This window comes from Micromonospora sp. MW-13 (assembly GCF_003434305.1).
Lineage (GTDB): Bacteria > Actinomycetota > Actinomycetes > Mycobacteriales > Micromonosporaceae > Micromonospora.
On record NZ_QKKX01000079.1, the window covers coordinates 1 to 57,671 of the forward strand.

Consider the following 57,671-nt stretch of genomic DNA (forward strand, 5'->3'; position numbering starts at 1 on the left):
TAGCGTCTGTGGGGGGATTCGAAGGCGGTAGGCGGTCCTTGCTTTCTTGCGGCGGGCGTCGTCCACCTTTGGTCTGAAGCGTATGACCCAGCCCAACTCCTCAAGCCGGTTGAGCCAGACTGCGATTGTGGAGCGGGCCATTCCTGTTGCCCGTTCGAGGTCTGTCAAGCTCGGTGAGAACTGTGCCGGGATTACTGCGGTTGAGGTGTCTGTCCAGGTTAAGAGTGTGAGGATAAGGTGGCGTCCGGAGGGGCTGAGGCGGCATTCAGCGTCTCGAACTGCGCGCTCTACGGCCCATCGCTCTACCATGCGATACGTCCTTCCCGTCGCCGCGTGCGGTCGTGGCTCCCTGATTCCGTCTGACACCTGAGCCTCGTGACCGTAGTGGTGCGTTCCTGTTCTGGCCAGGCGCGGAGCTGCTTTCGCGCGGGCTTGAGGGCTCGGCGGGTGCGGTGACCTGTGGATTCGGGATCGGCGGGGATCCGGCCACGATTGGCTGCATCGGAGGGTGAGCGGGGCCGGCTGATGGCTGGGAGGGCGGTGGCAGGCAGGCGTGGACGTGCTTGAGTTCCCCCCGCTTCCGGCATGACGCTGGTGTGGCCTGCCGCCCACATGATCAACTAGTGCGGATCATCGTGAGCTGGGGCAGAATGCCAGGGATGACGGTCCCGGTTGCTCGGCGTGACACGGCGGACGCCAGGCCAAAGCGCATCAGCTCACCTCGGCTTGTCGGCCGGGCGCACGAGCTGGACCTGCTGGTGTCGGCCGTCACCCAGCCACCCGCGGCGGTTGTCCTTGAGGGCGAAGCGGGCTCGGGCAAGACCCGCCTGGTCGCGGAGCTGCGGACCCGCCCGGAGCTTGCCGAAATGCGCTTCGTGCTCGGCGCGGGCCGCCGGATCCGTGAGCCTTTTCCGCTCGGGCCGATCATCGACGCGGTCCGCGCACTCGCGGCCGAGTCCCCGTGGGCCGGCCTTTCGCCGCTGGCCGGGGCTCTGCGGCCGCTGCTTCCCGAACTCGCCGCCGCTTTGCCACCTGCGCCCGAGCCGCTCGACGATCCGGCCGCCGAACGCCACCGGGTGTTTCGTGCCCTCGCCGAACTGCTCGGCGCGGTCGGCCGCGCGGTGCTGGTACTCGAGGATCTGCACTGGGCCGACGAGCAGACCCTCGATTTTCTCACCTACCTGCTCGGCGACCCACCGGCCGGGCTGTCGCTGTTGCTCTCCTATCGCACCGAGGACGCGACGCCGGGAGTTCGCGCGCTGACCGCACGATTGCCCGCGGCGACCGCGCACGCCCACGTGATCCTGCCGAGGATGGATCGGAAGCAGGCCGGCGAGCTGACGGCGGCGATCCTGGGCGTCGAACGCATCTCCGAGGACTTCGCGGGCTATCTGCGCGAACGCGCTTCCGGTCTGCCGTTCGCCATCGAGGAGTTGCTTGCCCTGTTGCAGGCCAACGGTCAGCTGGCGCGGCGCAAGGGCGGCTGGGCGGTGCGCGAACTCGACCAGCTAGACGTGCCGACTGGCATTCGCGATCAGGTGCTGGAACGCGTTGCCCACCTGTCCGGCGACGCGCGCGCGGCGGTCGAGGCGGCGGCGGTGCTGCGTTCATCGGTGCCGCTCGACGTGGTTGTCGCGACCTGCCTGGTGCCAACGGATCGCGCCTTGCGTGGCCTTGACGAGGCATTGGAGTCAGGCTTGCTAGCCGAGTATGGCGAACTCGTCGGCTTCCGGCATGTGCTTGCGGGGCAGGCGGTGGAGGAGGCGCTGCCCGGCACGCGACGGCGGCGGCTGCACAGCCAAGCTGCGTCGACATTGGAGGAATACGACCCCGTACCGCTCGGCCAACTCGCCCACCATTTGCGCCACGCTGGACGGCTCGGCGAGTGGGTGGTGGCCGCCGAGCGCGCCGCCGATCAGGCCGCGGCGCTACGCAACGACGCCGAGGCTGTCCGCCTTCTCGAAGATGTGGTGCGCCACGGCCCGCTCGCGCCGGCCGAACGGGCAAGGCTCGCGGTGAAGCTGGGTTGGGCGGCCCTGGAAACGGTGCGCACCACCGAAGTCGTTGCGCTGCTTCAGGATGTGATGAGCCAGGACGGCACCGAGGCGGCGCACGGCGAAATTCGGTTCCTGCTCGCCTCCACTTTGAATGTTCTCGGCGAGGACGTGCAGTGGCAGCGCGATCTGTTCGCCACCGCGATCGGCGAGCTTGCCGACCGGCCGGATCTGCGCGCCCGCGCCACGGCAGCGCTTGGCGTGCTGACCGCGTCCAGCGGAACAGTGGCACTCGGCCGCGACTGGCTCTACCGGTCGATGGAGGTGCTCGCCGAGGTGAGCGACCCGATGGTACGGGTATTCGTGCTGGGCAAGGTGGGAATGGGCCTGGTGACCGTCGGCGATCCGGCCTGGCGTCAAGTGCTGCAACAGGTCGAGGCCGCCACCGCCGGGTCGGTGCAGTCCCGCGCCGCCGTCAACGCGTACTTCTCGATCGGTGCCCAATGCTGCTACCTCGGCCATCATGACGTGGCCGAGCGACTGCTGACCTCCGCGCTCTCCGGCGCCGTGGCATGCGAGAACCGCAGACTTCAGCTACTGACCAGATCGGCCTTGACGCTGCTGTCCTTTCTCAGGGGCAACTGGGATTCGGTTGCCGACGGCACCGACGCGTTGCTCGACGCGCTCGCCGACTATCCGCTCGGCTGGATCGAGGCCGAGCTTGCGGTGGGCGGCCTTGCCCTTGCCCAGGGTCGGCTCGACGACGCGCAGCACCGGTTGGCGGGCGCCGGACGGCTCGCCGAGGAACTGGGCCTTGTCGAAGCGCTCGCGTTCCCGGCAAGCGGCCTCGCCCGCATCGCGCTTGCCCGTGGCGACACCGCGGCCGCGCTCGGCGCCACGGAACGCTGCCTGGATGCCTTGCGCGCCAAGGACGCCTGGGCTGCGGCCGCGCCGGTGCTGCCGACCGCCGTGGAATCACTGATCGCTTCCGGCCGTGTCTGGGACGCCGGGGAGTTGCTGCGCAAGTACCGGAAGAGGCTTGAGGGTCTCGATGTTTCGATCGCTCCGGCCGCGCTGCGCCACGCTGAAGGCCTACTCGCCGCCGTCGAAGGAAACGCCACCCAACTTGTCGAGGCGGCCGTCCGCTATGACGCCTTGCCGTATCCATATCTGGCGGCGCTTGCCCGCGAGCAGGCGGCGCTGGTGCTGCTCGACGCGGGTGAGCAGCGTGCCGGATCGGCGGAATTGGCCCTGGCGCTGGAAACCTATCAGCGACTCGGCGCGGATTGGGATCACTCGCGGGCCACCGGCGCGGCTCGGCAACGTGGACTGTCCCTGCCGGGCAAGCGTCGCGCTGGGCGGCCCGCCTACGGCAACGACCTGTCCGCCCGCGAGCGCGATGTGGCCGTCCTCGCCGCAACCGGTCGCAGCAACAAGGAGATCGCCGCCGAGCTGTTCCTGTCGGTTTACACGGTGGAACAGCACGTCGGAGCCGTGCTGCGCAAGCTGGGGATTCGTTCCCGGGCAGGGATCGCCAGCAGGCTGTCCGGATAAAGTTACCGGATTTCCGGGATGGTCCCGGCACCCGTGAGAGATCCACGCTGGTGCGGTGTCAACCCCTGAATCTGACGTGACCCCCGAGCCGGCTCCCAACCCCGCACCGCCGGAGCCGCCCGAAAAGACCGACGACTCTGACGAGCACGGATGGCGGCCGGTATGAGACCCATATGCCGCACGCAGTCTCAGGGACCGCTTCGAGCACAACGGAGGAGATCGTTGAACGGACCCGTGAGACGACGGCGAGGCCGCACCGGCCTCGCCGTGAGCACGATCGTGACGATGCTTGCGGCCCTTGGGCTGTCGAGTTCATTGGTCACCACGCCCGCGCAGGCCGCGCCCGTCCAGCCCGCGCTGATGTCGCAACTCGCCGCCGACGGCACCGCCACCTTCTGGGTATACCTGCGGGAGCGTGCCGATCTCGGTGCGGCATCGCGAATCGCCGACCGGGCAGAGCAGGGTCGGCAGGTGCACAAGAAGCTCATCGACACCGCGGCCGCAAGCCAGGCGGGCCTTGTCAGGATGCTCGACGCCGAGGGCGTGGCACACAGGGAGTTCTGGATTGCCAACACAATCAAGGTGACCGGCAACGCCGATCTAGTACGCCGCGTCGCCGCCCGGCCCGAGGTGGAGCAGATCACCGCCGATGAGAAATACGAGCTCCCCGTGGTCGAAGTGGCGGAGCAGCAGGCGCTGCTCGCGGGCATCGAGTGGAACATCAGCCGGGTCAACGCTCCCCGCGTGTGGCAGGATTTCGGCGTCACCGGCGAGGACATCGTCATCGGCAGCATCGATACCGGCGTGCTATATACCCATCCGGCGGTGACTCGGCAGTATCGCGGAAACCTTGGCAACGGCCGGTTCGACCACAACTACAATTGGTGGGACCCGTCCAATGTGTGCGGTGCGCCGTCACTGATTCCTTGCGACAACAACAGCCACGGCACCCACACGGTCGGCACGATGGTCGGCGACGACGGCGCGGGCAACCGGATCGGCGTCGCACCGGGCGCGAAATGGATCGCCGCCAAGGGTTGCGAGGAGCGCTCCTGCTCGCAGGAGGCGTTGCTGGCAAGCGGCCAGTTCATGTTGGCGCCCACCGATTTGCGCGGCCGCAACGCCGATCCGGCCCGGCGCCCGCACATCGTCAACAACTCGTGGGGCGGCAGCGCCACCATCTCACCCTGGTACCGGCCAACGGTTCGGGCGTGGGTGGCAGCCGGGATCTTCCCGCAGTTCTCCAGCGGAAACCCCGGCGCGGCATGCGGTGCGGCGGGCAACCCCGGCAACCTGCCTGAGTCATACGCGGCGGGCGCGTTCGACGCCGCCGGGCGGCTCTACAGCAACTCCGGCCGTGGCCCTTCGGCTTGGGGAGCCGACATGGTCAAGCCGAACATCACCGCGCCAGGCGTGGCCGTGCGCTCCTCGCTCAACAACGGCTCATACGGCCCGCTGACCGGAACGTCGATGGCGTCACCGCACGTGGCGGCGGCCGTGGCGTTACTGTGGTCGGCGACGCCGTCGCTGGAGCGCGACATCGACGCCACCCGGGCCATCCTGGATGGATCCGCGCTCGACACCGAGGATCTGACATGCGGCGGTACCAAGGAGAACAACAACGTGTGGGGCCAGGGAAGGCTTGACACGTTCGCGGCGGTGAGCCGCTCGCCGGTCCCCGCCAAGGGACAGCTGACGGGCACCGTTCTGGGCGCGGGCAACGCACCCGTCGCCGGTGCCACCATCACGATCACCGGTGCGCTCACCCGGACCCGCAGCACCGGCAGCAACGGCGGCTACGCGATCACACTGCCTGCCGGCGAATACACGGTGACCGCGTCGGCGTTCGGCTACCAGCCGTCGAGCGCCAAGGTGACGATCACCGGTGGCGGCGCCACCACCCAGGGATTCACGCTTGTCGCACCAGACGGGCGTGGGCTCGACGTCTCACCCTTTGAATTGGACTTCGGCGTGACCAAGGTGGGTGAGACGGGAGGCCCGCTGACCGTAACGCTCACTGGCACCGGCTCCACACCGGTCACGATCACGGAGATCACCGACCCGGGCAACGGTTTCGCCCGGTCGGGTGGAACGTGTGGCGCATTGCCGATCAGCCTTGCGCACCTTGCCAACTGCACGTTGACATACACATTCACGCCGTCGGTTCCCGGACAGGCCACGGCAACCGTCTCGGTGGCCGGCGACGCGCCCGGCTCGCCGCACAGCGTCGCGCTTGTCAGCACCGCGATCCGGATTCCGGTACGCACCGCAGCGCTGACGCTGGCGTCCGGTGAGGACACCTTGTTCAGCGGGGTGATGGATCCGCTCGGCCGGTATGCGTACTTCGGCACGCAGACCAAGCCGGGTCGGGTGATCAAGGTCGATCTGGCGACCAGTCGGCGGGTCGGTGCGATCACGCTCGAGGCAGGCGAGAACTTCGTCAATTCCGCGATCATCGATCGGGAGGGCCGATACGCGTACTTCGGTACGGGCACCGCGCCGGGCAAAGTGGTCAAGGTCGATCTGCACTCGTTTGAACGGGTCTCGGTGATTTCGCTGGGACAGGGCGAGAACTTCCTCCGGACGGCGGTGATCGATCCGGCGGGGCGGTATGCGTACTTCGGCACCAGTGGCACTCCCGGACGAGTGGTGAAGCTCGATCTCCGAACGTTCGCGCGGATCGGTGTGGCCACATTGGAAGGAGGAGCGGGCAACTTACGTTCCGCCGTCATCGATCCCGCGGGCCGGTTCGCCTACTTCGGCACCGACACCAAGCCAGGGCAGGTGGTCAAACTCGACCTAACCACCTTTCAGCAGGCCGGTGCGCTCAGCATGGTCAATGAGAGCGCCTTCCTTTCGGCGGTGATCGACCCGTTGGGCCGCTTTGCCTATTTCGCCACCGCCACCAGCCCGGCCCGCGTCGTCAAGGTGGACCTGGAAAGCTTCACCAGGGCCGAGGCCATCGACCTCGCGGCGGACGAAAACATGGTGCTGTCGGCGGTGATCGATTCCATGGGCGAGTCGGCATATTTCGGCACCGGCACGTCACCGGGGCGCATCGTCAAGGTCGACCTGGCAACGTTCTCCCGGGTCGGTGCGGCCACCCTCGAGGCCGGTGAAAACTCATTGCTATCGATGGTATTGGACCCTCAAAGCGCCTTCGTGTACGCCGGAACGCTCGGCTCGCCCGGACGGCTGGTAAAGGTCCAGGTGGACGGCGCGATACAGCTCACGGTCGAGGGCCGTCGCTCGGTGGGTTCGCCGGAGGCCGTCATGTCCTGGGAGGGAGCGATGTCAGCCAACGTGGATGTGTTCCGCGACGGCGAACTCGGCGCCACCCTCGCCAACGACGGCGGCCACATCGAGGTTCTGCCGCCCTGGGCCGGAAACACGCACACCTACCAGGTCTGCCAGGCGGGTTCTCGTAAGTGCTCGAACCTGGTCACCGTCCGGTTCGGAGGCAACTGATGACGAAGGGAAGACGGAAAATGGGTAAGAGCCGGCGCCGTGCGCTCAGCGCCACGCTGGCGCTGATCCTCGTGGGCACGAGCCTTGCCTTCGGCGGTGCCAGTGCCGGTGGTTCCGCGCGGACCGTGTGGATTGACGCCACCGGTCAGCCGATGGACGCCAATGGCGTACGCCCCGATGGAGTCACTGAGACAGCGCTTGTGGGGCAAGCGGCCGCGGCCGAGGCGGGGTGGACCTCGCTCGGCCCGGCCGGCGGCGACATCTCCGCGATCGCGGCGTCCCCCGTGGACCACTCGATCGTGCTCGCCGGTCTCGCGCCGGGCGGTTCGGTCGGCGGCGGGCTGTTCCGCTCGGTCGACGGCGGCGCCACGTGGACAAAAGTGCAAGCGCTGCTCGGCAAAAGCGTGTTCGCAATCGAGTTCACCGCCGCCGGTACGGCGTACATCGGCACCATGGACGGCGTGTGGCGAAGCAATGACGGCGGTCTGACCTGGGCCGCCAAGAACCTCAACATCGGCGTGAACGACCAGGTGATCACGGTGGTGGCCGCACCGGGCAACCCGTTGGTGTTGTGGGCCGGGATCGCCGGCGCGTTCGGCACCCAGAAGGTCAACGTAATGCGGTCGATCGATGGCGGCAACACGTGGACCAACCGGACGCCACCGTTCGGCGGCGGTGTCACCAGCCGCGCCATCGGAATCGCCCCGGACGACCCGAACACGGTGATCGCCACGTTCGACAACGGCCAGGTCTGGATCACCACCGATGGCGGGACAACCTGGGCGGAACGATCCGAGCGCCTGCCCAACGGCCCGTGGCACGATGTGGTCTACGACGGCTCGAGGTTGATTCTCGGCGGCGGCCAGGCCTTCCAGGGCCAGTTCCTAGGCGTCTTCGAATCGCCCGATCTCGGCCAGACCTGGACCGCGCTGCACAACGACGCGTGGCCGGTCAAGGCGGTCGATGACGTTGCGGTCGATCCGCGTGACCGCAACATGATCCTTGTCGCCACGGCGGGTTCGGGTGTGCATCGCAGTACCGACGGCGGCAGGACGTGGCAGCTGACCGTCGGCGGGACGATGAATCTGATGGTGCGATCGGTAAGCTTCGATCCTTCCGATTCTCAGAAGATTTTCGTGGGGACGGACGCACGCGCTGTTTTTCGTTCCACAGATGGTGGTTCGACTTTCACGCAGTCGTCCGGTGGTATCAATGAGATGGAGCTGCACTCCGTGCACGCCAACCCAGCGAACCCGAACGAGCTGGCGATCGCCTTCCAGGGCCAAAACGGCGGCGGTGTGTTCTCCAGTTTGGACGGCGGTAAGACATGGAACCTTGAGCCGGTTCCGCCGACGCGATACAGCGCGGTCCGGTTCGGGCCGGACGGCACGCTGCACGCCATCTCCAGCGGACCGTCAACCGTCGCCCCCGAAGGGCTTTACCGTCGCGGGCCGGATGGAAACTGGAAGCTGCTCGGCCCGGACCAGGGCCCGCTGTTCGAGTCGGCGCTCACCACAGTCCGGTTCGGCAAAGCCAACCCGAGCCTGATCGTGTTGGGTGGCGCCGACTTCGGCGTTGCCGGTCTCGAACCGACCGTGTGGCGTTCGCTTGACCGCGGCCAAACCTGGACCAAGGATTACGAGGGTCCGGGCACGCAGACCATACGGGATCTGGAGATCCTGGACACGGGAACGGATCTGGAGTTGGTGGCATCGGTTGACGACACATCGGCGAACCGGTTCGGCGGTGTGATTCGCTCCGAAGACGGTGGCACATCATGGTTCCCGTCCATGATCGGGCTTCCCGGCGGGCGGTTCATGAGTCCGCAGTTGTGCGCGGCGGCCAGCGATCCGTCAACGCTTTATCTGATCGGAACGGCCACCACCAACCCTGCGGTCACCGCACCCCTGTATCGTGCCACCGGCGGCGGCATGACCTGGCAGCCCACCGGCTGGGTAGGCGGGGCGCTGACGGTGGACCTCGCCTGCGACCCGATAGACGGCGGCGGCATCTACGTGGCGCAGCAGCAGGCAAACGCGAGGGTTATCCGGTCGAACGACGGCGGGGCGACCTTCACGCCGTTCGGCACGGGCCTCGAAGGGCTCAGCCTGCCGATGGCGTTCGGCTTCGCCGGACAATCGCGCATGCTGCTGGCAAGCGGCAAGGGCGGCTACGCGATCGACATTCCGCGCGGCTGACGTCATCCGTGGGCCGTCCGCACCAGCGGGCGGCCCACGGTCGTTTTTAGTGATTCGGGCGGCGCGCCGCCCGGCAACCGCCGTCGAGTGTCAGACAATGCGTTTGTGGATCAGCCGGTGGCTGACCGGCCGCGGCGTGCACGGCGGCGGCGTAGCTGCAAGTCATTATCTTGGTCAAACCGTAAGGGCCCGTTGGCCGTACTTCCGATTGGATCCCGCCGTGCGGCGGGTGGTGCTGCTACTACTCGCCGTCAGTATACCGCCGACCTGGCTCTCGTCTGGGTCGAGTGAACGAACGCGAGCCGAGCTCCGTATCTTGCGCGCCTCTCTACCGCTCCTGATAGGCGCCGCGACCGTACGGTCACCACCTCGACCAGCACGTCCTGCAGTTGCTGCGCCCGGTCTGCGGGCCGAGCGGGTGACGGCCCACAGCAGGATGACGCCGCCAGCGCCAACCTGTTCCACGTACTCGCGCACCGCGACCGACCCGGTCGGCTGCCGCTCGTGACGCACCGACCGGCCATACCGCTGCGCCCACTCCGGTGGCATGACACCGGCAAGCCACACCTCATCCACCTTCGCCAGGGCCTCCAACGCCGCCCGCATCGTCTCCGCGACCAACTCCACCCGACCCAGCCGGCGAACCGCCGCGAGAACATGCGTGGAATCCGTACGCTGCCGGCCCCGCGCCCGCACCAACCCCGCCTCCGCCAGCCGATCAACCATCACCGCGAGCAGCCGATCAGCCCGATCGCCCTCAGCCAGCCGCTCCCGGAACTCACTGAGCACCGAATGATCGAACCCCCGCTCGGTCAACTCCATCCCCAACGCGTACTTCCAGTCGATACGACACGCCACCGCCCGCGCCACCTGCCGATCAGTCAGGTTCTCCGCGTACTGCAACACCGACACCAACGCCAACCGGCCCGGCGACACCCCACGACGACCATCGACCGGAAACCAGCCAACAAAGTCGTCATCGACGAACAGATCCTCCAACCGATCCCGCATCACCATCGCCGGCGTGCCCTTCGGGCTCGCCGCCCACGCCACCCGAGCGGTCTCCACCGGCACCACCACACCCGAAACCCGCCCCATCGACATCCCGCTACCCCAACACCGAGGAGCCTTCAGCTCTCGCAGCGACGCGCCCCACCCCCGCCACACGCCCAAGATCACCAACAGCATCCCGAATGTGAGACAGAGCCGTTAGCGAGACAGCCCCGATGAGTTCGCGGATGAACTCGGCGAGGGCGGCGAAGACGTGGAAGACGAGGCGTCCGCCGGGGGTGGTGGTGTCGAGGTTCTCGTGCAGGGAGGTGAACCCGACGTCGCGGCGGCGTAGCTCTCCCACGGTGGTGATCAGGTCTGAAAGGGAGCGGGACAGCCGGTCAAGGGACGGTACGACGAGGGTGTCGCCGCCGGCGAGGAATGCCAGGCACGCGGTCAGCTCCGGGCGGTCGGTGTCGCGGCCGGACTGCTTCTCGGCGAAGATCCGCCGGCAGCCGGTGGCCTTCAACGCGTCGAGTTGGCGTTCGAGCTTCTGCCCGCCGGTGGAGACCCGGGCGTAGCCGATGCGGATCTCGGTCGGCTGCGCCGGCGAGGGTTGTCACACGGAGATGATCTCAGAAAACGGCGGTGAGGTGGTTATTGAACCCGCTGGTTGTTGAAGGAGTTTTTGACGACCCGGGAGCCGGTCTCCGACCCGTGTCGGCGATCTTCAGGAAACGTTTGGTTTCTTGACGGTGTGGTTCGGGCGCGGCGTCGACCTGGGCGAGTTCGCCGCTGGTGTCGACGCGAAGGGGTGGGTGTTGTCGTGGCGGCCGATCCAGGCGCAGCGCGCCGGCGGCCGGGCAGTGGTCCTCCGTCGACCAGCACCCGACTGCCATTGCGGCTCGGCGACATACCCACGGGTAAGCGGCTGATGCCGCAGCGCTACGGCGCACCTGCGGAGGCATGTGCGCCGTAGCGGTGTGGTCTTCAGGTGGCGGTGCGGAAGCGGCGTAGGCGGAGGCTGTTGGCGACGACGAAGACCGAGGAGAAGGCCATCGCGGCGCCGGCGATCATGGGGTTGAGCAGACCGGTGGCGGCGAGGGGTAGGGCGGCCACGTTGTAGGCGAAGGCCCAGAACAGGTTGCTCTTGATGATGCGCAGTGTCCGGCGGGACAGCCGGATGGCGTCCACGGCGGCGGTTAGGTCGCCGCGGACCAGAGTCAGGTCGGATGCCTCGATTGCCACGTCGGTGCCGGTGCCCATGGCCAGTCCGAGGTCGGCTTGGGCGAGCGCGGCGGCGTCGTTGACGCCGTCGCCGACCATCGCCACGGCCTTGCCCTCGGCTTGGAGCCGCTTGACCACGTCGACCTTGTCAGCTGGCAGCACCTCGGCGATCACCTGGTCGATACCGACCTCGGCGGCAACCGCCTTCGCGACCGTGGTGTTGTCGCCGGTCAGCAGCACCGGCGTCAGGCCGAGCGTGCGCAGCTGCGCGATAGCGGCCCGACTGGTGGGCCTGACTTCGTCGGCGACGGTCAGGACGCCCTTGGCGCGGCCGTCCCAGCCGGCCAAGACGGCGGTGCGGCCGGCGGCTTGCGCCGCGGTCGCCGCCTGCTCGACCTCCTGCGGCACGTCGAGCCCGCGCTCGCGCAGCAGCCGCAACCGGCCGACCAGCACCTCCCGGCCGTCGACCGTGCCGGTGACGCCGAGGCCTTCGACGTTGACGAACCCCGTGACGGGCAGCAGGACGCCGGCCCGGGATGCCCCGGTGGCGACCGCCTGGGCGATCGGGTGCTCACTGGCGGCCTCCAGCGCGCCGGCCAGCCGCAGTAGTTCATCGGCGTCCTGACCGGCGGCGGGCAGCACGTCGACCAGCGTCATCTTGCCGCTGGTGACGGTGCCGGTCTTGTCCAGCACCACTGTGTCGACCCTCTTCGTGCTTTCCAGCATCTCCGGGCCCTTGATCAGAATGCCGAGCTGGGCGCCGCGGCCGGTACCGACGAGCAGCGCGGTCGGCGTGGCCAGGCCGAGCGCGCACGGGCAGGCGATGATCAGCACCGCCACGGCGGCGGTGAACGCTGCGGTCCAGCCGCTGTCGTTGCCGATCCAGAAGCCCAGAGTGCCGGCGGCGAGCGCGATCACGATCGGCACGAACACCCCGGAGATCCGGTCGGCGAGGCGCTGCACGGCGGCTTTGCCGGTCTGGGCCTGCTCGACCAGCTTCGACATCTGCGCGAGTTGGGTGTCGCCGCCGATGCGGGTGGCGGTGACCACGAGGCGGCCACCGGCGTTGACGGTGGCGCCGACCACGGTGTCACCGCGGCCCACCTCCACCGGCACCGACTCACCGGTGAGCATGCTGACGTCGACCGCCGAGCTGCCCTCGTCCACCACACCGTCGGTGGCGATTTTCTCCCCGGGCCGGACCACGAACCGGTCCCCCACGGCGAGCTGGTCGACCGGGATCCGCGTCTCTTCTCCGTCGCGGAGCACCGCGACGTCCTTCGCGCCGAGTTCGAGCAGGGCGCGTAGGGCCGCGCCGGCGGTGCGCTTGGAGCGAGCCTCGAAGTAGCGGCCGGCGAGGATGAACGTGGTTACCCCGGCGGCGGCTTCCAGGTAGATGTTCCCGGCGCCGTCGGTACGGCTGATATCGAAGCTGAACGGGTGCGTCATCCCCGGCGTGCCGGCGGTGCCGAAGAATAGCGCCCACAGCGACCACCCGAACGCGGCGATCGTGCCGAGCGACACGAGGGTGTCCATGGTCGCCGCGCCGTGGCGCAGGTTGGTCCAGGCCGCCCGGTGAAACGGCAGGCCGCCGTAGACCACGACCGGGGCGGCCAGAGTCAGCGACAGCCACTGCCAGTAGGTGAACTGCCAGGCCGGGACCATCGCCAGCGCGATCACCGGCACGGCCAGCGCCACCGACACCCACAGCCGGGTTCGTAGACCGCGTAGCTCGTCGACGGGCTCAGCGGCCTCAGACGTCCCGTCCGCGGTGGGCGGCGGTGGCAGGGCGGCGGTGTAGCCGGTCTTTTCCACCGTGGCGATCAGGTCGGCCGGGGTGAGGCCGTCACCGTAGGAGACGGTGGCCTTCTCGGTGGCGTAGTTGACCGTGGCGCTCACGCCGTCGAGGCGGTTGAGTTTCTTTTCGATCCGGGCGGCGCAGGAGGCGCAGGTCATTCCCCCGATCGCCAGTTCGATCTGATTCGCAGCGACGCGCAGGGGCTTGGCGGTAGTGGTCATGATGACTCCTACTTAGTCGTGGGCGTGGCCGGGCTCGCCGTGCCCGCCGGTGGTCGACGGACTCGGCGTGGCCGGACCATCCGGGGCAACGCCACCATCAGGGGAAGCGGCGCCGGCGCTCAGGGTGAATTCCGCGGTGCGGACCGTGCCCTGGTGCTGGAAGTCGAGGAACAGACGGTACGTGCCGGCTGAGGGCACCTCGGCGAAGAAGGTCACCTCAGGGCCGGGTCGGGTCCGTCCGTCGCCGGGCTCTCCGTCGGGGTGCACGTGCAGGTACGCCAGGTCGCCCTGTCGCAGCGCCACCAGGTGCCCGTACGCGCCCAGATAAGGCTCAAGATCGGTGACCGCAGCGCCGTCGCGGCTGACCGTCAGGGTCAGCTTGGAGGTGCGACCGGGCTGCAGGGCGCCGTCGATGGTGACGGTGTACCCGTCGACGGTGCTGCTGGCCGCCGGCGCCGGCAGCGGACGTGGAGTGAACACACCGGCGACGGACACGTCCACACCGAGAGTCAACGGCTGACCGCCGGCGGGGGTGAAGTCGGCGAAGGCCCGCCAGCTGCCCGGCTCGCCCAGCGGCGAGGCGACCCGCCACGTCCCGTCCGACGCCATCTCCGGGTGCACGTGCCGGAACCCGGACAGGTCCCGCCGGGCGACGATCAGGTGCATCCGCTTGTCGTGCGCCACCTCGAAGGCGGTCACGGCGCGCCCGTCGAGGCCCGTGATCTGAAACGCGAACTCCTCGACCGGGGCGGAGACCGGGTTCAGGGTGTAGCCGCGGTCGGAGACCAGCAGGCCACCGGGAACCTTATCGGCGGACGCAGACTCGGTGCCGTGGCCGCCGTCGCCGTGGCCGGTGGTGCTGTCGTGGCGTGTGTCGGCGGCCGGAGCGACCGGGTCAACGACGTCGCCGACCCCGTATGCCGCGCCGAACGCCGCCACCATGCCGACGGCGAAACCGGTCAACTTCAACGCTGTGTTCATGACAATCACCTCGGTCTCTAGACGGTCTTGCGATGACGCTGCGGAGCGGGCACCCCCCGCAGCGGTAGGCAACGAGACGACGTGACGCCCCGAGGCCACGTTCGCCTGTGGGCGGGCCGAGTCGGGCTGGGAAACTCTGGACGCCACCTGATCGTGCCGACGCCGTGCGCCGAACCGCGACACCGTCCGTCCCGTGCGACGCCTGTCGCCCGTCTCGCCCGATCGCCGTCACCACAATCCCCGTCCCTGCATCAGCATCCGTTAGCCCATGCACGCCGTTTCCCCACCTCCGTGAATACCCGCCGGGGGTATCGCCTTAGCAACTGTAACATACCCCCAAGGGGTAGGTTATGATGGTTGTCATGAGTACACCCTTGGCCCCTACCAGGGGCTACACCGCCAGCAAGGATCAACTGCTCGCGCGACTGCGCCGCGTCGAAGGCCAGGTTCGGGGCATCGAGAAGATGGTCGACGACGACCGCTACTGCATCGACGTGCTCACCCAGATCTCCGCCATCCAGGCCGCGCTGGACAAGGTCGCCCTCGGCCTGCTCGACGGACACGCCCGGCACTGCATGCACGAAGGCGCCGCCGACGGCCGCGCCGACGAAATGGCCACCGAGATGATGGCCGCCGTCGGCCGCCTCATGAAACGCGGCTGAGGGACTCCACCGCGTGTGCTGATAGCGATGCGCGGGCGGCGTGTCGGACTCCAGTGTCCGCTGGTAATTCGGCAGCGGGTGCTTCCCGCGACTGCTGCGCGAGACGGTGTTCCGAGTAAGGTGTGCGGGAGTGCGCTGTCGGGGCGGTCGGCTATGGGCCGACCGCCCCTATGACGTCATGCAGGCGACGGGTCGTCGCTGCGTGCAGATCGCCGTGTTGGTTACCCTGCTTCGGCGGCGGTCGCCGGAATGACCAGGGTGGGGCGGCGGGTGTGGTGCAGCACCTTGATGGAGGTGCTGCCCAGCAGCGCCGCCTTTAGCCCTGTCCGACCGTGGCTGCCCAGGACGATGAGTTGGGCGTCGTCGTCCTCGGCGGTCTGCACGATCGCCTCGGCGGGGGTGGCCATGGTGGAGGCGACCCTCGGCTCGGCGGTGAGTCCGGCCCTCTCGGCCAGCGCGGCGCCTTCGGTGGCGAGCCGCTCGGAGGCATCCAGTGTGCTGGCGTCGAGTCCGCGTAGCTGTTCGACGGCCGGGTGTCCCTCGAGGTGCGCGGCGAGTCCCTCCAGCGGTTGACGGGCGTAGAGGACCACGGCGCGGGCGCCGGGGAACATCTCGGCGACTGTGTCGATGGCGGCGCGGGCGTTCGGCGAGCCGTCGTAGGCGATCAGGATCGGGGTGACGGTGCTCATGACAGTCTCCTTCACGGTGCTGGTCGTCGTGTAGGGCGTTTGTGCGGGCTTGCGATCAGGCGTTCTGGCCGGCTGCGGTGTCGGCCTGCGTCCGGCTGCCGCTGCGCAGCGTGACCGCGGCGATGACGGCCCCGGAGGCGGCGATGATGCCGGCGCCGATGAACGCGGCGGAGTAGCCGTCGGTCAGTGCCGGCAGGTCGCCGAGCTGGCTGGCGCCGAAGCTGGCGGCGACGGCGGTCATGGCGGCTAGGCCGAGCGCGGAGCCGACCTGGTAGCTGGTGTTGACGATGCCGGAGGCCAGTCCGCCTTCCTCCGGGCGGGCGCTGGAGATCGCGGTGCCGAGGGAGGGGATGAAGGCCAGGGACATGCCCAGCGCCGCGACGAGCGAGGCGGGCAGGACGTCGGCGGCGAAACTGCCGTCGGGACGGATCAGGGCCAGCCACCCGAGACCGGCGGCGAGGACCGCGAGTCCGGTCACCACCATCGGCTTGGGTCCGAACCGGTTGATGGCCCTCGGGGCGAGGGCGATCATCCCGACCATGATCAGGACGGTCATCGGCAACAGCGCGGCGCCGCTGGGGAAGGCGCTGTAGCCGAGGACCTGCTGCAGGTACAGGTTCAGGTAGAACCACATCGGGATCCACGCCGCGCCGAGCAGCAGCTGGGCGATGTTCGCGGCGGCCAGGTTCGGCGCCCGGAAGATCGACAGCCGCATCAGAGGTTCCCGGCGGGCCGCCTGGATGGCGACGAACGCCGCCAGCGCCGCCACGGCGCCGGCCAGTGCCAGCCACGTCTGCCCGGACGCCCAGCCAACCTCCGGAGCCCGGACGACGGCGTACACGGCGGCGCCGAGACCGGCGGTGACGGTCACCGCGCCCGCCACGTCGAGGGAGCCTCGACGGGCGCCGCCGGCCGGCATCAACGCCGGGGTGGCGAGAACGGCGAGCAGCGCGATGGGGATGTTGATGTAGAACACCCAGGGCCAGCTGACGTACTCGGTGATGACGCCGCCGAGGAACACCCCGGCGGTGCCGCCGGCGGGTGCTGCCGCCCCGTAGAGGGCGAGGGCCTTGGTGAGTTCCCGCGGCTCGGCGCCGAAGAGCATCATCAGCAGGGTCAGCGCCGACGGTGCGATCAGCGCTGCGCCGGCGCCCTGGACGGCGCGGGCGGCCAGTTCGACGGCGACGCTGTCGGCCAGGCCCGCCGCGGCGGAGCCGACCAGCAGGATCAGCCAGCCGGCGGTGAACATGCGGCGGGCGCCGAACAGGTCGGACAGCCGGCCGCCGAGCAGCAGCAGGCCGCCGAACGCGACGACGTAGGCGTTGAACACCCAGGACAAGTTCTCCGGCGAGAACCCGAGGTCGGCCTGCATCCGGGGTAGGGCGACGCCGATGATCGAGGTGTCCATGATGACCATGAACTGGGCGAGCGCGATGAGGCCGAGGGCCCACCACCGCTTGGTTGGGTTTGACATGACACTCACTCCTTGATGCCCCTAGGGGGTACCGGTATGCGCTGTGCAGGTATACCCCCGGCGGGTATCAGGTGTCAAGTGAGCCGCGTCATCGCGCGGAGTCCCGCCCGCAGTGACTTCCCACCAGTTCGACCGGTGAGCCCCGCTGGGCAAGGGTTGTGGTGGCGGTAGGTCAGGGACCCGGTGGGTGCCGAACCGGACGGCGACCCCAGGTGGTCTTTTCGGTGACGCCGTCGAGGCGTGGAGGGTTGTGCGGCGGGCAGCGGGTGCGTGGTGGTCAGCTGCGCGTCGCGTCCGGCGGTGAGGCCCGCCGCCCGCGACGGATGATCATGGCGGTGGGCGCTAGAAGCGAGATGGTCACGGCGATGGTGGCGGTCAGTCCGATCGCGTCCTGGGCGAGGCCGCTGACGATGTAGAGCAGGCCGGCGGCGGTCCCGCCGACGCCGATGACGACTCCGGCTGCCGCTGCGGGCGCGTCGGGCGCGGCGTTCTGCGCGGCGAGGATCAGCAGGGGTTGATTCATGTAGAGCAGGGCTCCGGCGAAGCCGGCGGCGAGCAGGGTGAGCGGTCCCGCCGGCACGGCGAGGATCGCCGCCAAGGGAACGATGGCCGCCAGCGCGGAGGTGGTGGCGGTGCGAGCGTGCCCGACACGCGGGGCGAGGGCTCCGCCGGCGATCGCGCCGAGCGCGGCGGACAGGGAGAACACGGCCCAGCAGCGGCGCGTCCGAGGCGAGACCCCGCGCGGTCACCAGCCACAGCGGCACGGCGCTGGTAACGGTGATGAACGCCAGGCTGACCAGCGCCGAGGCGGCTGCGAGCCAGCGGACCCGCGCGGTGAGGAGTTCCCGCGTGAACAGTCGCAGGCGGTCGGTGGGACGGTGCGGTTCCCACTCGGGCAGCAGGGTCAGCACGGCGACGGCCAGGATGAGTCCGGGCGCCATCAGCCACGGCGTGACGTCGGCGCCGAACCGGGACACCAGGTACAGGACCACCACCGGGCCTACGGCGAAGCCGGCCATGCCACCGGTGGTGAACAGGCCGACGGCCAACCCGGGGTTGGGCGAGGAGGGGCTTCCCACGATGCTGGTCGCGACCGGATGCAGGGCGGCGGAGCCGATGCCCCCGACAACGAGCAGCAGCAGCGTCACCGCGACGTTACCTGCCACGGCGATGAGGCTGAGCGCGACGGCGGCCACGGCGATGCCGGCGGCGGCGACCCGCCGCATCCCGATCCGGTCGGCGACCGCCCCGAGTGCCGGCTGGGTGAGCGAGGAGCTGACGTTGAACGCCGCGACCAGCAGCGCCAGCGTCGCGGTGCCCGCGCCGAGACGCACCTGCAGGGTGGGCAGCAGCGCTCCGAGGATGGCGGTCAACGCGTCGTTGGCGGCGTGCGCCACCGCGAGCAGGACCGCCATGGCGGCTCCGGTGACCAACCCTGGTCGGCGAACAACGTGTGGCATGCGATGTCCTTCATCGATCGCGCGCCCTGGGGCCTTCCCGACGGCGTGAAGCTATCAGTCGGCCGGCGACCGGCCCTGTCAGCCCACCCCCCTCGCCCTGCCCACCCCGTCCACGAACCCGACTGACGGCAAGGGCCGGGCCGGCGCGGATCGCCTCCCGCCCAGCGCGGTGGTGGCTTCCTGTGTGGCCGGCGAGGCTATGGGCTGAGCGTGTCGCCGTGCCGGCTGCTGCCTTCATCGTGCGCGCGGCGCCGAACCAGCAGGCCTGAGGTCGCTGAACCTGTGACCGGTGGTGCCGGTGAGCAGACTCAGGTGGCGGCTACTCCCGCAGGCCGGCGACGAGGTTGAACGCGCCGGTCAGCACGTTGAGCGCGACCACGCCGACGACGTCGGCGATCTCCCGGTCGCGGTAGCCGTACGCGCGCAGGTCGTCGACATCGGCGTCGGTGATGCTCGACGGGCTGCGGTAGACGCGCATCCCGAAGGCCAGGACGGCGGCGATCGCCGGGTCCGCGGACGTGGCGTCGTGCGCCCGGGCGATCTCGTCGGGGTCGACGCCGAGGCTGGCGGCGGCGTCGCGGTGCGCCCGCAGGCACACCTGGCAGCCTTGCACCGCCTGCACCGCAATCGACAGGCGCTCGCTGACGCGCCGGTCGAGCTTGGCGCGCCTCATCGCACGGCTCAGCTGCAGGTAGCCGCCGAGCACGGCTGGTGAGTGCGCCATGGTGCTGACCATGGCGCCCACGCTGCCGTGGCGGTCCACGAGGTCGGCCAGCATGTCCCGCGCCGCGCCTTGGGCGCTGTCCGGATTCAATGGTGTCAGGCGGCTCATCTCAACTCCTGTCGGATGGAACTTGTCGGTGCGCGGTCACTCAGCCGGCGAGCGCGCGCAGGACCCCACGCACGTCGTCGAGGTCGGCGCCTCGCGCGACGAGGGGTTTGATCCGGTTGGCGGCCCGCGCCCCGCCGACACCGACCGCGCCGACCACCGCCTCATCGAGGGTGTAGGCGACAAGGAAGCGCTGCTGGTCGGGCGCGCCGAACACGACGTGCTCGGCTCGGTCGCGGCCGGGCGAGCCGAGCATGGTCAGCTTGATCGGACCGAGGTAGGTGCTGAAGGAGACCACCTCTGCGGTGGACGCGGCGTCGTCGGGTTCACCGCCGTAGAGGTTGAGGTCGGTCAGGACCGTGCGCGCGGCGCGGCGCCCTTGCCGCAGCGCCTCGCCCCAATGCTCAAGCCGTATGGGTGAAGTCGCTCCCGGTCGGGCGGCGAGGTCCCCGGCCGCGTAGAGGCCCGAATGGCCCACGACGCGTTGCTCACCGTCGACGAGCAGCCCCGCGGCTGACGGATGCTCGGCGATGCCGCTTCCCGCGAGCCAGTCGGTGTCCAGCCGGGCGCCGACGGCACTGACGACGGCGGCGGCGGGCAGGACAGTGCCGTCGGACAGGGTGACCGTCAGCGGTTGCCGCTGGCCGCCGGGCGCGCGCACGGCAGCGACGGTGGCGCCCATGTGCAGCACCACGCCCTGGGCGGTGAGGGTGTCGGCCGCCCACGTACCGACCAGCGGACCCACGTGCCCCGACAGCGGATGATCAGCGGGATCGACGAGCGTGACAGCGCAGCCGAGCTGTTGCAGGGAGGCGGGGACCTCGCTGCCGATCAGGCCCGCGCCGGCGACGACGACCGGCCCCGCCGCGGCGAGCTGCCGCAACCGCGCCGTGTGCGCGGGCGTGCGCAGCGGCAGCACTCGGTGCGCCGCTGCAGGATCGATGTCCGCGTCCAGACCGCGGGGCTGCGCGCCGGTGGCGATCACCACCGCGTCGGCCGCCAACTCCCTACCGGTGGACAACGTGACCGTGCGGCTGTGCGCATCGAGGCCGACCGCGGCGACGTCCAGTAGCCACCTGATGTCCGGGTGGTCCAGCTCGGCCAGGGTGATCTCGTGTTCGCCGGCCGCGCCGGACAGCAGGCCCTTGTTGACGGTGGTCCGGTTGTAGGGCCGCCGCGCCTCGACGGACACGACGGTCACGTCCAGGACGTAACCGTCTGTCTCGGCGGTGGCGGCCAGCGCCCGCGCGCACGCCCCACCGGCAGCCCCGCCACCGACAACCACAACCCTGATCGCCATGCCGCACCCCTTTCCCTGATTACCCCTACCCCGTAGTTGTAGCACATACCCACAGGGGGTATCGTCGGGCGGGCCGGGCGACGCACTGCCGGCGACAAAGAGAACAGCAGAGGGGAGCGCTGCGCCATGGCGAGCAGCACGTACACCGTCAAGGGCATGACCTGCGGGCACTGCGCCGGCTCGGTCACCGCCGAAGTACAGAAGATCGACGGCGTCGTCGACGTGGCCGTCGACGTGCCAGCCGGTCAGGTCACCATCACCAGCAACGCCCCGGTCAGCGACGACGCAGTCGCCGAAGCGGTCGAGGAGGCCGGGTACGAACTCGTCCGGGCCTGACACCTGCGTCGCGCCGGGCCGGCCCGACCGGCCCGGCGCGACGGCTTTCCAGCGGGCAGACTGCGCTTGGTGTCAGGCGCCGGTGATCGCGTCCACCACTTCGGTGGCTCGCCACTCGTGCTGGGCATACGCGTACGGGAACGCCGTGAAGCGCCGTGGCGGCGTCGACGGCGTCGCCACGGCGCTCCCGCCCACGGTGCGCGGCGCCTTGCGGCGACCAACGCGGCGGCCCGGCGGGGCCGCCGCGTTGGCTGCAGCGCACGTCGTGGGTTGTCAGGCGGAGTAGCCGCGCGAGGCAGTCCACTCGGCCAGCTCGCCGACCGGCTGCCACGGGTCGGCGATCTTCACCTGGTCCCCGTCGTAGGCCACCACGGTCAGGTAGTGCCTCGCGCACCACGCCGTCGCCGTCGGTGCCCGCGCCGATGATGTTGACCACCGCAACGCGGTCGTTGTCGATCGCGGCGGTCAGGTCGTCGGTGAGGCGGCGCACCTCGTCTGCGGTGGCCGTGTCGTTCGGGATCTCGCCGGTGGTGTAGACGTCCTCGCCGAGCTCGTCGTTGAGGACCCGGCTGATGTCGAACGCTGACGCTGTCCCGGCGACGGTGGTGCCCAGCTTCTCCGCCAGCTCGTCCTGGCTCTGGATCTTGCCCTAAGCGCTGAGCGCGATGCGGGTCGACGCCGGGCCGCAGAAGTAGAGGTTGGGCTGCTCCTGGAAGCGGTAGTCGACGTGCTTGTCCGACGTCTTGCCTGCCTGCTGCGTGGCGGCGACCGACGGCACCGACGACGGCGCGGCCAGCGCACCCGTGACCGATGCGGCGACGCTGGTGGCGAGGGTCAGCCCGGCCACGCCGAGCGCACCGCGTCGCCCGATGCGGATACGGGCCATGGTCCATCGCGTGTGGGTGTTCATCGTTTGTCACCTTCCCCTCGGGGTGACCAGACCGGGTGTTGATCGGGCTGGCATCACGGGGATGCGCCATCTGGCTTTGGGTGCCGGAAATGGCGAACGCCGGGGCGAGGCTGCTCCGGCGTACACCTGCGCAACCGGCGACAGCCGGCCGGCATTCCGACATCAGGGCGCCGGGGGAGGTCCCTCGTTCCGCGAATCCGACAGTCCCCGTAGATAGGCGGATGCCGGCATCGTCATATCGAGGCCGGGGCCGAGGCCGTCTGCACGTGGCGGCGGCCGGACCCCGAGGTGGGGTCCGGCCGTCGTGTCGTCGGCCTTACAGGCGGTCGAGGATCCTCTGCAGGGTCTGCACCTCGGCGGCCTGGTCCGCTTCGATCTTCGCGGCGAGGGCCTTGGCGTCCGGATTGGCGCCGTCGGCCTGCTCGGTCTTGGCCATCTCGATGGCGCCCTTGTGATGGTCGATCATCATCTGGGCGAACATCTTGTCGAATTCGGTGCCCTTGGTCGCCTTGAGCATGTTCATCTGCTCGTCGTCGGCCATGCCCGGCATCCCGGATGGGTTGGCGCCGTGCATGTTGTGCCCCTCGGGGGCGGCGGTGGGCTTACCCCACGCCGTCAGCCAGCCGGTCATTGTCGCGATCTCCGGGTCCTGCGCGGCCTTGATCTTCAGCGCGAGGTTCTTCAACTCCGGGTCGCTGGCGCGCGCCGGCGCCAGATCGGCCATCTCTACGGCTTGCCGGTGGTGCGGAATCATCATCTGGGCGAACATGACGTCGGCGTCATTGGCGGTGGCGCTGCTCGGCGCCGACGCGGAAGCGGCCGCGGTCGGGCTTCCGCCGCTGCCGTGATCCATGCCGCCCATGTCGTCGCCGCAGGCCGTGGCGAACAGGAGCAGAGCGGGCAGGGTGCCGCCGGCCATCAGGGCGCGGCGCAGTGCGCTGGTGCGCTTCATGGTGACGAATGCCTTTCGGTCGATGATGTGCGGATGACGGAACCTTCGGTCGCGTGACCGAAAGACGCGTTCTATATCCGCACGACCGACGCGGCGGCGACACGTAGGCCCAGCAACGGCACAGGCGGGCCGCACCCGCTGCGGTGAACCGCGAGACCTGTGCGGGCAGCAGGCCGCTGGCGGCGGGCGTCCGCACGCTGCAGGACAAGCCCAATGGCCAGGCCGAATGCGCCGAGCACCGCCAGGCACACCGAGAACAGGTCGAAGGTGATGCCCCCGCCGGTCGGCGGCGCGACGCCGTCAGCGAGCACAGGCATGCCTCCGGGACTATCGAGACCCGAAGCGGCGAGCATGCCGTGCGGCCGGTCGGCGGCCGGGGTGTCGTGCCCGCGAACGGCGTGGCGGCCATGACCGACGGTATGCACTCCCGCAACACCGAACGCCAGCACAACGAGCAGCAGCACCCGCGACAGGCCGATCATCCTGCCGCCGCCGTGGCATGTTGCCCTGCTCATCTCGATCCAGAGTAATGGGTAGCGTGACGGCAGGCGGCCCGGTCGGATCATTGCGACCAGGCCGCCCTGCACGCTGTCAGTGCTGCCCGGGCGTGAGCGTGACCCGGCGCAGCAGCTGCGCGTTCAGCGCCACCACGATGGTGGAGGCGGACATCAGCACCGCACCCACCGCCGGGCTGAGCGTCACCCCCGCCCACGCGAGGACGCCTGCGGCGAGGGGGATCGCCACCACGTTGTATCCCGCGGCCCAGGCCAGGTTCTGGATCATCTTGCGGTAGGAGGCTCGGGACAGCCGGATCACGCCGGTGACGCCGCGCGGGTCCGACGAGGCCAAAATGACCCCGGCGGATTCGATCGCCACGTCGGTGCCGGCCCCGATGGCCAGTCCGACGTCGGCGCGGGCCAAAGCCGGGGCGTCGTTGACGCCGTCGCCGACCATCGCCACCCTCAGCCCCCGGGCCTGCAGGTCGGCGACCGCCTTGTCCTTGTCCGCGGGCAGCACCTCGGCGAAGACCTCGTCCACCCCTTGCCGGAAACGCAGATCCGCCGCGACCGCCTCGGCGACCGGCCGGGCATCTCCGGTGATCATCACGATCTTCTTGACGCCCTGCTCGCGCAGCTCGGCGATCGCGTCGCGGGCCTCCGGTCGCACCTCGTCCTCCAACGCGAACGCGCCCACCGCAACCGGTTGGCCGGCCTGAGGCAGTCGGACCAGGTGCAGCACCGCCGCGCCCCGTTGCGACCATGTTCCGGTCGTGGTCGCCAGTTCGTCGGGGACCCGCGCGTCGAGTTCCCGCAGCAGGGCGGGGCCACCCACCGCCCACGTGGTGCCGTCCACGACCGCCTGGACGCCGCGACCGGTCAACGACCGAAAGTCTCGGGCGACCGCCCGCAGCCCCCGGTCCTGTGCGACCGCGACCAGAGCCTTGGCCAGAGGATGTTCGCTGTCGGCCTCGACCGCGCCGGCGACGCGCAGCACCTCGTCCTCGCTCACCCCGCCGGCGGCGGCCGTGGCGGTGACGGTGTGCGTGCCCTTGGTCAGGGTGCCGGTCTTGTCGAACAGCACCGCATCCACGGTGCGCATCCGCTCCAGGGCGAGGCGGTCCTTGACCAGGATCCCGGCCTTGGCCGACAGCGCGGTGGACAGCGCGATCACCAGCGGGATGGCCAGCCCGAGGGCGTGGGGGCAGGCGATGACCAGGACCGTCACCGTCCGGATCACCGACTGGTCCGGGTCACCGAGCGCCAGCCAGACGGCGAAGGTGACCAGCGCGGCGGCCGTGGCGACGTAGAACAGCATCGCCGCGAACCGGTCAGCCAAAACCTGCGCCCGACCGGAGGATGCCTGCGCCTGCGCCACGAGCCGACCGATGCCGGCCAGCGCGGTGTCCTCCCCGATCGCGTCGATGCGGACCCGCAGCGCGGAGTCGGTGGCCACCGTGCCAGCCACGACCCGGTCTCCGACACCGCGGGGTACCGGCCGGGACTCGCCCGTGATCATCGACTCGTCCAGCTCGGCGGCTCCGTCAACGATCCGACCGTCCGCGGGCACCCGCCCGCCGGAGCGGACCAGCACGACGTCGTCCAACCGCAGCTCGGCCACCGCAACCCCGTGCACCGTGCCGTCGGGGTCAACGCGTTCGGCGTCGTCGGGCAGCAGCGCGGCGAGTGCGGACAGCGCGCCCTGCGCCTGGCCGATGGCCTTCATCTCCTGCCAGTGACCCAGCAGCATGATCGTGACCAGCGCGGCCAGCTCCCACCAGAAGTCCAGGTCGAACGCGCCCAGGCTGGTGGCCATCGAGGCGACGTACGCCACCGTGATCGCCATCGAGATCAACAGCATCATCCCCGGCGCCCGGTCACGAACCTCACGGACACCGCCGACCAGAAACGGCCAACCCCCGTAGAAGAAGACCACCGAGCCCAGGACCGGGCCAACCCAGTCCATGCCGGGAAAGTCGAGGGTGTAGCCGAACCAGTCCATCACCATGTGGCTGGTCGCCACGATCGGGACCGTCAACGCCAGACTCAACCAGAACTTGCGACGAAACTGCTCCGGGTCGTGCCCCGCGTGCTTGTCATGACCCCCGTGCCCGCCCGCGGCATCGTGCCCCGCATGGTGGTGACCACCGCGCGGGCCATCCGGCGCCCCGGCACCGCCTGCATGACCGTCGTGCGGTCCGCCGCCGGGATGCTCACCCCCCGGCACCTGATGGCCGTGATGCTGCGTCCCACTGGTGCCGGCATCGGCGTCGGTCCCGTGTTCGTGTCTCATATCGTCCACCTCCACCAGCACCTCCACCAGCACCATAAACCCCTTGGGGGTACCTGTGGTGATTCTTGCTCAGACCTTGCAAGCGATACATCGGCTGGCGACGGTTTCCCGCAGAATCTACGTGCCACTGAGCGGTAGCCGGCGGGTCATGTCGAGCTTGACCTCGCCGTACGGGGCGACGTTGGGCGCGGGCCGCCGGCCCGACATGGTGGGGCAGGGCGAACGTCCGCCGATCCGGTGGTGCTCCAAAGTGGTGGGTGTAGTCGGCGGGGCTGGAGTTGAGGTAGAACGTCCAGTCCAGGCCGACGGGGATCGGTGCCACGGTGTACTGGCAGCGCGGCGGTTCCAGACGCAGGAAGTCGCGCAGCGTGCCGGGGGCGTCGAGCTGGCCGCGGTGGGCGGTGTAGCCGGCGTAGCGCAGCGTGCGGCGCGAGTCGAGCAGCCGGCGGCCAGTGGAGGCGCGGCCGTCGGCGAACACCACGAGATCGGCGGCCTCGCGGGAGCCGTCGCCGAACGTCAGCAGGGGTTGTCCGTTGCGGGCACCGAGCGCGGCGACACGGCGACCGGTGCGCAGCATCCCGCTGGGCAGGCGGGTGGCCAGCGCGGTGTGCAGCAGCGACCATGTGGTGTTGCGGCCCGGGTAGACCTGCCGGAGGGTGTGCGCGGCACCCGGAGACGTCCGGCACGCGGGGCGGCCCGACATGAGCCCGGCCCCCTGGCGGCGGGCGCAAGCCCCGTCCGGGTCTGGCCCTTGGTGGCCGCCATCGGGAACTTCCGCACCCTCAAACCGGCCCCTGTCAGCTCTGGCGAACGCCCCCCGGGTCTGACACGGATCTGACAAGGCCCTGAAGGGACCATCACCTGGTCTGACAGCGCCCGACTCCCGGGCAGCCCAAAGCCTTGGCAGGTCACGAGGCGGGCTGACCACCAAGGTGCACCTGCTGGCCGAGGGCCGGGGCCGGGTCCTAGGCCAGCGGGTCACGCCCGGCCAGGCGGCCGACACCAGAGAGCTGGTGGCGCTGGTTGAGTTTCCCCCGCTGATGGAGCCGCGTAGCCTCGGTCCATGTATCTGCGGCTGGTGGTCGGGCCATCACGGCTACGCGACTGCGCACATATGCTGAAGCAGTCCGGCGAGGCGTTCCTGTTCTCGGACGAGGCGGCGGAGTATTACGAGGGTCTCGTGGCCGGCGCAAAGGTAGTGGCGGAGAGCTTCCCGTTCGCGGCATGGGCGGAGCCGGATGATGCCCCGTTGCACCTCGGCCGGGTGGACGGGCAGATCATTTCCGGTCTGCGGTGGTCGGCCGCCCAGCTGGCGGTCTCCGGGCAGGTGTCGGGAGAAGCCCCGGCTGGGGCCGAGGACTGGTTGTTCTCCGACCCGGTGGTCGCTACCACCTGGGACCGCGGCCCCGAGTACGTTGCCAATGGCGGTCGCTGCGGCGCCGCGCCGGCGATCACCGGTACCGAGCGACTCGGAGCTTTCGACCATTTCTTGCACCATGCCGGTGAACCAGTGGTCTATTCACCGGCCGATTTTGCCCCGGTAGTCAGAGACAGTAGTGCTTCCGGTGCCGTTGTGCTTTCAGCGCCCCGGCTGATCGCTGAGTTGCGCTACCTCGCCGCGGTTCTGGACATCGATCCGGCCGCGGACGGCGACGACTGCGGCGGCGGGATCCACGCGCTCCTGGCCGCTGCCCAGGCGGCTACCACCGCTGGCGCCGCACTGGTGTCGGAATACGCGTGACCCAGTGGTCGCGAGAGGTGCTGTTGGATTGGGTGGGGGTGAGAGACCTTCGCCGTCGGGTCGTCGCAGCGGCCTGATGAAGCTGAGGGCAGCCTGAGCCGGGAGGTGCCGGGGAGGGTGGCAAGCAGCCCTGACAACGCCGGGCGTGCCAGCACTGCCAATTGGTGCGGGTCTGGGCTTCCCCCTGAGGTGTGGACACCCTGAGACTGGATGTTGGTCCAGAGGAAGGGGTGTCCCCGTTGGGGCGTCCATCGAAGTACACGGAAGAGTTTCAGCATGACGCGGTTGACCTGGTCCACTCGTCGGGGCGGCCGATCAACCAGGTCGCTCGTGAGTTGGGGTTGAGTCACGAGACGCTGCGGAACTGGGTCCGTAAGCGGGAGCGGCAGACCGGCACGTGTCCGGCATCGGGTGGGGACACGCCGTCGGTGGCGGACAAGGACGCCGGTGCTTGAGCTGGCTGTGATCGGCCTGGATCAGATTGTTGGCGTACCGTTCGACGTGGTGCCACGCCGGCGGGACCAGGTCGTCGAGCACGTCGGGGTAGACCGGGGCGGCGTCGGTGACCACCTCGGTCGGCGTGACCTTCACCGTGGTCAGGGCTCGGTGGAAGAACCGCCGGGCCGCGGCGGCGTCCCGACGCGCCGAGACGAGCACGTCGATGACCTGCCCGTACTGGTCGACGGCCCGGTACACGTACCGCCAGACCCCGTTGACCTTGACGGAGGTCTCGTCCACGAACCAGCGGTCACCCGGTGAGTGGCGGGGTGAAGCGGGCGGCGTCGGCCAGTAGCGGGATGAACCGCTGTACCCACCGGTAGTCGGTGACGTGATCCACCTCCACGCCGCGTTCGACTACGTAGCAGTTCCTCCACATCCCGGTAGGAGAGGTTGAAGCGCAGGTACCAGCGGACCGCAGGACGATCACCTCGGACGGGAACCGGAACCCGACGAACGCCGACGCAGGCGGGGGCCACCGGACATCAGACAGCGACTTCACCGGCCAAGCAGACCACGCCGGGCAAGCTGGAGTCGGTCATGCTTCCACCCAAGGCAACAGAGCCCGACGGTAGATCTCACACGCCTCCGTCGACGTGCAGGGTTTCCCCGGTGATGTAGGAGGCATGGTCGCTGAGGAGGAAGGTCACGGCGTGGGCCACCTCTTCTGGTCGCCCGTAGCGCCCTAACGCGATCTTCTTGGAGTGGTGTTCGACGTGTGCCCGCCGCTGTTCGGACGAGGTTCGCGCCGCCTCCTCAGTCTCGATCATGCCCGGGGCCACCACGTTGACGCGGATTCCCTGCGGGCTCAACTCCTTGGCCAGCGAGCGCATCAGCCCCACGAGGCCGGCCTTGGCCGCGGTGTAGTTGGCCTGCAGCGGCAGCCCGATCGTGGCCGATCGGGAGCCGATGGCCACCACCGAGGACCCGGCGACCATCAGTGGCAGTGCCTTGTGGACGACGAGGTAGGCCCCGGTGAGGGTGGTGTTCACCACCCGGTGCCACTCCTGGGGCGTCAGCTCGCCGAACGGCGCCCGGCTGATCACCCCCGCGTTGTGCACTAGACCGTGCAGCGTCCGGTGGGTGCTCCGGGACTCGTCGACGAGCCGCTCGACGTCCTCGGGGTCGGTCACGTCGGCCCGGATCAGCTGGTGGGTGCCCGGCGTTGCGTTGAGTTGCTGGGCGAGCGAATCGACGTGTTCGCCCTCGGTGCGATAGCAGGCGGTCACATTCGCTCCGGCGGTGGCCAGTGCGAGGGTGATGCTTCGACCGATTCCCCGGGTCCCCCCGGTGACGATGGTGTTCTTGCCGGCGAGTTGACCGGTCATGTCTATCTCTCTTCTCGCGGTGGGGCCCGCCGAGCTCTTCCCGCGACCATGGACAGCCACGGGAACGCGGCGATGGCGGCCGTGTGGACCGTTGCTCCACCTTTGGCCAGGACCGAAGCACCAATCGCAGCCGGTCGGCTGCGGCCCGCTCGTCTCGGCCTCGGTCTGCGCGTTGAGGTGTCGCTCCGCGACGGCGCTGTCCATCGGAGCATCGGGCTTCATCTCGCGGTACTAGGCAAATGCGCAGCTCGGAGGCGATCCAGCTCCTCCCGATACTCCCAGAAGAGGGGCTTGAATTCCAGATCGGGCGCTCTCGATCCTTTTGACATAGATCATCCGGGTCCCCTGCTCAGCGTGCCGTTCCCAGGTTCAGCTTCAGACGGTGCCGTCGCCCGTGGAGGTGCGCCGTCGGCCGGAGAGCGTGCCCGATTGCCGTCGGGGGGTTCGAGGATCTCGATGCCCGACGCCTTGAGACCTACCTGCGGTTGATGTCGCGCGAGCACCGCTACTGGGCGGACGTCCGCTGCTGGGCCAGTCGCAGGACTCAGCACTGCTGGTCGGCCGCCTGGTGGGATGCGCGCTCGTGGCGGTCGACTGCTCGGGCGTGGGCGATCGCGAGCAGCCGGTCGATCTCGGGCAGCATCTGCGGGCCGGGCATGACGATGCTGCCGAAGCCGTAGAGCGCGTAGCCCGGGTGTGGCACGACGGTGTCCAGCCGGGCGAAGTCGAACTCGTCCCGGTGCTCCTCGAAGTCCTTGGGCGGGAAGCGGAACAGCCTCTCAAACTCGGCTCGGCCCAGGTCCAGGTTGAGCCGGAAGACGCCGGGGCGGTCGAGCTGGGAGGTCTCGTCGAAGCCCGGCACATCATGTTCGACAATTGTGGTGAACGGCTGGCGGCGGTCCGGACCGACAAAGAAGAACCGGTCGCCCCAGGCGCCCTCCGGCGATCAACCGAGCCCCTTGGCAGATCATTGAGTTCTGACCGGCCAGCGCCAGGGCAGGGCAGGGCGGGGCAGCTACACATCCTGGCTCCGGGTCGGCGGGAATGCGCAGGGTGCGGGACGTGCCGGGCGAGTCCGGAGAGGGGGAAGGTTCGCCCTTGCGTCGATGCGGCGCGGCACAGGCCAGTCCGAGATGAGTGTGTTTGTCGTTTGTGGGCAAGACTGCCTAGTAGAGATAGTTGTCAGGCGTGCTGTGCCGACGTCGTCGCATCGATGCGGCTTGGTGGTGGGCCAGGCCTACGGATCAGAAGGTTAGGCGTTCGAGTTCCCTTCGGGCGCACAAGATCAAAAGAGCCTGACATGCGGAAACGCCGGTCAGACTCTTTGCTTTTCCGTCCCTTGTGGACGTGTGGCTGCTCGGTGGCTGCTCGTCCGACGAGCATCCCCTGCGTCCCGCCCAGTCCGGGGGTTCCGCTGGCGTCCGGCCCGGTCCAGTGGGGGGTCACTCTTCAGCGTTCAGGGACGGACGGGCTGACTGTGCCGAGCGGTATGCGCGTGCGACCGTGGACGAAGTGGCGGCCAGCTGCGGACGGGACGGCAACCAGACGGTCTGAATGCCGAGTTGCTCGTTCATCGCAGCGAGCTGGTACTCGTGGCGAAGGTCTGCGGCCGTACGTAGGCCGCGGACGATGATCGTGGCGCCGCGGCGTAGGCAGTAGGCGGTGGTTAGGCCGGTCCAGGTGTCCACCTCGACATTGCCCCAGGCTGCCGGCATGGCGTCGCGCACGCGTACGGCCCTGGTCGTGGTCTCGACGGTTGGTCGCTTGTCGGCGTTCACCGCCAGCAACACGATGATCTGGTCGAACATCACCCGGGCGCGGGCCACCAGGTCGCGGTGCCCCGGGGTGAACGGATCGAACGTACCGGGATAGACCGCCAACGAACCGTGTACCGGCACTACTCCACGATTCGACGTAGCCGTCACCGCGACTCCAACCACATGGCCACGATCATCCGAGCCGTACATGTGCCGACCCGACTTTGGGCCTTGTCGTCACCGCCGACCAGGGCCGACATCCTGATCTGCCGCCGATCCTGCGTTACTGAATGTGGACGGCGAGCATGGGCGGTCACCCGCGCTCGCGAGCGAGCATCAGCGGACTGGATTCCAGGGACAACGGCATGACGCCAGGGTCGAGGTGGACGTGCGCTCCGGGCGAAGCGGTCGCATCGGACAACGCCAGACACCACCGGGCAAGATCCCGCAGCCCGGCCGAGTCGCCGAAGATCTCAACGGTGCCGTCGCGGACTTCAACGACGATGGATCCTCCTTCAGCCGGTGCGATAACACCTCGCTGGGAGTCGTAGCCAGGTACGGATAGCGTCACCTCATTCACCAATACAGTCTCACCGAGACCGGCCAGGAGGTGACGCCCCCATCTGCCGCTGGCCGCGCGTTCGGCGCCACCTGGCCAGTGGAAGATTGGGCGATGACGGTCGATTGGGGTCGGCTGAGGTACGCGTACGGCCCGGCGACCGACACCCCGGGCCACCTGGCCGCGCTGGAGTCCGGTGACGCCGAGGCCCGCGAGGCCGCACTGGATCACCTCGACTCGCGGTGCTGCACCAGGACTTCCCGAACACGGCGACCGCCCCGGCCCTTCAGGCCGTGATCGCGCTGATCGCCGAGCGGCGCTCGCACCCGGACACGGTCGAAGCGCTGCTGGAGTTCTTGGGCGACGCGGCCATGAGCGTGACCGCCCTCGCCGACGACCACTACTTCGCGAAGATACTGCCGGACCTCGCTGAAGCTGTGGCACAGGCGTACCCGGTGGTACTTCCGCTGCTCGCGGCGTCCCCGCCGGAGCGGGCGCTGTTCCCGCGCGGAGAATCTTGTCCCGATCGCCCGGATGCCGTCCCTGACAGAGCGGCGCAACGAACTGGCGGTGCGCGTACTTGAGTGGTCAGAACGAGACGCCGGCTCGCTGGCGCAGTGGATACGCTGCCTCGGCCAGCTCGGCGTCGACCTGCGCGACCGGCTCACCGACCCGGACCCGGCGGTCCGGCTCCAGGCCGCGCTAACCCACGAGGACAACCCGCGCAGCCGGGAGCTGATCCTGACCGCACTGACCGAGCCACCACCGACGAGCGTGCACCAGTTCACGCTCGTCGCCGCTGCGATCCGCGTCGCCGCTGACTCCGACGAGATCGCCACGGCTGCTTGCCAGGTGGCCAGTCGGGACGGTTGGGCCGGCTCCGACGACGGCTGGGGCGCGTTGGTGCGCTTCGCCTTCCCCAAGCCATACGCGAAGCACCGTCCCCTCACCGAATCGCAGCGTGCACTGCTTGGGGCACTGGTGACCAATGATGAACTCTGGAACCCGATCAACGGCAGCTGCGGGCTCGTTTTCAAGGAGGCCGGACTACCGCACAGCCGAGGGGCGTGCCGCCGGCTCGCCGGGTCCGGGTGACCGCCTTTCAAGGCCCGCCATCATCCGGATCTGCCGCACTGCGCGCGCTCATGCCGATGAGCGGGTGCGTCGGGAGCGGTCGACGAGCGTGCGGCTGGCATGCCGACGGATAGATGAAGGCGGGTCGTTCTCGGGGCGTTCCCCGGACTGAGGTTCGCTGTCGCCACCGTCGTCCCGACGCGGCGGTTGACGTCTGCGCATACTGCGACTTGACGCAACCCGAGTTCGTGATGGGCGGCCTCATCCGGCCGAATCAGTCGTCAGCGCTCCGCGTGTCATGCAAGCGCCGGAGATCGGACAGGGCTGTCGTTCACTGTCCGAGAGGGCGGTAGCGGAGGTGTACGACGCCGTTTCGGAATCGGCGCTCATCGAGGAGCTCAAGGTCGGCGCGCATGCCGGCCGGCAGCCCTGGCTTGCCCCCGCCGACGACAATGGGCCAGACGAACAGCTGGCACTCGTCGACCAGCCCGGCCTTGAAAGCCTGCGCCGCGAGGTTCGCACCTCCTACAGTGAGATCGGAGCTGGCCGTGGCCTTCAGTTGGTTTACCGCGGCGGGGTCGAAACGGCGTTCGAGTCGGGTGTCGGCAGTTGACGCCACGGCGAGGGTCGTGGAGTAGACGACTTTGCTCGCCGCCTGCCAGGCGCTCGCGAAGTCGGCCGTGAGGTCGGACTGCGCGGCCAGAGCGGCGTCGGTCTCCCAGACGGCCATCGTTTCGTACAGGCGCCGTCCGTAGAGGAACGTGCCCACAGACCGCAGGAGGTCGGTGGTGAACACGAATACCTCGTCGTCGGGCGGGGACCAGTCGAAGGCGCCGCGTTCGTCCTCGATGTAGCCGTCAAGCGACACGTTCGTCAGGTAAATCAGCTTGGCCATGCTTCTACCTCTCGGTGATTAGCTGCAACAGCCTGGACATTCATCAGCGTGGCGTCCAGCTTGGTGAACGCTTGGCGCCAACCCTCCTCGCTGGGGTGCGCCAGGCGTTCGGGGAGCCACTGGCGGATCTCGAGTCGCGTCCGTCCGTCGGCCTCGTCGTGGAACTCGACTCGGAGTCTCGTCTCGAACGGCTCGATGCCCTCCTGCAGCCGGCCACTGACGTGCAAGACGCCGTCGAGCAGTTCGCCGTCGGCGACGTCTGTGAGCTCGACGTGGATGTGCACGCGGAGGCCGGGTTCGGCAGCATTGACCTCCGTCCACCGTTGAAAGCCGCCGGGGCGCACGTCGAACTCGATCTCATCGCGCGGCAGTGAGTTGCCGGTCGGGCCCCACCACGCCGCCAGGTGGTCGGGATCGGTGAAGGCTCGGTAGACGAGCTCCCGCGGCGCGTCGAACACGCGCGAGATGACGAGCTGCGGAGTTTCGGTTTTCATTCGAGCTCCCTGGGGTCGTCGGCCATCCGGTCCGTTGCCCGTCCGGCGGCCTGCACCGCGGCAAGGTGGGCATCGAGGCGGGTGAGGGACGAGTCCCAGAGCCGCCGGTAGCGCTCGATCCAGTCGGCCGCCTCGCGCAGCGGGGCGGCCTCGAGGTGGCTCGTGCGCCACTTGCCTGACCGCGACCGCGAGATGAGCGCGGCGCGCTCGAGCACCTTCAGGTGCCGTGATACCGCCGGCATCGAGATGGACAGAGGAGCGGTGAGTTCTGTGACCGTGGCGTCGCGTTCGGCCAGCTCGGCGACGATTGCCCGTCGAGTCGGGTCGGCGAGCGCCGAGAACACCGCGCTGAGCTGGTCGGTGCCAGCCATCGGAAGCTCCCTTCACTTAACCACCGTGTTAAGCGTATTGAGATGCGAGCGATGTTGTCAACGGATGGGTCGCCGGGCCGGCTCGGTCCCGCCGCCGACGTGCCGCCGAACGACCTGCGGCAAGACGGTGTCCGCATCTGCCGCGATCCGGGCGCTTGCCTTCGCCAGCGAACGACCGGGGCCGATGAGTGGACGTTCGGCTGGCTTTCTGGTCTGGCCGATAGGCGGATTTTGGTGGGGCGTCGTCAAGGGCTGGGCTGAGGCGGCGGGTCAATATCTCTGGAGTCGTATCGGTATTGGACGTGCTGCAGACGCGATGCGTGCCGGCGACCGGCGATCGTAGGGGATCACTGTTGATCGCGATTCCGGGGGGCTGCGTTGCCTGGTCATGTCGGTACGGTTGCCGCAAATGCGGCTGTGGGGGTGCGGCCGCGGTGGCGGCCGCGGGCCACGCTGGTGGCTTGTGCCACCACGTTGATGGCGGTGGCAGTGGACGCGGGGCTTTCCAGCAAGGACTACACGAAGGGTTTTGCGCCGTCGTGGGTGGCGGCACTGGCCGCGTTGCTGGGGGTGGTGGCCACGTTCGGTGCGATGGGTTGGCCGAGGGAAGGTCTCCTGCCGCGCCGGCCGGTGTTGACGGCCGGTTGGTGCGGTTTTGTCCTGATGGTCTGGTCGGCGGGCGGAGTCATCTTCGACGGGCTGCGCGCGCTTGCTGTGCTCGGTGTTCCGGGCATGCCGCCGGTGGTGGACTGGCCGGGCTTTGCAAGCCGTACGCTCGCGGTGGTGGCCGGTGCGCTCCTGGCGGCGACGGTCCTTTCCTACCAACGGGCCTGTCGCGGCGGGCGTACCCGCTGCGGCCGTGATGATCCGGCCTCTCCGCGATCGAGCCGGAGGTGGCTGGGCTACGCGGCTTGTGCATTCGCCCTGCCGTACCCGCTGCTCAAACTCTATTGGGCGCTGGGCGGCACGATTGCTCGATCGGCGGTAGGCACTACGTCGGTCGAGGGTTTCCCGATCGGGGAAATCGTGGCGTTCGCGTTGGTTGGGTTGCTCGCGCTCGCGCTGGTGCAGCGGTGGGGGCGGCTCGTCCCGCGGCGGCTGCTGCTCGTCGTCGCCTGGGCGGCGGCCGGCGCGCTGCTCACGATGGGAGCGCTGGCGGGCTTCGGATCCCTGGCGCAGGCTCTGGGTCTGGTCGATGGCCCGGCCCGTTTCGGCAGCGACGGATGGATCGTGTACCTCGTGTATGGCTCGTGGTTGCTGCTCGGCGTGGCGCTCGGCGGTGCCGTCGTTGACTACCAGCGGCGGACCCGCCTGCCGTGCGGCCAATGTGGCCGCTAGCCGCCGCCGGCGGCGTGGAGATCTACCCTGCTGGTATGCGGCAGTGGACGGGTACCCGGGGCCGGACCGATATTCTGCTCGCGACCGTGATCGGGGCTCCGGTCGCCGCGCTGTCCGTGTTCATGGCCTTCGTGTCTGCGCCCGGTACCAGGGCCTGGTTGGTTGCGGTGTCGCTGATCGTGGCACACGCCGCGCTGGCGGCCCGCCGGGTATCGCCGGCGGCCTCGTTCGGCGTGGTATGTGCCGCGTTTGCTATGCAGACGGCGGTGACCGGCATGTTCCTGGTCCTGCCCTCGACGCTGGTCTTTCCGGTGGCGCTGTACTCCGTATGCGCCTTCGGAAGCCGACGTGTGGTGGCGCTCGCACTCGGCGCGGGAGTCGTCGGTGCGGTCCTGGTGACCGTCCGTTTCGTACACGACGGCAGCGTCACGGCGGCCGGGCTGCGGCCGGACCCCTTCCTGGTGTCAGGCCTACTGCTCGCCGTCGTCGTCGCCGCATGGAGCCTTGGACTGCGCCGCCGAACCCAACTCGCCTACCTCGCAGTGCTGCGCGAGCGCGCCCGCCATGTCGCGGCCGAACGGGAGGAACGCGCCCGCCGAGCGGTGCGCGAGGAGCGGGCCCGCATCACCCGCGAGATGCATGATGTCATCGCGCATTCGCTGTCCGTGATCATCAGCCAGGCCAAAGGAGGCCGGTACGCAGCCCGAAGCGATCCGGACCGGGCCAGCAACGTCCTGTCCACCATCGAGGAAACCGGTCGACACGCGCTGGCCGATATGCGCGGGCTGCTGGGCGTGCTGCGCTCCGGCGAGACCAACGACGACGGCCCCGGTCAGGAACCCCAGCCCGCGCTGCGGGACCTGCCGGAACTGCTTGACCGGGTACGCGCCGCGGGGCTGCCCGTACACCACCGCGAGCACGGAACAACCCGCCGCCTCAGCCCGGTCGCCGAACTCGCGGTCTTCCGCGTCGTCCAGGAGGCGCTCACCAACATCATCAAGCACGCCGGCCCCACGGCGCGCGCCGAGGTCGAGTTCGCCTGGGCCCCGGACGGCCTGACCGTCACGGTGCGGGACCGCGGTCCAGAGCGCCGCCCCGTCCAAGAGAGCGGCCACGGCCTGACCGGCATGCGGGAGCGGATCGCCGCAGTCGGCGGCTCCATCTCGGCCGAACCCGCTCTGGGTGGAGGATTTCTGGTGACGGCGCGATTGCCCTACGACGCCCGCCTGTTCAGTGATGGAGGATCCGCATGACGATCCGGGTGTTCCTGGTCGACGACCAGGACCTGGTACGCGCCGGATGCGTGATGGTAATCCAGGCGCAGGACGACATAGCCGTCGTCGGGGAAGCCGCCGACGGAGCGCAGGCGTTGGCACGGCTCGCCGTCACCGCCGCCGATGTCGTGCTCATGGACATCCGGATGCCCCGTGTCGACGGCGTCGCCGCGACCCGGCAACTGCTGGCCAGGACCGGCCCCCAGCCCAAGGTTCTCGTGCTGACCACGTTCGACCTCGATGAGTACGCCTTCGCCGCGCTGCGCGCCGGAGCCAGCGGATTCCTCGTCAAGGACGCGCCGGCCGAGGAGATGCTCGCCGCCATCCGCACCGTCCACCGCGGCGACGCCGTCATCGCACCGTCTACCACCCGACGGCTGCTCGACCACGTCGCCCCGGACCTCCCGGTGCCGGCACCCGGCCCGGACCCGCTGGCAGCACTCACCGGCCGAGAACGTGAGGTCCTGCTCCACGTCGCGCGCGGCGCCTCCAACGCCGAGATCGCCGCCCGGCTGTTCCTCGCCGAAGGCACCGTGAAGATCCACGTCGGCCGGATCCTGGCGAAACTTGGTCTCCGCGACCGAGTCCAGGCCGTCATCTGGGCCTACGAACACCGGCTCATACGCCCCGGCATCTGACATCCAAGGCGGACGAGGCCGAGTGGCGCTGTTGCGTTTGTCGGATCGGTGGGCACGCCGAGCCTTGTCAGGGGGCACCGGTCAGATCGCTCGGGCCAGTTCGGTGAATGCGGTGGCCACCCGCGTCGCGAATGGATCATCGGTGGCGAGTTCGTAGTGTCCGCGGCGGAGGTTCTGCGCGAAGACATGCCCGGTGATGATCGTCTGGGCGGTGCGGTCGGAGCGGAGCCCGCGCATCGGTCTGAGCCGGTGTTTGAGCTGGCTATGGTCGGCCTCGATCGGGTTGTTGGCGTGCCGTTCGACGTGGTGCCAAGCCGACGGGACCAGCTCATCGAGCACGCCGGGGTAGACGGGGGCGGCGTCGGTGACCACCTCACTGGGCGCGACCTTCAACATCCGCATCGCGTACTGAAAGAACCAGCGGGCTGCGGCGGCGTCCCGACGGGCTGAGACAAGCACGTCGATGACCTGCCCGTGCTGGTCGATCGCCCGGTAGACGTACCGCCAGACCCCGTTGACCTTTACATAGGTCTCATCGACGAACCACCGGTCGCCTGGCGGTGGAATCGGGCAGCGTCGGCCAGCAGCGGGGTAAACCGCTGCACCCACCGGTAGACGGTGACGTGATCCACCTCCACACCGCGTTCGACCAGCAGGTCCTCCACATCGCGGTAGGAGAGGTTGAACCGTAGGTACCAGCGCACCGCGAGAACGATCACCTCGGGCGGGAACCGGAACCCCGCGAACGCCGACGCGGGCGGGGACCAGGACCGGACACGAGACAGCGACCTCACCGGCCAAGCAGACCACACCGATCAAACGCGGTAGTCGATCATGCTTGCACCTAATGCAACAGAGCCACGAGACGGACAGGTTGCCGCGGGCGGTCTTCGGTCATCAAGGGGCCGCCCGCGGCCGGTCACTGTGCGGGCGGTGTCACGGGGTCCAGAAGTTGCCGGAGACCACGATCATCGTCTGCAGCTGCAGGCTCGCCGAGTAGTAGCCCGAGGTGTCCAGCACCGTCGACTTGATCTTGTTCCAGAGTGCGTCGAGCCAGGCCTGGCTGCCCGGGTCGGTCATCGCGGTCACCGCGAACGGCGCGAAGAACGCCGCCTCGGAGCCCGAGCTGAGCGCGGTGCCGTCGAGGGAGTAGCCGACGGCGATGTTCGACGGGTTGCCGCCGGTCTTGGCCTTGACCCAGGTGTTCAGCTTGCGGGCCGCGGCCAGCGACTGCGCGTCGCCGCTGGTGACCGCGTCGGCCCCGATCCGCCACGGGTCGCGGCAGGCGTTCCACCAGTACTTGCCGTCGTTGGGGTCCTCCAGCACCTGCCCGGTGGCGGGCTTCGGCGTGGTGTTCGTGTTGATCACGAAGTCGGGCAGCAGACCGGTGTTGGGGGCGTAGCCGCTCTGCAGCGCCGCGGTGACGGACTGGTGCTTGGCCAGGATGGTGTCCCAGGCGGTGTCGCCTGTCGCCTTCCGGTAGGCGCGGAAGTGGCCGGGCATCCAGTCCGAGGTGCGGCTGAGGTAGTAGTACGAGTCCCCGGCGCTGCTCCAGTCGCCGAGCAGGGTCAGCTTGGTGGTGGCGTTGATCTCGCTGGCCTTGATCGCGTTGATCCGGGTGACGGCGAGCGACTTGTAGTTGTAGGCGCCGGTGCTGCCCCACTGCTTGTCGGCCAGCAGCAGCCCGTACGCGATCTCCAGGTCGCCGTCGGTGGCGGAGTCGGAACCGTTGACCGAGGTGCAGGAGGTGTTCTGCTCGGCGGCGTGCAGGTTCGGGTTGTTGACCGACGGGTGCGCCAGCACGTATTTGAGCAGGCCGTCGAACTGCGTCTTTGCGTTGGGGTCGGCGCCGGCCATCAGCGCGGTGATGACCATGCCGTAGCCCTGCGCCTCGGCGACGTATGGGTGGTCGGCGTCGGGGGAGTAGACCTCGTACCAGCCGTTGCCGCAGTTCTGCTTGATGAACGCGTTCTTCCAGGTGTTGTAGTAGCTGATCACGGTCTGGTCGTGCGTGGCCGCGGCGCCGGACAGCTTGAGAGTGCCCGCGGCGTACGGCCGCAGGTGCGAGCCGAACGGCACGGCGACTCCGCCGGGCGGGGGAGAGGAAGTCGGGGAGGGGGTCGGCGAGGCGGACGGCGACGGCGTGCCCGTCGGCGCGTAGACCTCGAACTCGTACAGCGAGTAGCCGTACGTGGTGCCGCGGGCGGTGCCGTACATCCGGATGTAGCGCCCGCTGGCGGTGAGTCCGGTGAGGTCGTCGGTACCGCCGTTGCCGCTGGTGGTGGAGTAGATCGTGGTCCAGGTGCTTGCGTCGGGCGAGACCTCGATGCGGTATGCCTTGCCGTAGGCGGCCTCCCAGCGCAGTGTCACCTGTCCGATCTGCTGGGTGCTGCCCAGGTCGATGCGGATCCACTGCGGGTCGCTGCCCTCGGCGCTGGCCCAGCGGGTCGAGGTCGAGCCGTCGACGGCCTCGGCGCCGCCGAGCGAGGAGGTTTCGGTGGAGGAGACGGCGGTGGTGCGGCCCAGAGCCAGGTTGGTGGCGGCCTCGGCGGACGTGGCGAGGACGAGCCCGCCGAGAAGTGTGCCGGCGGTGGCTACGGCGGCGGCCGCGAGCATGGGGCGGGCCCGTCCGGGCCAGGCTGTTCTGCGCATCATTGCGGGACTCCCTGTGGAGGGTCGCGGTGCGTGCCGCGGCTGCGGAACGCGGTGATACGAGCGGACATGTGACCGCACGACGGGCGTCGGCGAGCGGTCGCGATGGCCCAGGGCCCCGGGCTCGGGGGGAACTTATGCCAGGAGACGCCCGTCACACAAGATGGTTAGGAAGATTGCCTAACGATCCTGTCGCACCTCTTGACTGCTTCGGAGTCGTCGCCCTAGTCTCCGGCATTAGTAAATCTGATTGCCTAACGTTCCATCGACACAAGCGAGGGCGGATGACCCGACCAGCCGGTTCGTCGAAGCTGCTGCGCGCCATGAACGAGAGTGCGATCCTGGCCCACCTGCTGAACCGTGGCCCGCTCACCCGTGGCGAGTTGCGGGAGCTCACCGGGCTGAGCAAGCCGACAACCTCGGACGTGCTACGCAGCCTCACCGATGCGGGGCTGACGATGGTGGTGGGACGTAGCTCGGGTGGCCCGGGACCGAACGCCGAGATCTACTCGGCGAATCCGAAGGCGGGGTTCGCGGTCGCGATCTGTATCCGGGAGGTTTCCGAGATCCCGGGGCCGTCGCTCATCGCGGCGCTGATCGATGCCGGTGGTGTGGTGCACGCCCGGATCGAGGACTCGATCGACCTGACGACACTCGACCCCGTCGACGCGATCACCGACACGGTCATCCGGGTCATCGAGCGGGCGGGGGTCGGCGCTTCCGCGGTCCGCCACGTAAAGCTCGGGGTGCCGGGTTCATATGACGCGGCGAACGGGGTCATCCACTACATCGACGTGCCCGGGTTCGACCGGCCCGGTCTCGTCGAACGAATCGCAGCACGGTTGGGCACCGTGGTCGAGGTCGAGAACGACGTCAACCTCGCCGCGATCGCCGAACGTGCGCACGGGGTCGCCGCCGGGGGCGCCGGCTTCACACTCTTCTGGATCGGTGACGGTCTCGGCTTGGCCATCGACCTCGGTGGCACGCTGCTACGCGGGGGACGCGGCGGCGCAGGCGAGATCGGCTACGTGCCGGTGTCGCTGCCCTCAGACTGTCCGCCTGCCGACCTGCAGAGCCTGATCGGTGGTCCCGCCGTTGTAGCGCTCGCGGCGGAGCACGGCATCGCGGCCGCCACCCCGGGCGCCGCGATCGGTGTGGCCGTCGCCTCGAACCACCCTCGGGCCGGACGCTTCCTCGACGCGGTGGCCGCCCGCATCGCGCTCGGTCTGGCCGCCGTCGCGGGCGTGCTCGACCCGCCGCTGATCGTGCTGGCCGGCGACGTCGCGCAGGCCGGCGGGGAAGCGCTCGCGCAGCGGGTCCGTGCCGCGCTGCCCGGCACGACCCCGCTTGACATCACCATCGCCGTCACCGAGGTCACCGACGACGCCGTACTGCTCGGCGCGCTCGAAGCCGGATGGCGAGCGGTGCGCGAATCCTTGATCGACAACCAGCGCACCGCCATGCAGGCCGGCTGACCGCCGTCTGCCGCGGCGCGCTCAGCCCTGCTCCTCCGATCAGCACCACCGTGTGGCCCGACCGGCGTCCTTGCCGCACCAGGCGAAGGGCTCGGTCGAGCCCGCGACCCCGCAACTCCGTATTTCTGATACCGGAGAGGAACACTCATGCAACGCTTGCTGAACCGGCGTACGACCATGATGGTCGGCATAGCCGCAGCATTGGCAGTGGTCACGGCGTGCACCCCTACCGAGGCGCCGAAGCCGATCGCGACCTCGGGCGTCGAGCCCACCGGCGCGGTCGAACTGTGGCACTTCTTCACCGACCGTGAGGCCAAGGCCCTCGACGAGACGCTGGCCAAGTTCAAGGCGAAGTACCCGAAGGTCACGCTGACCGTCAAGGGCGGGCAGGACGACGCCAAGGTGACCACCGCGATCGGCGCCGGCACCGGTCCGGACATGGCGATCAGCTACTCAACCGACATCGTCGGCAAGTTCTGCGCCGCGGGCGCGTGGGTCGATCTCAACCCGTACCTGCAGCGCGACGGCGTCGACCTGAACGCGATCCCGCAGGTCGCCCGTTCCTACACGGAGTTCCGGGGCAAGCGGTGCACGATGCCGTTCCTGGCCGACGCGTACGGCTTCTACTTCAACAAGGGAATGTTCGCCGAGGCGGGGCTGACCGAGGCCCCGAAGACCCTCGCTGAACTGTCCGAAATGGCCAAGAAGCTGACCAAGCGCTCGGCCGACGGCACCATCGAGCGGGCCGGCTTCCTGCCCCTGTTCGGCTTCTACGAGAACTCCCCGTCGCACTTCGCGCCGATGGTCGGCGCGAAGTGGCTCAACGACGACGGCACCTCGGCGATCGGCTCCGACCCCGCCTGGAAGGAGCTGCTCACCTGGCAGAAGGAACTCGTCGACTGGTACGGCTACGACAAGCTGGAGAAGTTCCGCGCCTCGCTGGGTGACGAGTGGTCGGCCGACAACGCCTTCCACAAGGGCAAGGTCGCGATGGCCGTCGACGGCGAGTGGCGGATGGCGTTCCTCAAGGACCAGGCGCCGAACGTCGAGTTCGGGGTGGCCCCGCTGCCGGTCAACAAGGCCGAACGCGCGGGCGCGGGCTACATCTCGGGCAACGTCATCGGCGTCTCGCGGACCGCCCGCAACCCGGAGGCGGCCTGGGCGCTGATCAAGTTCCTGACCACGGAGACCGACAGCATCGTCGACCTGTCCAACGGCATCCGCAACGTGCCGACCACCACCGCGGCGCTGACCTCGCCGCGGCTCACCGCGGACCCGGCGTTCAAGGTGTTCCTCGACATCTTCGCCAACCCGAACTCGGGCACCACCCCGCCCAGCGCGATCGGCCCCGGCTACCAGGAGACCTTCTCCGAGTTCCTGCAGGGGTGGCAGTCAGGGACGCAGAAGGACCTGAGTGCCGGACTGGCCGACGTCGACGTCCGGGTCAACAAGATGATCAAGCTGGCCGGCTAGCAGCGATGCCGACCGCAGCCAGCCAGGGGGGCGCCGGCCGTGTCCGGCGCTCCCTCGTCACCCTCACCTTCATCGGGCCCGCGCTGATCGGCATCCTGATCTTCCTGGTCTACCCGCTGGTCGCTGCGGTCTACTTCTCCTTCACCCGCTTCGACATGTTCAACCCGCCGGTCTGGGTCGGGCTGGACTTCTGGGAATATGTGCTGTTCGACGACCCGACGGTGCGGATCGCGGCGAAGAACACGCTGGTGTTCGTGCTGCTGATGGTCCCCGCCCGGACGGTCGGCGCGTTGCTCACCGCCATGCTGCTCAATGCGATGAAGCGATCCCGCAGCATCTACCGCACGCTGTACTACCTGCCCGCTCTCGCGCCCCCGGTCACCGCCACCATCGCGTTCGTGCTGCTGCTCAAGCCAGGCACCGGGCCGGTCAACACGCTGCTGGCGCAGTTTGGCCTCGAAGGGCCGGGCTGGTTCAACGACCCCGACTGGGCAAAGGCGTCGCTGACCCTGCTAGCCCTGTGGGGCGTCGGCGACCTGATGATCATTTTCGTCGCGGCGCTGCTCGACGTGCCGCAGGCCCTCTACGAGGCCGCGTCGCTGGACGGCGCGGGCCGCTGGCACCGGTTCCGCTACGTCACCCTGCCCACCATCTCGCCGGTGCTGCTGTTCGCGACCATCACCGGCGTCATCGGCACGTTCAACTACTTCACCCAGGCCGCGGTCGCCGGCAGCGTCGCCTCCGGCCAGGTCACCTCGGGCAGCGGCATTGCCGGCACGTTCGGCTACCCCGAGAACTCGACGCTGACCTACCCGATGCGGCTCTACTCCATCGGCTTCGGCAACAACCTGTTCGGGGCCGCGAACGTCATGGCGGTCATCCTGTTCGTGGTGTCGATGACCGCCACGATCATCCTGCTGCGGCGGTTCAAGACGTTCAGCGGAGGCGACTCATGACCCAGTCCATACCCAGCGGCCGCGGACACCACATGCTCGGCTTCGTCGCCCGCCACGCGATCGGCATCGCGATGGCCATCATGTTCCTCGCCCCGATCGTCTTCCTGCTGCTCACCTCGTTCATGACCAGCGACCAGACGCTGACCGCGAACATGTGGCCGCAGAGCTGGCACCCGGAGAACTACGTCGAGGCGTTCCGGAAGACGCCGCTGCTGCGGTTCATCGGCAACACGTTCCTCTACGCGATCCTGGCCACCGGGTTCATGCTGCTGGCCAGCGTGCCGGCGGCATACGCGCTGGCCAAGCTGCGGTGGCGCGGCCGCAACGCGACGATGGTCCTGATCATCTGCATGATGATGCTGCCGCCGCAGGTCACCACGGTCCCGCTCTACATGATGTGGGCCAACACCGGACTCACCGGCACGCTGTGGCCGCTCATCCTGCCGATGCTGGCCGGAGACGCGTTCTCCATCTTCCTGCTGCGCCAGTTCCTGGTCACCATCCCCGACGAGTACCTCGACGCGGCCCGCATCGACGGCTGCGGCGAGTGGCGCACGCTGCTGCGCGTCATCCTGCCCATGGCCAGGCCCGGCATCGCCGCCGCGGCCATGTTCCAGTTCTTCTACGCCTGGAACGACTACTACGGCCCGTTCCTCTACACCAGCGAGAACCAGGACGCCTGGACCATCTCGCTGGGCCTCGCCTCGTTCCGGTCGCTGCACCACGTCGAATGGCATCTCGTCAGCGCGGCGACCCTGCTCACCATGGTCCCGGTCATCGTCCTGTTCTTCTTCGCCCAGAAGGCGTTCGTCCAGGGTGTCACGCTGACCGGCGTGAAAGGATAGCAACACACCATGAAGATCGCTGTGGTCGGCGGAGGTTCGACCTACACCCCCGAGCTGATAGACGGGTTCGCCCGCCTCGACGCGGCCGTCACCGAGATAGCGCTGATCGATCCGGCAGCCGACCGGCTGCCGATCGTCGGCGGGTTCGCGCAGCGGATCTTCCGCCGCCACGGACACCCCGGGCGGATCACCTGGACCACCGACCTCGACACCGGGCTCACCGGCGCCGACGTCGTCATCATCCAACTGCGGGTCGGCGGGCAGCGCGCGCGGATCAGCGACGAGACGTTCCCGCTCGAATGCGGCTGCGTCGGGCAGGAGACCACCGGAGCAGGCGGTCTCGCCAAGGCCCTGCGCACCGTTCCCGTCGTGCTCGACGTCGCCGAACGCGCACGCCGCCACGCCGCACCCGGAGCGTGGATCGTCAACTTCACCAACCCGACCGGCATCGTCACCCGCGCCCTGCTCGACGCCGGGCACCGGGCCGTCGGCTTGTGCAACGTCGCCATCGGCTTCCAGCGGCGCTTCGCCGCGCTGCTCGGCGTGGCACCCGGGCAGGTGACCCTCGACCACGTCGGACTAAACCACCTGACCTGGGAACGCGGCGTCCACGTCGACGGCGTCGACCGGTTGCCCGAGCTGCTGTCGGCGCACCTGGACGAGATCGCAGGCGAGGTGAACCTGCCACCGGCGATCCTGGCCACACTCGGCGCGGTGCCGTCGTACTACCTGCGCTACTTCTACGCCCACGACCAGGTCGTCGAACAGGAACGCGGCGCACCGACCCGGGGCGAGCAGGTCGCCAAACTGGAAGGTGCCCTGCTGTCCATGTACGCCGACCCCACCCGCGACACCAAACCCGACCTGCTCGCCAAGCGCGGCGGCGCGTACTACTCCGAGGCCGCCGTCGGGCTCATCGGCTCGCTGCGCAGCGGCGACGGCGCCACACACCCGGTCAACGTGCGCAACAACGCAACCCTGCCGTTCCTGCCCGACGACGCCGTCATCGAGGTCAGCTGCCGGGTCGACGCCGACGGCGTGGCGCCGCTGCCGGTCCGGGCCGTCGGCCCCCACATCTCCGGCCTCATCTCCCACGTCAGCGGGTACGAGGAGCTGGCCGTGCACGCCGCCGTGGCCGGTGGACGGCAGCGGGTCTACCAGGCGCTGCTGGCACACCCGCTGGTCGGCCAGCACGACCTCGCCGAGAGCCTCACCGACCGGCTTCTCGCCACGAACGCCGCGCACCTGAGGTGGGCCGCATGATCGGCGAAAGGACCGTGGTCGCGGTCGACGGGGGCAACTCCAAGACCGACGTCATCATCGCCACCGGCGCCGGAGCCGTGCTCGGGCGCGCCCGGGGACCGGCGTCCTCGCCGCACCTGATCGGCGTGCCCGACACCATCGGCCTGCTCGGCCGGCTCATCGCGCAGGCCAAGCAGCACGCGGGGCTCGGCACGGCCGCAGTGTTCGACCGGGCCGAGGTCTACCTCGCCGGCGCGGACCTGCCCACCGAGGTGCGGATCCTGACCGAGGCAGTGACCGCGGCCGGGTGGGCACACCACAACCGGGTCGACAACGACACCTTCGCTCTGATGCGCGCCGGCACCGACGCCGAACGCGCGATCACGGTCGTGTGCGGTGCCGGGATCAACTGCGTCGGCCGCGACGCCGACGGGCGAACCGCACGGTTCCCCGCCCTCGGGATGCTCACCGGAGACTGGGGCGGCGGGCACCACCTGGCCTCCCTGGCGCTGTGGCACGCGGCACGCGGTGAGGACGGCCGCGGGCCGGCCACCCGGCTGACCGAGGCGGTCATCGACCACTTCCGGGTGGCCACGGTCGAAGACCTCGGCATCGCCGTGCACCTCGGCGAGGTCGCCCCCGCCCGCATCGGCGAGCTCACCCCGGTCCTGTTCGCCGTCGCGACCGGCGGGGACCAGGTGGCGCGTCGCATCGTGGCCAAACAGGCAACGGAGGTGCTGTCCCTGGCCCGAGTCGCCGCCGAGCGGCTGGGCATGCGCGAGGAACGGCTGGCTCTCGTGCTGGGCGGGGGCGTGCTCGCCGCCCGGCATCCGCTGCTGCACCAGTCGATCGTGGAGGGAATGCCGGCCGCGCTGCCCCGCGCCGAGGTGGTGGTGTCGGCGCAGGCTCCGGTCGTCGGCGCCGCCCTGGCCGGCCTCGACGCCCTGGGTGCCACGATGGACGCGAAGTCCGCGCTAAGGACCGCCGTCTAACCGGCTGTCCACGCCTTCCCGGGGCCCGTCGAGCAGAGACGGGCCCCGGCGTGCCCACCCGCGCCTATCCGCCGCCATGCCCCTTGCGGGCTTCGGCGCGTTGCGGACCACCGATGTCGAGGCACAGCCTTCATCAGGTCATCGTCGGCGCCATACTTCGCCCGGATCGGCCACGTGATCCTCCGAGTGTCGATCACCCGGGCTGACGCTGCCCCGCATCGCGGCACTCGAATATTGACCGGTATGCATGGCCGGCCGTAGCATCAGCAACTGTAAGTCAGTTTGACTATCTTTCACTTCGGGAGAAAGGCACGCAATGGTACGAACCAGAGCGGGCATGAGACTCATCGCCGCGCTCGGCACGGAATTCCTCATCGTCGGGTCGGCCCTCATGGCGACTCCCGCCCATGCCGCACCCATCCGCTACGAGGCCGAGAGCGCCACCATCGGTCAGGGCCTCGCCGAGTCCAACCACCTCAACTTCTCCGGGACCGGCTTCGCCAACACGGACAACGTGGTCGGCAGCAACACCGTCCGAGTCACCTCCACCTCGGCAGCCGGCACCGCCAACCTCGACTACCTTGAATTCGAGGTCGCCGGAGCGCCGGCCTTCACCGACTACCAGGCGGAGAACGCCGTCATCGCTCAGGGCGCGGTCGAGTCGAACCACACCGGTTACACCGGCACCGGCTTCGTCAACACGACCAACGCGGCGGGGGCGTACGTGGAGTGGACGGTGACCGCGGCCGCCGCGGGCACCGCGCAGCTGGCGTTCCGCTACGCCAACTCCGGCGGGGCGAACCGGCCGGGAGACATCGCGGTCAACGGCAACCTCGTCGGCAACCAGCCGTTCCCGGCGACCACCGCCTGGACCGACTGGGCGGACGTCACGGTCAGCACGACGCTGGCCGCGGGAGTCAACACCGTGCGGCTGACCGCCACCGGCGCGCTCGGCCTGAGCAACATCGACCGGCTGCGCGTCACCGGGCAGAGCGACTCGCAGGCGCCCAGCACACCGGGCGCCCCGAGCTGTTCCGCCGTCACCTCCAGCAGCATGACGCTGAACTGGGGCGCGTCCACCGACGACGTCGGGGTGGCGGGATACGACATCTACCACGACGGCAACCTGCTGAGTCAGACGACGGGCACGGGCACCTCGCGGAACCTGACCGGCCTCTCGCCGAACACGGAGTACCGCCTGTCGGTGTTCGCCCGGGACGCGGCCGGCAACATCTCGCTGTCCAGCGCGCAGGCGATCTGCTCCACCCTGGCCAGTTCCGACACCCAGGCGCCGACCGCCCCGGCGAACCTGGCCTACTCGAATCTGAGCGGCAGCAGCGTCACGCTCACCTGGACGGCGTCCACGGACAACGTCGGGGTCACCGCGTACGACGTGCGCACCGGGACGACCGTCGTCAAGTCGGTCAGCGGCACGCCCCCGGCGGCGACCACCTCCGTCACCGGGCTTGCCTGCAACACGGCGTACGGGCTGAACGTCGTCGCCCGAGACGGCGCAGGCAACACGTCCGGGCAGAGCAACACGGTGTCTTTCACGACCGCGACCTGCAGCGGCGGCGTGCCGTCAGGGATCACACAGATCTCCACCGGCTGGACGATCCCCTGGGGCACGGACTTCATGCCCGACGGGCAGACCGCCCTCGTCACCGAGCGGGACGACAAGGTCACCTCCGGCCAGTTCAAGGTCTTCAAGGCGACGCTGTCCGGTGTGCGTACCCAGGTCGGGACCGTCCCGAACGTCGTCACCACCGACGGTGAGGGAGGCCTGCTCGGCGTCGCTGTGGACCCCGGCTGGGCGTCCAACCACTACGTCTACTTCATGCACACCGCGTCGGAAGGCAACCGGGTCGCCCGGATGACCTACGACGGCAGCACCCTGACCGGGTACACCACGATCCTTTCCGGGATCGCCAAGAACCGCTACCACAACGGTGGCCGCCTGGCCTTCGGGCCGGACGGGTACCTCTACGTCTCCACCGGTGACGGGCAGACCAGCAGCCGGGCCCAGGACCTCAACTCGCTCAACGGCAAGATCCTGCGAATCACGACGACCGGTGCCGCGGCGCCGGGCAACCCGTTCGGTACCCGGGTCTACAGCTACGGCCACCGCAACCCGCAGGGCCTGGCGTTCGACTCGCAGGGCCGGCTCTGGGAGGCCGAGTTCGGCAACAGCATGTACGACGAACTCAACCTCATCAAGCCGGGCAAGAACTACGGCTGGCCGACCTGCGAGGGCACATGCGGCGTCGCGGGCATGGAGAACCCGAAGCGACAGTGGTCGGTGTCGACCGCCTCGCCCAGCGGTATCGCGATCGTCCGCGACGTCGTCTACATGGCGACGCTGCGCGGCGAGCGGATGTGGCGCATCCCGCTACTCAGCGGCGAGACCACGGGCACTCCGACGGCGTACTACACGGGCACGTACGGACGCCTACGCACGGTCACTAGGGTGCCCGGCTTCGACCAGCTCTGGCTCAGCACCACCAACTGCGACAACAACGGCGGGGCCGCGAACGGCGCCGACCGCACCCTGCGCATCACCATCAGCTAGCGAAGTGCCGCGCCGCACGGGTCCCTGATCCGATCCGTGCGGAGCGCACCCTCACCGTCGACGGCCGGGAGCGTGCGCGGCCACAGGAGGGGACAGAGTATGCGACTCCAACGATCCGCCACACCCCGCCGACGGCTCGTCGCGGCCGGCGGCGTCGGCCTGCTCGTGGCCGCATCGCTGTTCATCGCGACGCAGGCGCAGGCGGCGCCGACCCGCTACGAGGCAGAGAGCGCCACGATCAGCCAGGGCCTCGCCGAAGCGAACCACCTCGGCTACTCCGGCTCCGGTTTCGTCAACGGCGACAACGTGGCCGGCAGCTACACCCAGTGGACGGTCAACGCGCCCGCCGCCGGCACCGCCACGATCACCATCCGCTACAGCAACGGCACCGCCACCGCCCGGCCCGCCGACATCGCCGTCAACGGCACCGTCGTCGCCGCGGCACCGTCGTTCGCCAGCACCTCCGACTGGGACACCTGGGCCGACAAGACCCTCACCGTGGCCGTCAACGCCGGCAGCAACACCATCCGGGTCACCGCCACCACGGCGACCGGCTCCGCGAACCTCGACTACCTCGACTTCGAGGTCGCCGCGTCACCGCCACCGGCCTCGGTGCACCAGGCCGAGGACGGCACGGTGTCCCAGGGCGCGGTCGAGTCGAACCACGCCGGCTACACCGGCACCGGGTTCGTCAACCTCGACAACGCCACCGGCAGCTACGTGCAGTGGACCGCAACGGCACCTGCCGCGGGCACCACCAGCCTGACCATCCGCCACGCCAACGGCAGCAGCGCCAACCGGCCGATGTCGGTCACCGTCAACGGCACGGTCGTCAACGCCGGCCTCGCGTTCAACCCGACCGGCGCGTGGAGCGCCTGGGCCGACGCCAGCCTCAGCATCACGCTCAACGCGGGCGCCAACATCATCCGAGTCACGTCGACGACCGCGTACGGCGGCCCGAACCTCGACAAGATCACCTTAGGTGTCGCGGGCTCGCCGTCACCGACACCGAGCACGTCGCCCCCGCCCGGCGGCACACCAGTCGGCGTCAACGGCCAACTGCACGTCTGCGGGCTGAAGCTGTGCAACCAATACGACCGGCCCATCCAGCTGCGCGGTATGAGCACGCACGGCATGCAGTGGTACGGCCAGTGCGTCAACAGCGCATCGCTGACGGCGCTGGCCACCGACTGGACCGCGGACGTCCTACGCATCTCGATGTACATCCAGGAGGGCGGGTACGAGACCGACCCGCGGGGCTTCACCGACCTAGTGCACTCCATCATCGAGCAGGTCACCGCGCGCGGCATGTACGCGATCGTCGACTGGCACCAGCTCAGCCCCGGCGACCCCAACGCCAACCTGAGCCGGGCGAAGACCTTCTTCGCCGAGATCGCCCAGCGGCACAAGCACAAGGTCAACATCCTCTACGACGTGGCGAACGAGCCCAACGGCGTGAGCTGGTCGACCGTGAAGAGCTACCACGAGCAGATCATCCCGGTCATCCGGGCGCAGGACGCCGACTCGGTGATCCTGCTCGGCACCCACGGCTGGGGGTCGTTCGGCGTCTCCGACGGCCGCGGCCCGTCCGACATCAGCAACAACCCGGTCAACGCCACCAACATCATGTACACGTTCCACTTCTACGCCGGCTCGCACGGCTCGGAATACCTCGACGCGCTGAGCACGGGCTCCAACTCCTTCCCGGTGTTCGTGACCGAGTTCGGCACGCAGACCGCGTCCGGCGACGGTGCCAACAACTTCACCAGGTCACAGCAGTACCTGGACCTGATGGCCACGAAGAAGATCAGTTGGGTGAACTGGAACTACTCGGACGACTCCCGCTCCGGCGCGGTCTTCACGAGCGGAACCTGCCCCAGCGGCCCGTTCACCGGCAGCAGCAAGCTCAAACCCGCCGGGGTATGGATCCGCGACCACATCCGCACCCCCGCGGACGACTTCCCGACAAGCTGAACCCTGCTGATCGAGAGGTGGCCGACCTTTCGTCACGGGCCGGCACGGCGAACACCGGACGACCCCGATGCGGCACACCGGGGGCACCTCGCCGACGACGCGGCAGGCCAGGTCGGAGAGATCCTCCGACCGGGCCTGCCGCGTCGTCGGTTCAGCATGAACCGTCGGGGATGCAAACAGCGGTGACCACTGAACGCTCCGAGCCCATGCTGACCGGGGGCGCGACCGAAAAGGCAAATTGCTTTCCTAACCCCTTGACATCGAACGACGTAATTGGAAGTCTCTTCCCAAGCGGCTTGGCGCGGCTCCGGAACACCTTCGGACGTGACGCGCTTCAGTGAACAACTGCCCCCGGCCGGTTGAACTCCCCTCCCCAAGGAGACACCGTGCGCTGGAAGAGAAAGCTACCCACCCTCGCTGTAGCCAGCACCATGCTGGTGGCTACGGCACTGATCGTCATCGTCGACCGGGCCGACGCCGCCGACGTGCTCCTGTCCCACAACCGGCCCGCCACCTCCTCGTCGACCGAAAGCAGCGAATACGGTCCGGAGAACGCCGTCGACGGCAGCGCCACGAGCCGCTGGGCCAGCGTCGAAGGATCGGATCCGCAGTGGCTCCGCGTCGACCTCGGCTCGTCCGTCGCGATCAACCGGGTCAAGCTGACCTGGGAGGACGCGTACGGCTCGGCGTACCGGCTGGAGACCTCGCCGGACGGGACCGCCTGGACCACCGTCAAGACCGTGACCGGCGCGGACGGCGGGACCGACGACCACACCGGCCTCAGCGCGAACGGACGATACCTGCGCGTCTACGGCACCGCCCGCGGCACGTCCTACGGCTACTCGCTCTGGGAACTGGAGGTCTACGGCCCGGACGGCACCCCTGACCCCGGTGGCGCCGACCACCAGGCCGAGAACGCCACGCTCTCCCAGGCTGCCGTCTTCAGCAACCATGCCGGATACACCGGGACCGGGTTCGTCGACTACACCGACGTCGTCGGTGGCTACATCGAATGGACCGTGACCGCGGCCGCGGCGGGCAGCCGGCCGGGCACCTTCCGCTACGCCAACGGCACCACCGCGGGACGGCCGCTGAGCATCGCGGTCAACGGCGTCACCGTGACGTCCGGGCTCGTCTTCAACCCCACCGGTAGCTGGAGCACCTGGACCGACCAGACGATCAACGTGCCACTCCAGGCCGGCGCCAACACGATCCGGGCGACCGCCACCACGGCGACCGGCGGCCCCAACATGGACAAGCTCACCCTGGGCACGGCACCGACCGCCTCGCCCACGCCGTCGCCCAGCCCGACCGGTGGGACCACCTTCACGGTCGCCGCCGCAGGTGACATCGCCGACCAGTGCACCGCGAGCTCCAGCTCCTGCCAGCACCCGAAGACGGCCGCGCTCGTCACGGCCATGAACCCCGAGTTCGTCATCACCATGGGCGACAACCAGTACGACGACGCCCGCCTGTCGGACTTCCGGAACTACTTCGACAAGACCTGGGGCAAGTTCAAGTCGAAGATCCGGCCCGCGCCGGGCAACCACGAGACGTACGACCCGGCCGGTGAGTACGCCGGCTACAAGTCCTACTTCGGGTCGATCGCCTACCCGCAGGGCAAGAGCTACTACAGCTTCAACCACGGCAACTGGCACTTCATCGTCCTCAACTCCAACAGCTTCGACGACGACGCGCAGATCTCCTGGCTGCAGGCCGACCTCGCCGCGAACACCAAGGGCTGCATCGCCGCGTCCTGGCACCACCCGCTATACAGCTCTGGCGACCACGGCAACGACCCGGTGAGCAGGCCGATCTGGCAGATGCTCTACAACGAGGGCGCGGACCTGGTCCTCAACGGCCACGACCACCACTACGAGCGGTTCGGCCCGCAGGACCCCGACGGCGACGCCGACCCGAACGGCATCGTCGAACTGCTCGGCGGGATGGCCGGCGCGCCGCCCTACCCGATCGTCAACGTGCAGCCCAACAGCCTCAAGCGGCTGTCCGGGACGTACGGCGTCATCAAGCTGACGTTCACCGACAGCACCTTCTCCTCGCAGCTGATCGGGACCGACGGCGCGGTCAAGGACACGAGCCCGACCTATACCTGCCACTGATGTACATCACCGCCAACCGTCCGCCGGGACGGGCGCTGCTGCGCTCCGTCCCGGCGAACGTCCTCGCCCTCGGCATGGTCAGCATGGTCACCGACATCTCCGCCGAGATGGTCACCGCCGTCCTGCCGCTCTACCTCGTGCTCGCGCTCGGGCTCAACCCGTTGCAGGTCGGCGTGCTCGACGGCCTCCACTTCGGGGTGACCGCACTGGTCCGCCTCGCCGGCGCGCACGCCTCCGACCGCTGGCGCCACCGCAAACTCGTCGCCGCGAGCGGCTACGGCATCTCCGCCCTGGCCAAACTCGGTCTGCTGCTGGCCGGGACCTCGGTCGGCGCCCTCGGCGCCGTGATCACCGCGGACCGGGCCGGCAAGGGACTGCGGACGGCCCCGCGGGACGCGATGATCTCGTTGTCCACCCCACCGGACCGGCTGGGGCAGGCGTTCGGCGTGCACCGGGCCATGGACACGCTCGGGGCCTTCCTCGGCCCGCTCGCCGCGTTCGGGGTGCTCGCCGCCACCGGCGGGTCCTACGACGCCGTATTCATGACCTCCTTCTGCGTCGCGGCGCTCGGGCTGGTGCTGCTCGCGCTCTACGTCCGCGACCCGCGCACCACCCTCGCGGCCGAGCCACCGCGGATCGGGACGGCCGTGCGCGCCATCGCCGGCGACCCCGCGTTCCGGCGGATCTGCGCCGTCACCGTCCTGCTCAGCCTGGTGACGGTCAGCGACTTCTTCGTCTACCTGCTGCTGCAGAAGCAGCTCGCGATGACGCCCGGCCTGTTCCCGCTGCTGCCGCTCGGCACGGCCGCGGTGTACCTGCTGCTCGCCGTGCCGCTCGGGCGCCTGGCCGACCGGCGGGGCCGCGTCGGGGTCTTCCTCGGCGGGCACGTCGCCCTCCTCGCCGCCTACCTGCTGCTCGCGGGTGCGGCAACCGGCATCGCGCTGCTGATCGCGGTCCTCGTGCTCCACGGCACGTTCTACGCGGCCACGGACGGCGTCCTGATGTCCGCCGCCGGACCGTTGCTGCCCGAGGCCCTGTGTACCAGCGGGATGGCCGTGCTCCAGACCGCGCAGGCGCTCGCGCGGCTGGGTTCGTCGGTCGCCTTCGGCGCGCTCTGGACCGCCTGGGACGCCCGGACAGGCCTGCTCGTGATGGCGGGCGGGCTCGCGCTCTCCCTACTCGCCGCCCGGAAGGTGATCCTGTGAAACGTGCCCTGGTCCTCGCCGCGTCGATTGTGGCGCTCGCCGCGATCGCGATCACCTATGCCGTGCTGGCCGCGGCCGATCCGTCGCCGGCCGGCGCGGCTCTCGACACCACCCGCTCGGGGCAGTTGCTGTTTCTCGACGCAGGCGGCCGGGTCGCGGCCGTGCCGTCGGACGACCCGGGCGCAGCCCGCACCGTCGGCGATCTGAACTGCCGGCGTTTCCACTCCTCCGGCGGGACGGCGGTCTGCCTGGTGGCCGAGGTGCGCGGCGGCCTGCCCCGGACGAGCGCGCTGATTCTCGACAGCGAGCTGCGCGAGACGAACCGCCTCAACCTCGCAGGCGTCCCGAGCCGGGCCAGGGTCTCGCCCAGCGGCAGGATGGTGGCCTGGACGGTCTTCGTCACCGGCGAGTCCTACAACGCCACCGGCTTCTCCACCTGGACCGGGATCCTCGACACCAGGACCGGCTATCCGATCGTCAACATCGAGACGATCCCGCTCTACATCGACGGCAGGCGTCACCACGCCGCGGACGTGAACTTCTGGGGCGTCACGTTTGCCGCCGACGACAACCGCTTTTACGCGGCGGTCTCCACGCAGGGCCGGACCTACCTGGTCGAAGGTGACTACGCCAAGTGGGAGGCGCGGACGCTGCGGGACAATGTGGAATGCCCGTCGCTCTCGCCGGACGGGACCCGGCTCGCGTTCAAGAAGCGGGTCTCGCCGTCGGCCGCCGAGCCATGGCGGCTGCACGTGCTGGACCTGGTCACGATGCGCGAGACCCCGCTGGCGGAGACCGCCAGCGTTGACGACCAAGCGCAGTGGCTGTCCGACAGCGAGGTCGCCTACGCGAGACCCGGCGCAGCGGGCGGCTCGGACATCTGGGCCGTTCCCGCCGACGGCTCAGGAAGCCCCCGGCTGCTCATTCCCGCCGCGTCCTCACCCAGCATGCCGATCCGCGTCGACGGGCCGTAGGCCCCTACCGCCTCGCCCCGATCCCCGCCTCATCGATCGGGTGCTGTTGCGTTGTTCGATTGGTGGACATGCTGAGCTCGGTGGGGAGTTGCGGTCAGATCGCTTGGGCGAGTTCGGTGAACGCGGCGGCCAGCCGATGTACGGGTGGGGTGTCGGTGGCGAGTTCGTAGTGTCCGCGTCGTAGGTTCTGGATGAAGGCGTGGCCGGTGATGATCGTCTGGGCGGTGCGGTCGGTGCGGAGCCCGCGCATCGGTCTGAGCTGGTGCTTGAGCTGGCTGTGATCGGCCTGGATCAGATTGTTGGCGTACCGTTCGACGTGGTGCCACGCCGACGGGACCACGTCCTCGAGCATGCCGGGGTAGACCGGGGCGGCGTCGGTGCCCACCTCGGTCGGCGTGGCCTTCACCGTGGTCAGGGCTCGGTGGAAGAACCGCCGGGCCGCAGCGGTATCCCGACGGGTTGAGACGAGCACGTCGATGACCTGCCCGTACTGGTCGACGGCCCGGTACACGTACCGCCAGACCCCGTTGACCTTGACGTAGGTCTCGTCCACGAACCAGCGGTCAGCCGTTGAGTGGCGGGTGAAGCGGGCGGCGTCGGCCAGGAGCGGGATGAACCGCTGTACCCACCGGTAGACGGTGACGTGATCCACCTCCACGCCGCGTTCGACCAGCAGTTCCGCAACGTCCCGGTAGGAGAGGTTGAACCGCAGGTACCAGCGGACCGCCAGAACGATCACCTCGGACGGGAACCGGAACCCCGCGAACGCCGACGCGGGCGGAGACCAGGACCGGAGGCGAGACAGCGACCTCACCGGCCAAGCAGACCACCGGGCAAGCTGGAGCCGATCATGCTTCCGCCCAATGCAACAGAGCCCTGCGTTCTTGTCCCGGTCAGAGCCAGGCGACAGCCGCAGCAACGCGAACGCGTTCGTGATCCCCAGGTACGCCAGTCGGAACAGCATGAGACGGCATCATCGCGCAGTCACCAGCGACGATGAACATGGAGCCCACGGCGAACGAGACAAGCCCGACATCTCAGTGCCGGAAACCGCTCCTGAGAAGCGCGGACGTGCTTTTCGGCACCCGCAGGTCTGCCAGGCGTGAACGCGGTCGTCGGTCAGACCGGGCGGTTATGCCGCGTCGGCGTGTCCTTCGGTGGTGCGGTCGGTGACGATGCGGCGGAGTACGTCGAGGGCGTGTTCGGCCTCGTCGCGGCTGACGGGTGCGATGCGGGCGGTGATGTATTTGGTCAGGGCGTCGCGGATGATGTCGGATCGGCGGGTTGCGGCCTGGTCGGCGAGGCGTTCGAGTTGTTCGACGAGTGGGACGGGCAGGCGGATGCTGACCAGCATCATGGGTGTCTCGGGTGCGACGCCGGACGGTGGCGCTGCG

Annotated in this window: 46 protein-coding genes and 6 pseudogenes (1 of these 52 running past the window's edge); 24 read left to right on the top strand and 28 right to left on the bottom strand. The window is 69.2% G+C overall.

From position 1 onward, the window contains the following. Nucleotides 1-659 precede the first annotated feature (659 nt). The 3 genes from C5N14_RS28995 to C5N14_RS29005 all read left to right on the top strand — a co-directional run bounded on the left by C5N14_RS28995 (nucleotide 660) and on the right by C5N14_RS29005 (nucleotide 9,214). Nucleotides 660-3,548, top strand: coding sequence for an AAA family ATPase (locus tag C5N14_RS28995; protein WP_165878269.1), 2,889 nt, complete (start codon nucleotides 660-662; stop codon nucleotides 3,546-3,548). 267 nt (nucleotides 3,549-3,815) lie between these two features. Next, entirely contained in the window at nucleotides 3,816-7,016 is a 3,201-nt protein-coding gene (locus tag C5N14_RS29000; RefSeq protein WP_165878270.1) for a S8 family serine peptidase, read from the top strand. A 20-nt stretch (nucleotides 7,017-7,036) separates the two neighbouring features. After that, nucleotides 7,037-9,214 carry a hypothetical protein gene (locus C5N14_RS29005; protein WP_117672737.1) on the top strand — a complete coding sequence of 726 codons (2,178 nt, stop codon included), beginning with the start codon at nucleotides 7,037-7,039 and terminating at the stop codon, nucleotides 9,212-9,214. A 174-nt stretch (nucleotides 9,215-9,388) separates the two neighbouring features. On the opposite strand, the gene C5N14_RS29010 is transcribed toward C5N14_RS29005, so the two are convergent. The 4 genes from C5N14_RS29010 to C5N14_RS29025 all read right to left on the bottom strand — a co-directional run bounded on the left by C5N14_RS29010 (nucleotide 9,389) and on the right by C5N14_RS29025 (nucleotide 14,431). After that, a complete protein-coding gene (locus C5N14_RS29010; RefSeq protein ID WP_165878271.1) occupies nucleotides 9,389-10,318 on the bottom strand; it encodes a transposase in 930 nt (309 codons plus the stop codon). Nucleotides 10,319-10,322: 4 nt separating this feature from the next. Beyond that, the gene (locus C5N14_RS29015) at nucleotides 10,323-10,796 is read right to left on the bottom strand and encodes a recombinase family protein (protein WP_207892920.1); all 474 of its coding nucleotides are present in this window, start codon (nucleotides 10,794-10,796) and stop codon (nucleotides 10,323-10,325) included. 398 nt (nucleotides 10,797-11,194) lie between these two features. After that, on the bottom strand, nucleotides 11,195-13,450 hold the full coding sequence (locus tag C5N14_RS29020) for a cation-translocating P-type ATPase (protein ID WP_117672741.1): 2,256 nt from the start codon (nucleotides 13,448-13,450) through the stop codon (nucleotides 11,195-11,197). Between the two features lie 12 nt (nucleotides 13,451-13,462). Next, nucleotides 13,463-14,431 (bottom strand): hypothetical protein, encoded by a 969-nt coding sequence (locus C5N14_RS29025; protein WP_117672743.1) that lies wholly within the window; start codon nucleotides 14,429-14,431, stop codon nucleotides 13,463-13,465. 362 nt (nucleotides 14,432-14,793) lie between these two features. Between C5N14_RS29025 and C5N14_RS29030 the strand changes: the two genes are divergently transcribed. Then, nucleotides 14,794-15,093 (top strand): metal-sensitive transcriptional regulator, encoded by a 300-nt coding sequence (locus C5N14_RS29030; protein WP_117672826.1) that lies wholly within the window; start codon nucleotides 14,794-14,796, stop codon nucleotides 15,091-15,093. Nucleotides 15,094-15,314: 221 nt separating this feature from the next. On the opposite strand, the gene C5N14_RS29035 is transcribed toward C5N14_RS29030, so the two are convergent. The 6 genes and pseudogenes from C5N14_RS29035 to C5N14_RS29055 all read right to left on the bottom strand — a co-directional run bounded on the left by C5N14_RS29035 (nucleotide 15,315) and on the right by C5N14_RS29055 (nucleotide 20,845). Beyond that, nucleotides 15,315-15,782, bottom strand: a complete 468-nt coding sequence (locus tag C5N14_RS29035) for a universal stress protein (protein WP_117672745.1) — start codon at nucleotides 15,780-15,782, stop codon at nucleotides 15,315-15,317. Between the two features lie 55 nt (nucleotides 15,783-15,837). Further along, nucleotides 15,838-17,256 carry an MFS transporter gene (locus C5N14_RS29040; RefSeq protein WP_117672747.1) on the bottom strand — a complete coding sequence of 473 codons (1,419 nt, stop codon included), beginning with the start codon at nucleotides 17,254-17,256 and terminating at the stop codon, nucleotides 15,838-15,840. A gap of 277 nt (nucleotides 17,257-17,533) precedes the next feature. Continuing rightward, nucleotides 17,534-17,962 (bottom strand): hypothetical protein, encoded by a 429-nt coding sequence (locus C5N14_RS33555; protein ID WP_243640171.1) that lies wholly within the window; start codon nucleotides 17,960-17,962, stop codon nucleotides 17,534-17,536. 82 nt (nucleotides 17,963-18,044) lie between these two features. After that, a pseudogene (locus C5N14_RS34340) lies at nucleotides 18,045-18,716 on the bottom strand (MFS transporter); the annotation flags it as partial. Between the two features lie 319 nt (nucleotides 18,717-19,035). Beyond that, nucleotides 19,036-19,548 carry a carboxymuconolactone decarboxylase family protein gene (locus C5N14_RS29050; RefSeq protein WP_117672751.1) on the bottom strand — a complete coding sequence of 171 codons (513 nt, stop codon included), beginning with the start codon at nucleotides 19,546-19,548 and terminating at the stop codon, nucleotides 19,036-19,038. A 40-nt stretch (nucleotides 19,549-19,588) separates the two neighbouring features. Further along, entirely contained in the window at nucleotides 19,589-20,845 is a 1,257-nt protein-coding gene (locus C5N14_RS29055) for an FAD-dependent oxidoreductase (protein ID WP_117672753.1), read from the bottom strand. Nucleotides 20,846-20,971: 126 nt separating this feature from the next. On the opposite strand from C5N14_RS29055, the gene C5N14_RS29060 reads away from it, so the two are divergent. Continuing rightward, on the top strand, nucleotides 20,972-21,181 hold the full coding sequence (locus tag C5N14_RS29060; protein WP_117672755.1) for a heavy-metal-associated domain-containing protein: 210 nt from the start codon (nucleotides 20,972-20,974) through the stop codon (nucleotides 21,179-21,181). 72 nt (nucleotides 21,182-21,253) lie between these two features. On the opposite strand, the gene C5N14_RS33870 is transcribed toward C5N14_RS29060, so the two are convergent. The 6 genes and pseudogenes from C5N14_RS33870 to C5N14_RS33565 form a co-directional block, all read right to left on the bottom strand. Then, nucleotides 21,254-21,376, bottom strand: a complete 123-nt coding sequence (locus C5N14_RS33870; protein WP_256371567.1) for a hypothetical protein — start codon at nucleotides 21,374-21,376, stop codon at nucleotides 21,254-21,256. 454 nt (nucleotides 21,377-21,830) lie between these two features. Beyond that, a complete protein-coding gene (locus tag C5N14_RS29065; RefSeq protein ID WP_128763689.1) occupies nucleotides 21,831-22,091 on the bottom strand; it encodes a hypothetical protein in 261 nt (86 codons plus the stop codon). Nucleotides 22,092-22,407: 316 nt separating this feature from the next. Next, a complete protein-coding gene (locus C5N14_RS29070; RefSeq protein WP_117672759.1) occupies nucleotides 22,408-23,043 on the bottom strand; it encodes a DUF305 domain-containing protein in 636 nt (211 codons plus the stop codon). A gap of 71 nt (nucleotides 23,044-23,114) precedes the next feature. After that, nucleotides 23,115-23,558, bottom strand: a complete 444-nt coding sequence (locus tag C5N14_RS29075; RefSeq protein WP_128763690.1) for a hypothetical protein — start codon at nucleotides 23,556-23,558, stop codon at nucleotides 23,115-23,117. A gap of 76 nt (nucleotides 23,559-23,634) precedes the next feature. Next, complete coding sequence (locus tag C5N14_RS29080; protein ID WP_371685927.1) at nucleotides 23,635-25,833, bottom strand: heavy metal translocating P-type ATPase; 2,199 nt, start codon at nucleotides 25,831-25,833, stop codon at nucleotides 23,635-23,637. Between the two features lie 184 nt (nucleotides 25,834-26,017). Next, nucleotides 26,018-26,494 (bottom strand): annotated as a pseudogene (locus tag C5N14_RS33565) (monooxygenase); the annotation flags it as partial. A gap of 402 nt (nucleotides 26,495-26,896) precedes the next feature. Between C5N14_RS33565 and C5N14_RS29090 the strand changes: the two are divergent. Beyond that, entirely contained in the window at nucleotides 26,897-27,574 is a 678-nt protein-coding gene (locus C5N14_RS29090; protein WP_128763691.1) for a hypothetical protein, read from the top strand. A 230-nt stretch (nucleotides 27,575-27,804) separates the two neighbouring features. Next, the gene (locus tag C5N14_RS34345) at nucleotides 27,805-28,029 is read left to right on the top strand and encodes a transposase (protein ID WP_371685930.1); all 225 of its coding nucleotides are present in this window, start codon (nucleotides 27,805-27,807) and stop codon (nucleotides 28,027-28,029) included. Here the strand turns inward: C5N14_RS34345 and C5N14_RS33570 are convergent. From C5N14_RS33570 to C5N14_RS31870, 5 genes and pseudogenes are all read right to left on the bottom strand, one after another. Next, nucleotides 28,019-28,565, bottom strand: a pseudogene (locus C5N14_RS33570) (IS6 family transposase); the annotation flags it as partial. The gene C5N14_RS34345 and the pseudogene C5N14_RS33570 sit on opposite strands and share 11 nt — an antisense overlap. An 85-nt stretch (nucleotides 28,566-28,650) precedes the next feature. After that, entirely contained in the window at nucleotides 28,651-29,604 is a 954-nt protein-coding gene (locus tag C5N14_RS29105; protein WP_243640176.1) for an SDR family NAD(P)-dependent oxidoreductase, read from the bottom strand. Between the two features lie 340 nt (nucleotides 29,605-29,944). Further along, nucleotides 29,945-30,322, bottom strand: a pseudogene (locus C5N14_RS29110) (DUF6194 family protein); the annotation flags it as partial. A gap of 520 nt (nucleotides 30,323-30,842) precedes the next feature. Beyond that, nucleotides 30,843-31,298 carry a pantetheine-phosphate adenylyltransferase gene (gene coaD, locus C5N14_RS29115; protein WP_243640178.1) on the bottom strand — a complete coding sequence of 152 codons (456 nt, stop codon included), beginning with the start codon at nucleotides 31,296-31,298 and terminating at the stop codon, nucleotides 30,843-30,845. Between the two features lie 172 nt (nucleotides 31,299-31,470). After that, nucleotides 31,471-31,737 carry a hypothetical protein gene (locus C5N14_RS31870; RefSeq protein ID WP_128763692.1) on the bottom strand — a complete coding sequence of 89 codons (267 nt, stop codon included), beginning with the start codon at nucleotides 31,735-31,737 and terminating at the stop codon, nucleotides 31,471-31,473. A 221-nt stretch (nucleotides 31,738-31,958) separates the two neighbouring features. Between C5N14_RS31870 and C5N14_RS33575 the strand changes: the two genes are divergently transcribed. After that, on the top strand, nucleotides 31,959-32,300 hold the full coding sequence (locus C5N14_RS33575; protein ID WP_243640180.1) for a hypothetical protein: 342 nt from the start codon (nucleotides 31,959-31,961) through the stop codon (nucleotides 32,298-32,300). Further along, nucleotides 32,251-32,811 carry a hypothetical protein gene (locus tag C5N14_RS33580; protein ID WP_243640183.1) on the top strand — a complete coding sequence of 187 codons (561 nt, stop codon included), beginning with the start codon at nucleotides 32,251-32,253 and terminating at the stop codon, nucleotides 32,809-32,811. Before C5N14_RS33575 ends, C5N14_RS33580 begins: the two co-directional genes overlap by 50 nt. A gap of 310 nt (nucleotides 32,812-33,121) precedes the next feature. Here C5N14_RS33580 and C5N14_RS29125 read toward each other — a convergent pair whose 3' ends face one another. Genes C5N14_RS29125 through C5N14_RS29135 form a run of 3 tightly spaced genes read right to left on the bottom strand, consistent with a single transcriptional unit; the run spans nucleotide 33,122 to nucleotide 34,550 of the window. Next, a complete protein-coding gene (locus C5N14_RS29125) occupies nucleotides 33,122-33,685 on the bottom strand; it encodes a dihydrofolate reductase family protein (protein WP_117672773.1) in 564 nt (187 codons plus the stop codon). Further along, the gene (locus C5N14_RS29130) at nucleotides 33,673-34,179 is read right to left on the bottom strand and encodes an SRPBCC domain-containing protein (protein ID WP_117672775.1); all 507 of its coding nucleotides are present in this window, start codon (nucleotides 34,177-34,179) and stop codon (nucleotides 33,673-33,675) included. The genes C5N14_RS29125 and C5N14_RS29130 overlap by 13 nt, the downstream gene beginning before the upstream one ends. After that, nucleotides 34,176-34,550, bottom strand: coding sequence for a helix-turn-helix transcriptional regulator (locus tag C5N14_RS29135; protein ID WP_117672776.1), 375 nt, complete (start codon nucleotides 34,548-34,550; stop codon nucleotides 34,176-34,178). The genes C5N14_RS29130 and C5N14_RS29135 overlap by 4 nt, the downstream gene beginning before the upstream one ends. Nucleotides 34,551-35,033: 483 nt before the next feature. Between C5N14_RS29135 and C5N14_RS29140 the strand changes: the two genes are divergently transcribed. The 3 genes from C5N14_RS29140 to C5N14_RS29150 are packed head-to-tail and all read left to right on the top strand — an operon-like array spanning nucleotide 35,034 to nucleotide 37,800. Beyond that, on the top strand, nucleotides 35,034-35,888 hold the full coding sequence (locus C5N14_RS29140; RefSeq protein WP_128763693.1) for a hypothetical protein: 855 nt from the start codon (nucleotides 35,034-35,036) through the stop codon (nucleotides 35,886-35,888). A gap of 35 nt (nucleotides 35,889-35,923) precedes the next feature. Then, on the top strand, nucleotides 35,924-37,141 hold the full coding sequence (locus C5N14_RS29145; RefSeq protein ID WP_165878275.1) for a histidine kinase: 1,218 nt from the start codon (nucleotides 35,924-35,926) through the stop codon (nucleotides 37,139-37,141). Then, complete coding sequence (locus tag C5N14_RS29150; protein WP_117672782.1) at nucleotides 37,138-37,800, top strand: response regulator transcription factor; 663 nt, start codon at nucleotides 37,138-37,140, stop codon at nucleotides 37,798-37,800. Before C5N14_RS29145 ends, C5N14_RS29150 begins: the two co-directional genes overlap by 4 nt. Before the next feature lie 81 nt (nucleotides 37,801-37,881). On the opposite strand, the pseudogene C5N14_RS29155 reads toward C5N14_RS29150, so the two are convergent. Next, nucleotides 37,882-38,585 (bottom strand): annotated as a pseudogene (locus tag C5N14_RS29155) (IS6 family transposase). 151 nt (nucleotides 38,586-38,736) lie between these two features. Beyond that, the gene (locus C5N14_RS29160) at nucleotides 38,737-40,452 is read right to left on the bottom strand and encodes a glycosyl hydrolase family 8 (protein WP_207892917.1); all 1,716 of its coding nucleotides are present in this window, start codon (nucleotides 40,450-40,452) and stop codon (nucleotides 38,737-38,739) included. Nucleotides 40,453-40,589: 137 nt separating this feature from the next. On the opposite strand from C5N14_RS29160, the gene C5N14_RS29165 reads away from it, so the two are divergent. The 12 genes and pseudogenes from C5N14_RS29165 to C5N14_RS29220 all read left to right on the top strand — a co-directional run bounded on the left by C5N14_RS29165 (nucleotide 40,590) and on the right by C5N14_RS29220 (nucleotide 56,277). Further along, nucleotides 40,590-41,927 (top strand): ROK family transcriptional regulator, encoded by a 1,338-nt coding sequence (locus C5N14_RS29165; protein WP_243640184.1) that lies wholly within the window; start codon nucleotides 40,590-40,592, stop codon nucleotides 41,925-41,927. Between the two features lie 147 nt (nucleotides 41,928-42,074). Then, nucleotides 42,075-43,400: an ABC transporter substrate-binding protein gene (locus C5N14_RS29170; protein ID WP_165878277.1), complete on the top strand. Its 1,326-nt coding sequence runs from the start codon at nucleotides 42,075-42,077 to the stop codon at nucleotides 43,398-43,400. A 5-nt stretch (nucleotides 43,401-43,405) separates the two neighbouring features. Further along, a complete protein-coding gene (locus tag C5N14_RS29175) occupies nucleotides 43,406-44,356 on the top strand; it encodes a carbohydrate ABC transporter permease (protein ID WP_117672788.1) in 951 nt (316 codons plus the stop codon). After that, on the top strand, nucleotides 44,353-45,201 hold the full coding sequence (locus tag C5N14_RS29180) for a carbohydrate ABC transporter permease (RefSeq protein ID WP_117672790.1): 849 nt from the start codon (nucleotides 44,353-44,355) through the stop codon (nucleotides 45,199-45,201). Before C5N14_RS29175 ends, C5N14_RS29180 begins: the two co-directional genes overlap by 4 nt. A 9-nt stretch (nucleotides 45,202-45,210) precedes the next feature. After that, a complete protein-coding gene (locus C5N14_RS29185; protein WP_117672792.1) occupies nucleotides 45,211-46,464 on the top strand; it encodes a 6-phospho-beta-glucosidase in 1,254 nt (417 codons plus the stop codon). Next, a complete protein-coding gene (locus tag C5N14_RS29190; protein WP_117672830.1) occupies nucleotides 46,461-47,435 on the top strand; it encodes an N-acetylglucosamine kinase in 975 nt (324 codons plus the stop codon). Before C5N14_RS29185 ends, C5N14_RS29190 begins: the two co-directional genes overlap by 4 nt. A 337-nt stretch (nucleotides 47,436-47,772) precedes the next feature. Continuing rightward, a complete protein-coding gene (locus C5N14_RS29195; RefSeq protein WP_207892918.1) occupies nucleotides 47,773-50,004 on the top strand; it encodes a PQQ-dependent sugar dehydrogenase in 2,232 nt (743 codons plus the stop codon). A gap of 99 nt (nucleotides 50,005-50,103) precedes the next feature. Continuing rightward, nucleotides 50,104-50,577, top strand: a pseudogene (locus tag C5N14_RS34350) (CBM35 domain-containing protein); the annotation flags it as partial. Between the two features lie 39 nt (nucleotides 50,578-50,616). After that, a complete protein-coding gene (locus tag C5N14_RS33590; RefSeq protein WP_371685931.1) occupies nucleotides 50,617-51,978 on the top strand; it encodes a cellulase family glycosylhydrolase in 1,362 nt (453 codons plus the stop codon). Nucleotides 51,979-52,364: 386 nt separating this feature from the next. After that, nucleotides 52,365-54,098 carry a discoidin domain-containing protein gene (locus C5N14_RS32480; RefSeq protein WP_165878278.1) on the top strand — a complete coding sequence of 578 codons (1,734 nt, stop codon included), beginning with the start codon at nucleotides 52,365-52,367 and terminating at the stop codon, nucleotides 54,096-54,098. Then, complete coding sequence (locus C5N14_RS29215) at nucleotides 54,098-55,303, top strand: MFS transporter (RefSeq protein WP_117672796.1); 1,206 nt, start codon at nucleotides 54,098-54,100, stop codon at nucleotides 55,301-55,303. Before C5N14_RS32480 ends, C5N14_RS29215 begins: the two co-directional genes overlap by 1 nt. Nucleotides 55,304-55,332: 29 nt before the next feature. Further along, the gene (locus C5N14_RS29220) at nucleotides 55,333-56,277 is read left to right on the top strand and encodes a hypothetical protein (RefSeq protein ID WP_243640186.1); all 945 of its coding nucleotides are present in this window, start codon (nucleotides 55,333-55,335) and stop codon (nucleotides 56,275-56,277) included. Between the two features lie 94 nt (nucleotides 56,278-56,371). Here C5N14_RS29220 and C5N14_RS29225 read toward each other — a convergent pair whose 3' ends face one another. Beyond that, on the bottom strand, nucleotides 56,372-57,082 hold the full coding sequence (locus C5N14_RS29225; RefSeq protein WP_117672836.1) for an IS6 family transposase: 711 nt from the start codon (nucleotides 57,080-57,082) through the stop codon (nucleotides 56,372-56,374). A 327-nt stretch (nucleotides 57,083-57,409) separates the two neighbouring features. Beyond that, nucleotides 57,410-57,671, bottom strand: the 3' portion of a protein-coding gene (locus tag C5N14_RS29230; RefSeq protein WP_117672800.1) for a ribbon-helix-helix domain-containing protein. Its footprint extends 95 nt past the window's final position; only the last 262 of its 357 coding nucleotides appear in the window; its start codon lies off the right edge, out of view; it ends in the stop codon at nucleotides 57,410-57,412.

Excerpts from the sequence above, each read along its gene's own strand:
- C5N14_RS28995 (WP_165878269.1), top strand. The coding sequence starts at position 660 with ATGACGGTCCCGGTTGCTCGGCGTGACACGGCGGACGCCAGGCCAAAG.
- C5N14_RS29005 (WP_117672737.1), top strand. The coding sequence starts at position 7,037 with ATGGGTAAGAGCCGGCGCCGTGCGCTCAGCGCCACGCTGGCGCTGATC.
- C5N14_RS29010 (WP_165878271.1), bottom strand. The coding sequence starts at position 10,318 with ATGTCGATGGGGCGGGTTTCGGGTGTGGTGGTGCCGGTGGAGACCGCT.
- C5N14_RS29020 (WP_117672741.1), bottom strand. The coding sequence starts at position 13,450 with ATGACCACTACCGCCAAGCCCCTGCGCGTCGCTGCGAATCAGATCGAA.
- C5N14_RS29025 (WP_117672743.1), bottom strand. The coding sequence starts at position 14,431 with ATGAACACAGCGTTGAAGTTGACCGGTTTCGCCGTCGGCATGGTGGCG.
- C5N14_RS29030 (WP_117672826.1), top strand. The coding sequence starts at position 14,794 with ATGAGTACACCCTTGGCCCCTACCAGGGGCTACACCGCCAGCAAGGAT.
- C5N14_RS29035 (WP_117672745.1), bottom strand. The coding sequence starts at position 15,782 with ATGAGCACCGTCACCCCGATCCTGATCGCCTACGACGGCTCGCCGAAC.
- C5N14_RS29040 (WP_117672747.1), bottom strand. The coding sequence starts at position 17,256 with ATGTCAAACCCAACCAAGCGGTGGTGGGCCCTCGGCCTCATCGCGCTC.
- C5N14_RS29050 (WP_117672751.1), bottom strand. The coding sequence starts at position 19,548 with ATGAGCCGCCTGACACCATTGAATCCGGACAGCGCCCAAGGCGCGGCG.
- C5N14_RS29055 (WP_117672753.1), bottom strand. The coding sequence starts at position 20,845 with ATGGCGATCAGGGTTGTGGTTGTCGGTGGCGGGGCTGCCGGTGGGGCG.
- C5N14_RS29060 (WP_117672755.1), top strand. The coding sequence starts at position 20,972 with ATGGCGAGCAGCACGTACACCGTCAAGGGCATGACCTGCGGGCACTGC.
- C5N14_RS29065 (WP_128763689.1), bottom strand. The coding sequence starts at position 22,091 with ATGAACACCCACACGCGATGGACCATGGCCCGTATCCGCATCGGGCGA.
- C5N14_RS29070 (WP_117672759.1), bottom strand. The coding sequence starts at position 23,043 with ATGAAGCGCACCAGCGCACTGCGCCGCGCCCTGATGGCCGGCGGCACC.
- C5N14_RS29075 (WP_128763690.1), bottom strand. The coding sequence starts at position 23,558 with ATGAGCAGGGCAACATGCCACGGCGGCGGCAGGATGATCGGCCTGTCG.
- C5N14_RS29080 (WP_371685927.1), bottom strand. The coding sequence starts at position 25,833 with ATGAGACACGAACACGGGACCGACGCCGATGCCGGCACCAGTGGGACG.
- C5N14_RS29090 (WP_128763691.1), top strand. The coding sequence starts at position 26,897 with ATGTATCTGCGGCTGGTGGTCGGGCCATCACGGCTACGCGACTGCGCA.
- C5N14_RS29105 (WP_243640176.1), bottom strand. The coding sequence starts at position 29,604 with ATGGACAGCGCCGTCGCGGAGCGACACCTCAACGCGCAGACCGAGGCC.
- C5N14_RS33580 (WP_243640183.1), top strand. The coding sequence starts at position 32,251 with ATGCCGTCCCTGACAGAGCGGCGCAACGAACTGGCGGTGCGCGTACTT.
- C5N14_RS29125 (WP_117672773.1), bottom strand. The coding sequence starts at position 33,685 with ATGGCCAAGCTGATTTACCTGACGAACGTGTCGCTTGACGGCTACATC.
- C5N14_RS29130 (WP_117672775.1), bottom strand. The coding sequence starts at position 34,179 with ATGAAAACCGAAACTCCGCAGCTCGTCATCTCGCGCGTGTTCGACGCG.
- C5N14_RS29135 (WP_117672776.1), bottom strand. The coding sequence starts at position 34,550 with ATGGCTGGCACCGACCAGCTCAGCGCGGTGTTCTCGGCGCTCGCCGAC.
- C5N14_RS29145 (WP_165878275.1), top strand. The coding sequence starts at position 35,924 with ATGCGGCAGTGGACGGGTACCCGGGGCCGGACCGATATTCTGCTCGCG.
- C5N14_RS29150 (WP_117672782.1), top strand. The coding sequence starts at position 37,138 with ATGACGATCCGGGTGTTCCTGGTCGACGACCAGGACCTGGTACGCGCC.
- C5N14_RS29160 (WP_207892917.1), bottom strand. The coding sequence starts at position 40,452 with ATGCGCAGAACAGCCTGGCCCGGACGGGCCCGCCCCATGCTCGCGGCC.
- C5N14_RS29165 (WP_243640184.1), top strand. The coding sequence starts at position 40,590 with ATGCCAGGAGACGCCCGTCACACAAGATGGTTAGGAAGATTGCCTAAC.
- C5N14_RS29170 (WP_165878277.1), top strand. The coding sequence starts at position 42,075 with ATGCAACGCTTGCTGAACCGGCGTACGACCATGATGGTCGGCATAGCC.
- C5N14_RS29175 (WP_117672788.1), top strand. The coding sequence starts at position 43,406 with ATGCCGACCGCAGCCAGCCAGGGGGGCGCCGGCCGTGTCCGGCGCTCC.
- C5N14_RS29180 (WP_117672790.1), top strand. The coding sequence starts at position 44,353 with ATGACCCAGTCCATACCCAGCGGCCGCGGACACCACATGCTCGGCTTC.
- C5N14_RS29185 (WP_117672792.1), top strand. The coding sequence starts at position 45,211 with ATGAAGATCGCTGTGGTCGGCGGAGGTTCGACCTACACCCCCGAGCTG.
- C5N14_RS29190 (WP_117672830.1), top strand. The coding sequence starts at position 46,461 with ATGATCGGCGAAAGGACCGTGGTCGCGGTCGACGGGGGCAACTCCAAG.
- C5N14_RS29195 (WP_207892918.1), top strand. The coding sequence starts at position 47,773 with ATGAGACTCATCGCCGCGCTCGGCACGGAATTCCTCATCGTCGGGTCG.
- C5N14_RS29215 (WP_117672796.1), top strand. The coding sequence starts at position 54,098 with ATGTACATCACCGCCAACCGTCCGCCGGGACGGGCGCTGCTGCGCTCC.